Source organism: uncultured Clostridium sp. (assembly GCF_947072515.1).
In the GTDB taxonomy this organism is placed as follows: domain Bacteria; phylum Bacillota; class Clostridia; order Clostridiales; family Clostridiaceae; genus Clostridium.
Genome location: NZ_CAMTIG010000026.1, coordinates 1 through 45,866, shown reverse-complemented (window position 1 = coordinate 45,866; position 45,866 = coordinate 1). Strand labels below are relative to the sequence as shown.

Annotated in this window: 66 protein-coding genes; 18 read left to right on the top strand and 48 right to left on the bottom strand. The window is 30.9% G+C overall.

Going from position 1 to position 45,866, the window contains the following annotated elements; translation table 11 throughout:
- Nucleotides 1–52 precede the first annotated feature (52 nt).
- The 39 genes from Q0W06_RS11085 to Q0W06_RS10895 all read right to left on the bottom strand — a co-directional run bounded on the left by Q0W06_RS11085 (nucleotide 53) and on the right by Q0W06_RS10895 (nucleotide 31,747).
- The gene (locus tag Q0W06_RS11085; protein WP_240218653.1) at nucleotides 53–1,462 is read right to left on the bottom strand and encodes a carbon starvation CstA family protein; all 1,410 of its coding nucleotides are present in this window, start codon (nucleotides 1,460–1,462) and stop codon (nucleotides 53–55) included.
- A 16-nt stretch (nucleotides 1,463–1,478) separates the two neighbouring features.
- A complete protein-coding gene (locus Q0W06_RS11080) occupies nucleotides 1,479–2,399 on the bottom strand; it encodes a branched-chain amino acid transaminase (protein WP_240218654.1) in 921 nt (306 codons plus the stop codon).
- 647 nt (nucleotides 2,400–3,046) lie between these two features.
- Complete coding sequence (locus tag Q0W06_RS11075; protein WP_297635221.1) at nucleotides 3,047–3,478, bottom strand: phage holin family protein; 432 nt, start codon at nucleotides 3,476–3,478, stop codon at nucleotides 3,047–3,049.
- Between the two features lie 19 nt (nucleotides 3,479–3,497).
- On the bottom strand, nucleotides 3,498–3,719 hold the full coding sequence (locus Q0W06_RS11070; RefSeq protein WP_297635219.1) for a hypothetical protein: 222 nt from the start codon (nucleotides 3,717–3,719) through the stop codon (nucleotides 3,498–3,500).
- Between the two features lie 284 nt (nucleotides 3,720–4,003).
- Complete coding sequence (locus tag Q0W06_RS11065; protein ID WP_297635217.1) at nucleotides 4,004–4,519, bottom strand: glycosyl hydrolase 108 family protein; 516 nt, start codon at nucleotides 4,517–4,519, stop codon at nucleotides 4,004–4,006.
- Between the two features lie 12 nt (nucleotides 4,520–4,531).
- Complete coding sequence (locus Q0W06_RS11060; protein ID WP_297635214.1) at nucleotides 4,532–5,038, bottom strand: hypothetical protein; 507 nt, start codon at nucleotides 5,036–5,038, stop codon at nucleotides 4,532–4,534.
- Nucleotides 5,039–5,064: 26 nt separating this feature from the next.
- Nucleotides 5,065–5,346 carry a hypothetical protein gene (locus Q0W06_RS11055; RefSeq protein ID WP_297635211.1) on the bottom strand — a complete coding sequence of 94 codons (282 nt, stop codon included), beginning with the start codon at nucleotides 5,344–5,346 and terminating at the stop codon, nucleotides 5,065–5,067.
- A complete protein-coding gene (locus Q0W06_RS11050) occupies nucleotides 5,346–6,398 on the bottom strand; it encodes an RNA-directed DNA polymerase (RefSeq protein ID WP_297635208.1) in 1,053 nt (350 codons plus the stop codon). The genes Q0W06_RS11055 and Q0W06_RS11050 overlap by 1 nt, the downstream gene beginning before the upstream one ends.
- 352 nt (nucleotides 6,399–6,750) lie before the next feature.
- Nucleotides 6,751–7,914 carry a hypothetical protein gene (locus Q0W06_RS11045; RefSeq protein ID WP_297635205.1) on the bottom strand — a complete coding sequence of 388 codons (1,164 nt, stop codon included), beginning with the start codon at nucleotides 7,912–7,914 and terminating at the stop codon, nucleotides 6,751–6,753.
- 14 nt (nucleotides 7,915–7,928) lie between these two features.
- Entirely contained in the window at nucleotides 7,929–8,246 is a 318-nt protein-coding gene (locus tag Q0W06_RS11040; RefSeq protein ID WP_297635202.1) for a hypothetical protein, read from the bottom strand.
- A gap of 15 nt (nucleotides 8,247–8,261) precedes the next feature.
- Nucleotides 8,262–9,293, bottom strand: coding sequence for a hypothetical protein (locus Q0W06_RS11035; RefSeq protein WP_297635199.1), 1,032 nt, complete (start codon nucleotides 9,291–9,293; stop codon nucleotides 8,262–8,264).
- Nucleotides 9,294–9,325: 32 nt separating this feature from the next.
- The gene (locus tag Q0W06_RS11030) at nucleotides 9,326–9,454 is read right to left on the bottom strand and encodes a hypothetical protein (RefSeq protein WP_297635197.1); all 129 of its coding nucleotides are present in this window, start codon (nucleotides 9,452–9,454) and stop codon (nucleotides 9,326–9,328) included.
- Between the two features lie 15 nt (nucleotides 9,455–9,469).
- Nucleotides 9,470–9,907, bottom strand: coding sequence for a hypothetical protein (locus tag Q0W06_RS11025; protein ID WP_297635194.1), 438 nt, complete (start codon nucleotides 9,905–9,907; stop codon nucleotides 9,470–9,472).
- Nucleotides 9,891–10,109 carry a hypothetical protein gene (locus Q0W06_RS11020; protein WP_297635191.1) on the bottom strand — a complete coding sequence of 73 codons (219 nt, stop codon included), beginning with the start codon at nucleotides 10,107–10,109 and terminating at the stop codon, nucleotides 9,891–9,893. Before Q0W06_RS11020 ends, Q0W06_RS11025 begins: the two co-directional genes overlap by 17 nt.
- Nucleotides 10,110–10,121: 12 nt before the next feature.
- Nucleotides 10,122–13,505: a hypothetical protein gene (locus tag Q0W06_RS11015; protein ID WP_297635189.1), complete on the bottom strand. Its 3,384-nt coding sequence runs from the start codon at nucleotides 13,503–13,505 to the stop codon at nucleotides 10,122–10,124.
- 41 nt (nucleotides 13,506–13,546) lie between these two features.
- Nucleotides 13,547–17,617, bottom strand: coding sequence for a phage tail tape measure protein (locus Q0W06_RS11010; RefSeq protein ID WP_297635186.1), 4,071 nt, complete (start codon nucleotides 17,615–17,617; stop codon nucleotides 13,547–13,549).
- Nucleotides 17,618–17,665: 48 nt separating this feature from the next.
- Nucleotides 17,666–17,809, bottom strand: a complete 144-nt coding sequence (locus Q0W06_RS11005; protein WP_297635184.1) for a hypothetical protein — start codon at nucleotides 17,807–17,809, stop codon at nucleotides 17,666–17,668.
- A 119-nt stretch (nucleotides 17,810–17,928) separates the two neighbouring features.
- Nucleotides 17,929–18,357 carry a hypothetical protein gene (locus Q0W06_RS11000; RefSeq protein WP_297635181.1) on the bottom strand — a complete coding sequence of 143 codons (429 nt, stop codon included), beginning with the start codon at nucleotides 18,355–18,357 and terminating at the stop codon, nucleotides 17,929–17,931.
- 15 nt (nucleotides 18,358–18,372) lie between these two features.
- A complete protein-coding gene (locus Q0W06_RS10995) occupies nucleotides 18,373–19,263 on the bottom strand; it encodes a phage tail tube protein (protein ID WP_297635178.1) in 891 nt (296 codons plus the stop codon).
- A gap of 16 nt (nucleotides 19,264–19,279) precedes the next feature.
- Nucleotides 19,280–19,672: a hypothetical protein gene (locus tag Q0W06_RS10990; RefSeq protein ID WP_297635176.1), complete on the bottom strand. Its 393-nt coding sequence runs from the start codon at nucleotides 19,670–19,672 to the stop codon at nucleotides 19,280–19,282.
- Nucleotides 19,669–20,013: a hypothetical protein gene (locus Q0W06_RS10985; RefSeq protein ID WP_297635174.1), complete on the bottom strand. Its 345-nt coding sequence runs from the start codon at nucleotides 20,011–20,013 to the stop codon at nucleotides 19,669–19,671. The genes Q0W06_RS10990 and Q0W06_RS10985 overlap by 4 nt, the downstream gene beginning before the upstream one ends.
- A complete protein-coding gene (locus tag Q0W06_RS10980) occupies nucleotides 20,006–20,536 on the bottom strand; it encodes a phage virion morphogenesis protein (RefSeq protein ID WP_297635171.1) in 531 nt (176 codons plus the stop codon). Before Q0W06_RS10980 ends, Q0W06_RS10985 begins: the two co-directional genes overlap by 8 nt.
- Nucleotides 20,526–21,776, bottom strand: a complete 1,251-nt coding sequence (locus tag Q0W06_RS10975; RefSeq protein WP_297635168.1) for a Rho termination factor N-terminal domain-containing protein — start codon at nucleotides 21,774–21,776, stop codon at nucleotides 20,526–20,528. The genes Q0W06_RS10980 and Q0W06_RS10975 overlap by 11 nt, the downstream gene beginning before the upstream one ends.
- A 13-nt stretch (nucleotides 21,777–21,789) precedes the next feature.
- Nucleotides 21,790–22,149 (bottom strand): hypothetical protein, encoded by a 360-nt coding sequence (locus tag Q0W06_RS10970; RefSeq protein WP_297635165.1) that lies wholly within the window; start codon nucleotides 22,147–22,149, stop codon nucleotides 21,790–21,792.
- Nucleotides 22,150–22,161: 12 nt separating this feature from the next.
- Nucleotides 22,162–23,202, bottom strand: a complete 1,041-nt coding sequence (locus Q0W06_RS10965; RefSeq protein WP_297635162.1) for a hypothetical protein — start codon at nucleotides 23,200–23,202, stop codon at nucleotides 22,162–22,164.
- A gap of 11 nt (nucleotides 23,203–23,213) precedes the next feature.
- Nucleotides 23,214–25,358 carry a phage minor head protein gene (locus Q0W06_RS10960; protein WP_297635159.1) on the bottom strand — a complete coding sequence of 715 codons (2,145 nt, stop codon included), beginning with the start codon at nucleotides 25,356–25,358 and terminating at the stop codon, nucleotides 23,214–23,216.
- A 12-nt stretch (nucleotides 25,359–25,370) separates the two neighbouring features.
- The gene (locus Q0W06_RS10955) at nucleotides 25,371–27,044 is read right to left on the bottom strand and encodes a hypothetical protein (protein ID WP_297635156.1); all 1,674 of its coding nucleotides are present in this window, start codon (nucleotides 27,042–27,044) and stop codon (nucleotides 25,371–25,373) included.
- Nucleotides 27,034–27,681: a phage terminase small subunit-related protein gene (locus Q0W06_RS10950; protein WP_297635153.1), complete on the bottom strand. Its 648-nt coding sequence runs from the start codon at nucleotides 27,679–27,681 to the stop codon at nucleotides 27,034–27,036. The genes Q0W06_RS10955 and Q0W06_RS10950 overlap by 11 nt, the downstream gene beginning before the upstream one ends.
- Before the next feature lie 210 nt (nucleotides 27,682–27,891).
- Nucleotides 27,892–28,209, bottom strand: a complete 318-nt coding sequence (locus tag Q0W06_RS10945; RefSeq protein WP_297635150.1) for a hypothetical protein — start codon at nucleotides 28,207–28,209, stop codon at nucleotides 27,892–27,894.
- Between the two features lie 12 nt (nucleotides 28,210–28,221).
- Nucleotides 28,222–28,389, bottom strand: a complete 168-nt coding sequence (locus Q0W06_RS10940; RefSeq protein WP_297635148.1) for a hypothetical protein — start codon at nucleotides 28,387–28,389, stop codon at nucleotides 28,222–28,224.
- Complete coding sequence (locus tag Q0W06_RS10935; protein WP_297635146.1) at nucleotides 28,379–28,786, bottom strand: hypothetical protein; 408 nt, start codon at nucleotides 28,784–28,786, stop codon at nucleotides 28,379–28,381. Before Q0W06_RS10935 ends, Q0W06_RS10940 begins: the two co-directional genes overlap by 11 nt.
- A 14-nt stretch (nucleotides 28,787–28,800) precedes the next feature.
- Entirely contained in the window at nucleotides 28,801–29,322 is a 522-nt protein-coding gene (locus Q0W06_RS10930; RefSeq protein ID WP_297635144.1) for a hypothetical protein, read from the bottom strand.
- Nucleotides 29,323–29,335: 13 nt separating this feature from the next.
- Nucleotides 29,336–30,088, bottom strand: a complete 753-nt coding sequence (locus Q0W06_RS10925; RefSeq protein WP_297635142.1) for a phage regulatory protein/antirepressor Ant — start codon at nucleotides 30,086–30,088, stop codon at nucleotides 29,336–29,338.
- Between the two features lie 15 nt (nucleotides 30,089–30,103).
- Complete coding sequence (locus Q0W06_RS10920) at nucleotides 30,104–30,430, bottom strand: VRR-NUC domain-containing protein (RefSeq protein ID WP_297635141.1); 327 nt, start codon at nucleotides 30,428–30,430, stop codon at nucleotides 30,104–30,106.
- Between the two features lie 21 nt (nucleotides 30,431–30,451).
- Nucleotides 30,452–30,688 carry a hypothetical protein gene (locus Q0W06_RS10915; protein WP_297635139.1) on the bottom strand — a complete coding sequence of 79 codons (237 nt, stop codon included), beginning with the start codon at nucleotides 30,686–30,688 and terminating at the stop codon, nucleotides 30,452–30,454.
- A gap of 17 nt (nucleotides 30,689–30,705) precedes the next feature.
- A complete protein-coding gene (locus Q0W06_RS10910; protein ID WP_297635136.1) occupies nucleotides 30,706–30,993 on the bottom strand; it encodes a hypothetical protein in 288 nt (95 codons plus the stop codon).
- Entirely contained in the window at nucleotides 30,980–31,264 is a 285-nt protein-coding gene (locus Q0W06_RS10905; RefSeq protein WP_297635132.1) for a hypothetical protein, read from the bottom strand. Before Q0W06_RS10905 ends, Q0W06_RS10910 begins: the two co-directional genes overlap by 14 nt.
- Nucleotides 31,264–31,389, bottom strand: coding sequence for a hypothetical protein (locus tag Q0W06_RS10900; protein ID WP_297635129.1), 126 nt, complete (start codon nucleotides 31,387–31,389; stop codon nucleotides 31,264–31,266). The genes Q0W06_RS10905 and Q0W06_RS10900 overlap by 1 nt, the downstream gene beginning before the upstream one ends.
- Before the next feature lie 91 nt (nucleotides 31,390–31,480).
- Nucleotides 31,481–31,747: a hypothetical protein gene (locus Q0W06_RS10895; RefSeq protein ID WP_297635126.1), complete on the bottom strand. Its 267-nt coding sequence runs from the start codon at nucleotides 31,745–31,747 to the stop codon at nucleotides 31,481–31,483.
- A gap of 190 nt (nucleotides 31,748–31,937) precedes the next feature.
- Between Q0W06_RS10895 and Q0W06_RS10890 the strand changes: the two genes are divergently transcribed.
- Nucleotides 31,938–32,324 (top strand): hypothetical protein, encoded by a 387-nt coding sequence (locus Q0W06_RS10890; protein WP_297635123.1) that lies wholly within the window; start codon nucleotides 31,938–31,940, stop codon nucleotides 32,322–32,324.
- Nucleotides 32,325–32,356: 32 nt separating this feature from the next.
- Here the strand turns inward: Q0W06_RS10890 and Q0W06_RS10885 are convergent, their stop codons facing one another.
- The 4 genes from Q0W06_RS10885 to Q0W06_RS10870 all read right to left on the bottom strand — a co-directional run bounded on the left by Q0W06_RS10885 (nucleotide 32,357) and on the right by Q0W06_RS10870 (nucleotide 34,580).
- Complete coding sequence (locus Q0W06_RS10885; RefSeq protein ID WP_297635120.1) at nucleotides 32,357–32,566, bottom strand: hypothetical protein; 210 nt, start codon at nucleotides 32,564–32,566, stop codon at nucleotides 32,357–32,359.
- 49 nt (nucleotides 32,567–32,615) lie between these two features.
- Entirely contained in the window at nucleotides 32,616–32,912 is a 297-nt protein-coding gene (locus tag Q0W06_RS10880; RefSeq protein ID WP_297635117.1) for a hypothetical protein, read from the bottom strand.
- Nucleotides 32,913–33,080: 168 nt separating this feature from the next.
- Nucleotides 33,081–34,112, bottom strand: a complete 1,032-nt coding sequence (locus tag Q0W06_RS10875; RefSeq protein ID WP_297635113.1) for a replication initiator protein A — start codon at nucleotides 34,110–34,112, stop codon at nucleotides 33,081–33,083.
- Between the two features lie 276 nt (nucleotides 34,113–34,388).
- The gene (locus Q0W06_RS10870) at nucleotides 34,389–34,580 is read right to left on the bottom strand and encodes a hypothetical protein (RefSeq protein ID WP_297635110.1); all 192 of its coding nucleotides are present in this window, start codon (nucleotides 34,578–34,580) and stop codon (nucleotides 34,389–34,391) included.
- Between the two features lie 210 nt (nucleotides 34,581–34,790).
- Between Q0W06_RS10870 and Q0W06_RS10865 the strand changes: the two genes are divergently transcribed.
- A complete protein-coding gene (locus Q0W06_RS10865; protein ID WP_297635107.1) occupies nucleotides 34,791–35,138 on the top strand; it encodes a hypothetical protein in 348 nt (115 codons plus the stop codon).
- On the opposite strand, the gene Q0W06_RS10860 is transcribed toward Q0W06_RS10865, so the two are convergent.
- The gene (locus Q0W06_RS10860; RefSeq protein WP_297635104.1) at nucleotides 35,135–35,485 is read right to left on the bottom strand and encodes a hypothetical protein; all 351 of its coding nucleotides are present in this window, start codon (nucleotides 35,483–35,485) and stop codon (nucleotides 35,135–35,137) included. The two genes, Q0W06_RS10865 and Q0W06_RS10860, sit on opposite strands and share 4 nt — an antisense overlap.
- A 48-nt stretch (nucleotides 35,486–35,533) precedes the next feature.
- Nucleotides 35,534–35,746: a hypothetical protein gene (locus Q0W06_RS10855; protein ID WP_297635101.1), complete on the bottom strand. Its 213-nt coding sequence runs from the start codon at nucleotides 35,744–35,746 to the stop codon at nucleotides 35,534–35,536.
- 230 nt (nucleotides 35,747–35,976) lie between these two features.
- Here Q0W06_RS10855 and Q0W06_RS10850 point away from each other — a divergent pair, with 230 nt between their 5' ends.
- A complete protein-coding gene (locus Q0W06_RS10850) occupies nucleotides 35,977–36,309 on the top strand; it encodes a hypothetical protein (RefSeq protein WP_297635098.1) in 333 nt (110 codons plus the stop codon).
- Between the two features lie 130 nt (nucleotides 36,310–36,439).
- Nucleotides 36,440–36,556, top strand: coding sequence for a peptidoglycan-binding domain-containing protein (locus tag Q0W06_RS19660; protein ID WP_366516771.1), 117 nt, complete (start codon nucleotides 36,440–36,442; stop codon nucleotides 36,554–36,556).
- Between the two features lie 46 nt (nucleotides 36,557–36,602).
- Here the strand turns inward: Q0W06_RS19660 and Q0W06_RS10845 are convergent, their stop codons facing one another.
- The 3 genes from Q0W06_RS10845 to Q0W06_RS10835 all read right to left on the bottom strand — a co-directional run bounded on the left by Q0W06_RS10845 (nucleotide 36,603) and on the right by Q0W06_RS10835 (nucleotide 38,755).
- A complete protein-coding gene (locus Q0W06_RS10845; RefSeq protein ID WP_297635095.1) occupies nucleotides 36,603–37,382 on the bottom strand; it encodes a hypothetical protein in 780 nt (259 codons plus the stop codon).
- 1 nt (nucleotide 37,383) lies between these two features.
- On the bottom strand, nucleotides 37,384–37,920 hold the full coding sequence (locus tag Q0W06_RS10840; RefSeq protein WP_297635092.1) for a helix-turn-helix transcriptional regulator: 537 nt from the start codon (nucleotides 37,918–37,920) through the stop codon (nucleotides 37,384–37,386).
- A gap of 85 nt (nucleotides 37,921–38,005) precedes the next feature.
- A complete protein-coding gene (locus Q0W06_RS10835) occupies nucleotides 38,006–38,755 on the bottom strand; it encodes an XRE family transcriptional regulator (protein ID WP_297635089.1) in 750 nt (249 codons plus the stop codon).
- Between the two features lie 457 nt (nucleotides 38,756–39,212).
- On the opposite strand from Q0W06_RS10835, the gene Q0W06_RS10830 reads away from it, so the two are divergent.
- The 14 genes from Q0W06_RS10830 (at nucleotide 39,213) to Q0W06_RS10765 (ending at nucleotide 45,803) form a co-directional block, all read left to right on the top strand.
- A complete protein-coding gene (locus Q0W06_RS10830) occupies nucleotides 39,213–39,407 on the top strand; it encodes a hypothetical protein (protein ID WP_297635086.1) in 195 nt (64 codons plus the stop codon).
- Between the two features lie 33 nt (nucleotides 39,408–39,440).
- Nucleotides 39,441–39,716 carry a hypothetical protein gene (locus Q0W06_RS10825; protein WP_297635083.1) on the top strand — a complete coding sequence of 92 codons (276 nt, stop codon included), beginning with the start codon at nucleotides 39,441–39,443 and terminating at the stop codon, nucleotides 39,714–39,716.
- A 2-nt stretch (nucleotides 39,717–39,718) separates the two neighbouring features.
- Nucleotides 39,719–39,916 carry a hypothetical protein gene (locus tag Q0W06_RS10820; RefSeq protein ID WP_297635080.1) on the top strand — a complete coding sequence of 66 codons (198 nt, stop codon included), beginning with the start codon at nucleotides 39,719–39,721 and terminating at the stop codon, nucleotides 39,914–39,916.
- Between the two features lie 36 nt (nucleotides 39,917–39,952).
- A complete protein-coding gene (locus Q0W06_RS10815) occupies nucleotides 39,953–40,108 on the top strand; it encodes a hypothetical protein (RefSeq protein ID WP_297635077.1) in 156 nt (51 codons plus the stop codon).
- A gap of 70 nt (nucleotides 40,109–40,178) precedes the next feature.
- Nucleotides 40,179–40,508, top strand: coding sequence for a hypothetical protein (locus Q0W06_RS10810; RefSeq protein WP_297635075.1), 330 nt, complete (start codon nucleotides 40,179–40,181; stop codon nucleotides 40,506–40,508).
- Nucleotides 40,505–40,663 (top strand): hypothetical protein, encoded by a 159-nt coding sequence (locus Q0W06_RS10805; protein ID WP_297635072.1) that lies wholly within the window; start codon nucleotides 40,505–40,507, stop codon nucleotides 40,661–40,663. The genes Q0W06_RS10810 and Q0W06_RS10805 overlap by 4 nt, the downstream gene beginning before the upstream one ends.
- Before the next feature lie 15 nt (nucleotides 40,664–40,678).
- Nucleotides 40,679–41,443: an ERF family protein gene (locus tag Q0W06_RS10800; protein WP_297635070.1), complete on the top strand. Its 765-nt coding sequence runs from the start codon at nucleotides 40,679–40,681 to the stop codon at nucleotides 41,441–41,443.
- Nucleotides 41,440–42,195, top strand: a complete 756-nt coding sequence (locus Q0W06_RS10795) for a 3'-5' exonuclease (protein ID WP_297635068.1) — start codon at nucleotides 41,440–41,442, stop codon at nucleotides 42,193–42,195. The genes Q0W06_RS10800 and Q0W06_RS10795 overlap by 4 nt, the downstream gene beginning before the upstream one ends.
- Nucleotides 42,196–42,216: 21 nt before the next feature.
- Nucleotides 42,217–43,002, top strand: coding sequence for a putative HNHc nuclease (locus Q0W06_RS10790; protein WP_297635066.1), 786 nt, complete (start codon nucleotides 42,217–42,219; stop codon nucleotides 43,000–43,002).
- A complete protein-coding gene (locus Q0W06_RS10785) occupies nucleotides 42,960–43,163 on the top strand; it encodes a hypothetical protein (protein WP_297635064.1) in 204 nt (67 codons plus the stop codon). Before Q0W06_RS10790 ends, Q0W06_RS10785 begins: the two co-directional genes overlap by 43 nt.
- 10 nt (nucleotides 43,164–43,173) lie before the next feature.
- The gene (locus tag Q0W06_RS10780; RefSeq protein WP_297635062.1) at nucleotides 43,174–43,680 is read left to right on the top strand and encodes a hypothetical protein; all 507 of its coding nucleotides are present in this window, start codon (nucleotides 43,174–43,176) and stop codon (nucleotides 43,678–43,680) included.
- Nucleotides 43,677–44,498 (top strand): hypothetical protein, encoded by an 822-nt coding sequence (locus Q0W06_RS10775; RefSeq protein WP_297635060.1) that lies wholly within the window; start codon nucleotides 43,677–43,679, stop codon nucleotides 44,496–44,498. Before Q0W06_RS10780 ends, Q0W06_RS10775 begins: the two co-directional genes overlap by 4 nt.
- Entirely contained in the window at nucleotides 44,498–45,544 is a 1,047-nt protein-coding gene (locus tag Q0W06_RS10770) for a hypothetical protein (protein ID WP_297635058.1), read from the top strand. The genes Q0W06_RS10775 and Q0W06_RS10770 overlap by 1 nt, the downstream gene beginning before the upstream one ends.
- 10 nt (nucleotides 45,545–45,554) lie before the next feature.
- Entirely contained in the window at nucleotides 45,555–45,803 is a 249-nt protein-coding gene (locus Q0W06_RS10765) for a hypothetical protein (RefSeq protein ID WP_297635056.1), read from the top strand.
- Nucleotides 45,804–45,866: the final 63 nt, after the last annotated feature.

Below are 45,866 nucleotides of genomic sequence, written 5' to 3'. Positions count from 1 at the left end.
ATTTCTTAAAAATAAAACAGGAGATAGTTTTTAAATTATCTCCTGTTTTATTTTATATAATTATTTTATCTGGTTCTTTGTTTACTTTAGCGTTTTTTAAACTAATAACTATCAATGCCAAAATAAAATTTAAAATTCCTATACTATATACCAAGTACATATTATCTAATTTTAATCCTTCTGGTGCAACTAAAAAATAACAAGTAATCATTGCACTCATAAAAGCTGCTGGTATCCCTGCCACCCAATAATTTCTTTTTTTCTCTATAAAATAATATGTACATGTCCATAAACCTAATGTTGCTAGCAATTGATTTGTAGATGCAACATATCTCCAAAGAGTATTAAATCCAAATTGTGATAAAAAACCAGCTAATAAAAATAATGGAGTAGCTACTATTAATCTATTTTTCAATGAGCTTTGATTATAATTTAAAACTTCAGCAATTGTAACTCTTGCACTTCGAAAAGCTGTATCTCCTGTTGTAATAGGTAAAGCAATTAGCCCAAACAGTGTAAATACAAGTCCATATTTTCCTAAAAGTCCAGTGATCATTTTGCTAACAGCTACCATTCCCCCTCCACTTCCTGCTAACCCTTCTACTCCATTAAAAAATCCTAAAGATATAGCTGCCCATGTCAAAGCTACAAAGCCCTCTAAATACATAGCTGCCATAAATGATTTTCTTCCATCGTTCTCGTTTTTTAAACATCTTGCTACTAAGACTGATTGTGTCGAATGAAATCCAGAGATTGCTCCACATGAAATAACAACAAACATATAAGGAAATATTGGTAATTTTTTAGGATGCATATTTTCTAAAGTTACTTCTGGTATTTTTACTCCTTTTATTAGCATTGCTCCAATTAATAAAAACATCATTAAAACTAAAGCTCCTCCAAACAAAGGATATACTCTTCCTATAATTTTATCAATAGGTAGAAGTGTTGCTACTATATAATACCCTACAATCAAAGTTAACCAAATCTCTTTGTTAATTCCTGTAAATGATTGTAAAATCTCTGCTGGACCTGTAATAAAAGCTACTCCAACTATAATTAATAATATAATTAAAAAATATTTAGTAAAAAGCTTTGCTCTATTTCCCAAATATTTTCCAATTAACTCCTGCATATTTTCACCATTATTTCTCATAGAAATCATTCCCGTATAATAATCATGAACTGCTCCTGCAAAAATAGTTCCAAATACAATCCATAAAAAAGATGAGCTTCCCCACATAGCTCCTGCTACGGCTCCAGTAATTGGCCCTAAACCTGCTATATTTAAAAATTGAACTAGAAAACTTTTAATCCAATTCATTTGTACAAAATCTACTCCATCAGCCTTTAATAAAGCTGGTGTCTCTCTATTATCTACCCCAAAATTCTTTTCCAAATATTTTCCATATGTTAAATATGCAACAATTAAAATAACTACACCAATAAAATAACTTTTCATAATTTCATCCTCCTTTTTACTCAACTATAGTTAACCACTCTCGATACTTTTCATTTTCGCCCTCAACTATTTTAAAAAACTCCTCTTGAATTTTTTTAGTTATCTCACCTCTACTTCCACACCCAACCTTTATATTATCTACAGAACTAACTGGTGTTATCTCCGCTGCTGTTCCTGTCAGAAATATTTCATCAGCTAAATATAAAAATTCACGAGGTAAAGTTTCATATTTTACTACTAAGCCTAAATCTTTAGCTATTTTAACTACTACATCTCTTGTTATTCCTGCTAAAGATGAAGATGCCATTGGTGGTGTTAAAAGTTCTCCATTTTTTACAAGAAAAATATTTTCTCCACTTCCTTCACTTATATTTCCAAAATAATCTAATGCTAAGCCCTCTTCAAACCCCATGTCTAAAGCTTCCATCTTTATCAGTTGAGAACTTAAATAATTTCCAGAAGCTTTAGCCAAAGCTGGTAAAGTATTTGGTGCCGGTCTTCTCCATGAAGATACACATACCTTTATTCCATTTTTCAGTCCTTCCTCGCCTAAATAAGCACCCCACTTCCAAGCTGCTATTATAGCCTCTACTGGATTACATGTTGGATTTACTCCAAGTTGATTATAACCTCTAAAAATTAGTGGTCTAATATACCCAGCTTCTAATTTATTTATCTTTATTGTATCTAAAACACCTTTTATAAATTCATTTTTAGTGTAAGGAACTTCCATTTTATAAATTTTACAAGAATCATATAATCTATCCACATGTTCTTTTAATCTAAATACCGCTGACTTTCCATTCTTTAATTTATATAATCTTATTCCTTCAAAACATCCTGAACCATAGTGCAGCACATGTGATAATACATGCACTTTTGCATCATCATGCTCTTTTAATTCTCCATTAAACCAAATTTTTCCTGTCTCAATCATATTAACTCCTCCCAAATTTTATAAATAATAAAAAAGGCTTGAAATCTATATAGACTCAAGCCTTAAAATACTTTTTTTATCGCTCAAGCCTTAAATTTGTACTAAAATAAGGCTTGAATACTTAGAAGAAAAATTTCGTCTAACACCAAACCATAGAGCTTATTATTATTATCAGTATTAATAAAAAGTTTATTTTAAATTTAGTGTTCATTTTTTTCCTCCTTTTGTTTTTTTTATTAAGACAAATAATAAACTATTTTTTTATAATTGTCAACTTTTTTTGAAAAAATATTTTTATTTTTATTTTAACTATAATTTTTTTGTTATTTTTTTAACAATATCTTGCACAAAAAAGAATTTCTTGATATTATTTATTTAGCTCATATATACCTCAAATATTTATATTTTTTTATACAGTTTTATACAGTTGTTTTTATTAACTTTTCTTTATATAGTTTTATTTTTAACGCGATATTTTATCGTGTTTTATTTTTTTTAAGTGCATTTTAAGTGCAAATAAAAAGGAGAGGGGTAGTTCAAGTCCCTCTCCTTTTTATCAACAGGCAGTTGATAATTGTTACATCAATTACTCTGTTATTTTAACAAATTTTTTTAAAAAATTCTATTTATAATTTTCTTACTCTTTTTTACTCTTTGTCCAATTTCTCTTTTTTTATAGCTAAAATTTTCTCTATAACTCCAGGAAACTTAATTCCTAGTCTGGTTAGATTCTCGATAATAGATACAGACTCCATAATTATACATCCAGTAATCATGCAAATTCTGAGGGATATATTTATATCATTCATAAAGCTTGCGTTGTCTAATTGATACATGGTGGCTATCGCTAAATAAATAGCCGGCTTTCTAATTACAAATCCTATAAATAAGCTTTTAGATAGTACGTTCCCCTCTTTTATAGCTTTTAAAAATCCTGTAATACAATCTATAATAGTTAAATAGAATAAAACTTTTATATCTCCATCTATTCCACCTATAGCACTTACAAATCCAGCACCAAGCCAAAATGCAAGATTGAGTAAGTAGTTTATAATATCTTCTAAGAATTCTTTAAACATTATTGCCCCCCTACTTTGATTATTTTATTTTATCAGCTTTATACCATTTGATAGCTCTTAACCCAGGGAAGCAATCACTATTCATATTATCCCAAGTAAGTTCTTCAGTTCTTTTTTCTCTATTTTTTTTATTCATAATAACAAAATTAAAAAATGTATCTTCTTCACCATTTATTTTTTTTACTCCACTACAACTAGAACAGATTAAAGTAATTCCTATTAACAATAATAATTTTTTCATATTCCCCCTCCTATGAATTTTTTATATACTGTAAAAGTTCCATTAATAATTTTACGGGCCAACTGTCCGGGTTGAATGTATATGGAAAGAAAAAATAACCTAAAACACACACGATAAGCATAATTATAAATGCAATTGCTATAGTTCGTGAGTATTTTTCTACTTTAGTGCTATCATGCTCTTGTTTACCTTTAAACAGAGAGAAAACCTTGTCTAACACAAGTAATAACGACATTTTCATATTAACCCCCTAATCTGAAATTATTTATTTATAAAAATAATTTTTAATTGAAAACTCTCTTATCTAACCACCCAAAAATAAAACTCTCATTTTTCTCATTATTTCTAGTTATTTTTAAATAATATTCAGCTTGTAGTGCATTACAAAGTACAAAAAGTCTATTCTGAGATTTATAATTATTTATTTGTTTTAAAGTTTGATGTCCAATTATTCCATCAACAATAAGTGGGGATCCTGGATTGATTAAATTAAAACTTTCTTGTAAAAATTTTATTGCAGTTTTTGTACCACAATTTACAGCAGTATCAAAAACTTCCATTCTTAATTTATCATCTATTATTTCATTTATTCGTGGATTTTTATAGTAATCTGTATAATAGATATTTTTTGCATATGAAACCGGGAAGTCTTTCATGTGTCCATGATAACCATGTTTTCTTGCAACTGCTTCAGTTATTCCAAAATTTGTAGATTTTCCACTATCGTTTGGATGATTTATATATCCACCTTCTTTTTTTAATATTTCTTCAAATACTTTTTCAAAAGATTTATCAAACATTTTTACCCCCCTCTATGGCCTTTTTGGAAAACAATCTATAATTTTACTTGCTTGATCCTTTCTAAGCTCATCTATAGAACTTAAACCAAATTCTTTTAATTTATTTTCTATTATTTTATTTGTATCATTTCTAGATTTATCAATTAATAATTCTTTTTGCTTAGGAGTTATTGTTCCGACTACTTGAGTTGTATTTGTTTCTTGCAGTTTTGGTTGTATTCCTAGCCTTTCAAATAATATAACTTTTTTAGCAGCCATAATATTTTCAAAAATATTTTTATTAAAATTTTCAGCACTTGAAATATAAGGATATTTTATTTCTTCTTTTTCTTCCTCTATTTGAAGTATAAAGTTTAATGTAGACACAACTATATTATTATCTGTACTATTGATAGTTATATCCTTTGAAAATAATTTCATCTTTTGTTCACTAAATTTTTTTAAAATTTTTTCCATTTTTATTTTATCACTATCATCTTCAGATATAATATAGCTGATATTTTCTCTCATTTTTTCCATTTTGTTCCTGAACTCCTAATCTCTACCTAACCCTGCCAAATATACTCTTCCGGAATAAATTCCATTAACCAATTTGCCGCACCTTTTCTTCTTGCAAATGCCTTTAATTCAGTTACTCCTGTTTTTTCCCCAGTTTCGTTAGTGATTTCAACATCTTGCAACACCAATTCGCACTCATACTTATCATCTGTCCCCTCTAAAAATTTTCTATTTAAAGGATCTAATTCATTAAGTACTATTTCTCCAGCTTTAGCAACTCCAGGTATAACTATAACTTGTCTTTTTGCTTCATCAATTCTAAATTCCATTATTTTAACCCCCTTATTTTCTTTCTCTCTCCATGTTCATCTATATATACAGAGTCTTGGAGAGGGAATAAATATTTTGTTTTTAACCTATACCCATCACAAAATTTTAACCAACCACAATAACTATTTAAAGAGCAGCTATCAGAGTAGTTTAAAATTTTCTTTTTATTTATTTTTTTTATTCTTATTTTCATATTTTTTAAAGTTCTTTTTCTAAGTAAAGTATAATCTCTAAAAAATCTATATCCTAGAAAGTCTATACCTCTAACATTAGTAGGAAATACTTGCCAGTTACCCTTTATTTCTAAGTTTAGGTTATCTGTTACATATTTATCTATCTCTTTTCTTAGATTGTGTAAATAAGCTTTATCATGATGTAAGATTACAATATCATCACAATATCTGAAATAATTTTTTATCTTTTTTTCTTCTTTTAGCCAATGATCTAAAGATGATAAATAAAAATTTCCAGCAAATTGACTCCAAAGGCTTCCTATAGGTTGACCTTTTTCTCCTACACTAAAAATTATTATTTCTAATAATCTTATTAATTTAGGATCCTTAAATTTTTTCTTTAATTTTTCTATCAAAACATTATTGTCTATACTGGGATAAAACTTTCTTATATCTAATTTCAAACAATATTGTGTATTCTCTTCATCACTTAAAGCCATTCTTAACCTTTTAGCAGCTAGATGTATTCCTCTACCTCTAACACTTGCATAAGTATCAATTATTAAATTTTTAAGCATTATATCTTCTATTACATTCATAATAGCCCATTGAACTATTCGATGAGGATAATAAGAGAGTTTCATTATTTCTCTTTCTTTTCCCTTATCTATTATAATTTCTCTTCTATAGTCAGAGCTATTAACATAATAAATTTCATTTTTTAAAATAAATTCTAAATTTTTTAAATATTTTTCAGTATTTTTATTAACTTCTTTAACTTCTAAATAGTGAGATTTCCCTTTTCTAGCTTCCGTATGTGCTAGTAATAAATTGTCATAGTGACATATTTTTTCGTATAAATTTCCGTATCTTTTCATTTTTGCCTTTCTGTCTTGAAGTACTCGTGAGTTTTCAAACAAGCTACTAACACACTTTTTTCTACTAGATATTTTAGCTAGAGCTAAGGTTATATAAAATTTGGTGTCATATATATATAATAAAATCCATTTTGGATATTACTAACTTTCTTCAAGAAAAAGTGAGCGCCGATATTCGAATTCGTATTCGAAGTGACATTATTGCAATTCCAGTAAGTAGGACCGTAATTCGTACCATTATTCCAATTGCCACCGGCCAGTTATTATATAACCTATATTTTTATTTTAAATTCACACTCCTAAAATTTTTGGTAAATTTCAGGAGTGCTTTTTTTGAAAAAATTTGCTGCTGCTACGCTGCATCCTCCTCGGAACAAGACAGGCGAGCGCCGACATACGAAGTCGCATTCGAAGCGACATCAGCGCAATTCCAGCAAGCAGGACCGCAAGTCGTACCATTAGTCCAATCGCCACCGGCCAGCGCTATGTTTTGCTCTGTTGGGTCATGGGACCAGAAATAATCACACCAATAAGTACTTGCGCTTCCTCCGGTTGCTTTAGGAATCATCATCCATTCTTTGCCAGGAATCTTTTCCATATCTGTTATATAACCATTTGGAACTTTAGCACTTAAATCTTTAGCATAAGTTTCCATAGCTCCAATATTTAAGAATTTAGTAACATCATTAGTGTAATGATACCCGATATCAGAGATCATAAATCCGTTTACAAATTCCCATACATTACCCCAATAATCTTCTATCCCTCTCCATCTTATAGAAACTTTACCATTGGTTCTTCCATCTCCAGCAACTACGTATCCACTTCTATCTCCTAAAGAATTGCTTTGACCAGTTACTCTAAGAGCTGTTCCGGCTAACCCTTCATCATATGTAAACTCAGAAATTCCTTTTCCTATTGCAGTTTGCATATCTAAATCACCAAATTCAATATACATTAACAGATTACAAGCTAATCTTTCGTAGAATCTAGTGATATCATGCTTATTGATTCCAGTATTTCTTCCTTGTCTAGCTTTATCTGTAAAACTAGATATAGTTTGTGATACTGTTGGAACAACTCCGGAAATGCTTCTAAGTTGATTATTTAATACATGTCCTTTATAAGCTGCCACTAAAATGTACGGTTTAACTTTTCCGCTTTTTGTCAAAAATGCTGGATGTACAAAGAATCCTGGTCTACCATTTGTAGCATATCTATCTGGAATAGTATCATCTATTTCATATCTAGGTTGCCCGTAAGGTTCCATAGTAATTTTTAGATAATAAGCAGGAACTTTTACCATTACATCCCCATCTTCTCCTGTTAAAACTGCTGGAGTTCCATCTGTTTTTTTTGTCCAATCTGTCTTGTGTAATTTATATTTCAATTCTCCTGTTACATGATCACAAACCCACCCTCCTATTTGACCAACAATTGGGTGATTATCCCAAACTGAACTATAAACTTGGTTTAGATGCGGTAAATTTGCTTTTGTATTTTGTGCGTAATCCATTATTTTCCCCCTTATTACTTGACATACACTTCTTGGCTTTTAATTAACTTGGATACTGAATTTTGTGGTATTGATGCTGCTACAGTTGTTCTTATTCCTGGCGAATAACTACATGATAAAACATTCACTACTACAGTTTTCTCTTTGTCCCATGTTTTTAAATATAAACTTTCATGATCTTGAATATTAAACGGAAATCGTTCCCCTGGATAAATTGGAATAAATACACCCATCTCATCAAGTAACAGTATTTTATTAATTGAACTTGTGTTATAAATATATCCAGTTTTCTCTTCAATTTTTTGATTTTGACTAGTTACTGTATATTTCAATATTCTCACCCCCTCCTAATATTGATACTTTGAAACTGTTCCAACTAAATTTTTGTGTAATGGCATCTCTACATTTGTTTTTTCTAAAATAGGCGAACTTATATTTAGATTAATAAGTGTTTTACCTAATATAGTTGCTCCATTATTAGGAATTGAAAAACCAACTACACTAAAAATAGTAGGAAATTTTACTGAAGTAGAATTTAATTCACCCTCTTTAATAAGTGTTTTTCCTAGATTTAACCCCACAATTCCAAACTGTTTATGGTTAGACAATTGAAACTCTCGCTCTATTTCTCCATGAATTAAAAATCTTTCTACTTTTATAGAAGAACTTGTTTTTATTAACTTTGGAGATGATGAACTAGGAATAGAGAATCCAACATTTTCTGTTGCTGATTTATAGTAAATATCTCCATTTTGATAGTTTTTTTCGGGATCATAAGCACCTTTAAAATTTTTACCTATTAATTTTTCAAAATTATTTACATTTACAAGACTCTCTAATTCTGTTTTATACGCAAGAAAATCAGTTTCTAATATACTTTTTTTAGTATCTCCTAATAACCCTATATCAGTTAGCTGCTTAGAACCTTCAGATTGTATTTTTACAGTTTCAGAAGTTGCTAAATCTTTTATATTTTTTTTCTCAGTCTCTACACTTGTTTTGAAAACGTTACTCTCAGTTGTAACGTTTTTCTTATAATTTTCATAATCTGTTAATAAAAGTTGTTTTTTCTCATTAAAAACTTGTGTAATTGTTGCTACATGTTCATCCTTAACTCTATCCAAATCAACTATCAGAGTTAAATTTTTATAATTTTCCATTTCTTGCATTTTTTCTAATGTAAAATCATTCATAAAGTTTTCTAATGCTGTTTTTATCGCTGCTACTTCAGCATCCATTACAGCTTGTGCTATAGCATCATCTAAATTAACTTGATAATCTTTAGCATTTTGATAGTCTATAGTTCCTATTTTTACATCATCTCTAAACACCTCAGTTAAAAATGGAGATATTTTTTTTAATGAAATTATCCTTTTCATAATTCCCCCCTGGAGGAGAGAGATTCTCTCTCCTATATATTTTTATTAGAATTATTTGCAGTATTTTTTAAATCAATTTCTCTAACTTTTTCCACACTTGGATTAAGAGCAGTACACGCTACAAGAGTTAAAAGAGTTAATATTAAAATTATTTTTTTCATAAAATTCCTCCATTTTTATTTTATTTCTGACAAATTTATTTCTTGAATATTATTGCTTAAAAGATATTGTAATTCATCTTCCAGTAAAATATTTTGCTGAAAAATGTTATCAACCATATAGTTATTATCAGCTTTGATTAATTTTGAAAATCCAGCTTGCATTAGTCCTTGTGCTTTATTTCTAGTATCTACTGAATAACTTATCCCATCTGTTATAGTCACATTAAATCCATAAGCTTCTAGCTTTTCTATGAAAGCAACTAGTCCGAATGCTAATGATATTGTTTCAGTGCCAACTCTGTTCCCTTCCATATTATTTATTATGATACCTAATTCTTTTCTATCGTTATCCCATGAATAGATCATTGTTGTTTTATCTAAAACAGCACTCTCTTTTCCAACTAAATTTGTAAAATCTATCTTATCTCCAATTCTTTTAAGTTCTACTATCATTTTTCACCTCATTATAAGTTATAGAAAATACTGTCACTAAATTACAGTGTTCATCTAAAATTAAAATTTTATCTAAAAAATAATCATCAAAAAGCAAAGGTAATGTAAACTCATAATTATTTTTACAAATTTTATCTTCATCTTTTATTTCAAACTTTTCATTTAATTCACTTATATCCCTAACCTTTATATTTTTTAACACCTTTTCCCCTCCTTACTGTTCTATAGCTATATATTGAACTTCTCCAGTACCAGTTAAATTTTGTACATTCTCTGTTGTATAATTGATATAATTATAAATACTGTTGAATCCATTTCCAGCATAATATGTTTGTGTGCTTGGAGAATTACAAGTTCTAGTTGTTACTGAAATTGAATTACTTACATAACTTAAAGAAACTGTTATAGATTTAGTTGTAGCGTTGAATGTCGAAAACGTTTGATTAACACTAAATTGCAATTCATTTATGTATACATTAGTTCTTGAAGCATTTAATACTGTACTTTGACCACAATTCACTTTTCCATCTCCATAATGTGATTGAGTTACTCCTACATCAATAGTGCTATCGTATATAACTCTTGAACTTCCAGCTCCATCGTTATATGTTATGGTTACTCTAATTTTTATATTAGGAGATATAGTGATTCCGTTCGTATGCTTTTCAGATGTAAAAATATGATTACTAGAAGCCCATGTTCTTATGCTAGATAAACTTAAAGAGTAACAATATTTAGAAAAACTAAAGCTTGTTATAGTTTCATTGTGGCCACTTGTACTAGCTTCAGTACCTCCTATTACAAACTTCCATCTATTCCTTGAAATATCTATCATTTCAGCCCAACAATGCAAACTTCTAATGTTTTGAGATATATTAAAACTTTTAATACTTGTCATAACTGAAAGGTTTGTTTTCATGCCGCTAAACTCTACAACTCCACTACCGCTACCATTTGTAGCTATTACACCGCTTCTCATATTTCTTATAACTGTTACATTCTGTCCATTCCTAGTAAAAGTTATACTTCCATCTTTAATTATTGTGCTCTCGTTGCTTCCAGATGATATAACTGTAGCAGTTCCAACAAAAGTGGTATTTGCATTTATAGTTAAATGTCCATTATTTTGATTGTTTATAGCATTATTAGCGGTTGTATCATCCGTATATTTTGTAGATTTTTTCCAATCTACCTCTGCAAATGCACCACTTTCTTTAACAGAAATACAATCGTAAATTTCTTGATTTTTTATCCATAAATCTCCTAACTTGTACGGAGGAACTGGAGTAGACACAAATACTGTATTTTTACTTTTAGCTATTTCTTGTGCCACTTTATCCTTTACATCTTGTTCTTCCCAAACTGTACCAGCCCACCTTTTTGTGGTTTTAGTTGTGGGGTTATACCATAAATCTCCTACTGATTTTAACTTCTCATCTTCTGTCCAATTTGTACTTGGGTCAGTGCTTTGACTAAATGTATTTATTTTCCCATCAATCTGATTTTCAAACTCTTTGAAATATTGTTTTATTTCCTTGTTGTCAATTTGCTGTGTAAATTTACCATCTCTCAAAAATCTTAAATAAGTTCCTGTGCTCTCATCTCCTACCTGGAATAGAGTGTTTTTATGTCTCTCTAAATCATCAGCATTATAAACCCCCATTAACAGTTGCGAAATAATCTCTGTTGGATTTTCAGGATTTCTCATGTTAAATGCTAATTTATTATTTGCATTTCTTATGAGAACATTAGCTTCTTTATCAATAGATACCTGAGCTAGATTCTCTGAATCAGTTGCACCAAAAACAGGATTTTTTTTATCTTTATCATACTGGAAAAATATTCCAGCTTCAGTGTCATTTCCACCTATTCTAAATATTCCAGCTTGAGCTTTAAGAGCTGTCATTAAAGCTGGAGGAATATCTTCCTCTCTTGCCGGATTCCATTTACCATTTCTCCATACTTTAAATTCTTTTGCAGTAGGATTAAACCAAACGTCGGGTTCTTTTATTTCTCTCTCCAAGCTAGGGTCAGTTTCAGATACAAAACCTCTAGCACCTTCAATTAAAATAACTTCCTCTAATTTTTTATCAGTTTCATCAACCTGATCTTTGATATTATTCAATGTCCCTAAAAAACTATCTTTAGCAGTTAAGCTTTCTATTTTTGAGTAGTTAAATTCTTGCTCTATTTTTTCATACTCTAGTGCCACTATTTCAGAGTAGAATCCATTAACTCTAGAAAGAGTATGCTCAATAGTTGAAATCTGTATAAGGGTATCTATATCGTTTATTTTAATGCTACATATATCCCCGGGTTCTAGATGAGGTACAAAGTTTGATTTGAAACTATATTCTTTTTTATTCTTACAATTTCTTATATATTCCACTCTAGCTATATCAGAAGCTAGTTCTTCAGTTTGGATATATTTATTCTTGTTGTAAGATGAAAAATTTTCTTCATTTTCTAACATATCCTTAGTAGCTTTTATAGAAACTTCATTATCTGAAAACATAGCCAAAGGTATTCCTTTTATTTCAAATTTATCTATATAAAGTTTAGATGCATATGGATTTAGAAACTTAATTTTTGCTGAAGTTTCTGAAAATTCTATAATTTCATAATGAGTATTTAGTAGGAGAGGGATTCTTATTTGTTCCTCATTTTCATAATAGTAGCCCTCAGCTTTTGTAATATTGTGTTGCGTGGCCAAGTCTGTTATAAATTTAATTCCTAACTCTTTAGCTGTTGCAGTAGTTGTTCCAGGAGCAACTTCAACTTTATTTGCTAAATCAAAAATTACTTGGTTAGTTAAGTATTTATAACTGTCATAAGTTACTCTAACTCCATTTTTATCTGTGTATTTATAGTTTTCATCAACAGATTTGAGAATGTTCCTATTGTCAAATGCGTATGCTATAGCTTTTTCATATTCAAATAAACCATTTGTAAATATAATTTGTTTTAAATTGTCTATATACATCCTACCTTTTGTTACATCTAAAATAGTTTGTAGTTCATCAACGTATCTATTATCTTTCCTTAGAAGCATAAAAGGTATTTTCACTAATCTTGATTGTGAATCTCTAACATCCTCAAAATTCATCTGTTCATCTGCGAAACCTAACTTTTTAGCAACTATATATAAAATAGAATTCTCTTTGTATTGCTCAGAATATATATATTTATCAAATAAAAACACATCTTCTGAAACCACTTTTTCAAACAGTTTATTAAATTCATCTAAAATTTCAACATTGTACGTGTTTATGTTCAACATGTGCATATTTCTATTTGTTATCTTTGCTGTTCCAGATAAAACAGTCAATTGAGCAGTTTCTAAACCGTTCAAAATCTCAATAGTAATTTCATCGCCAGTTTGCACAACTCGCTCTTCTAAAGAAAAACTAGCTTTTACAGATGATATTTTGTCACTTGAATCTGGAATAGAAAGTTTTATTTGTGTTATAAATGGGGATATTTCTTGTTTTGTCCTTAGGTTAGTTATTCTAGTTTTATATCTATAGTTTTCGGCTTCATCGAATGTTCCTAATACGAATGTATCTGCTCCATCCCAAGCTCCAGCTATGGAGCTCAAAAAGAGCTCCCAGCTATTTTTAGAAGTAATTATATTTCCCACTACATTACACCCCCAACAACCTTAGATTGGTTTTTAGCTTCCTCTAAAGCTTCTTTAGTTCCTTGCTTAGCAATTTTATACATAGTTTCCTCTCCATATACCCCAGTAAAGCTTTGTGTGATAGTTATGTTTATCTGAGAAGGTCCATCGCTATAGTAAGAGTTGCCAAGCTTGTTATCTTCCTCTTTATTTCCAGATATAGAATCATCAAATCCCATTCCATTAGCTTCTAATTTGCCATTTAATTTATTCAAGTAATCTTGCATCATCTCAAAAGCTTTATTGGGATCTGTTACTCCAGATAACTCTTTTTCGAATTCTTCAAAGTTGAAATACTTATCTATATATTGCTTATAAGTTTCAGACTCTATAAAGGCTTTAATAAGGCTATCCTTAACACTGTTATATATAGATTGTCCTAAACTCTTTTCAAAGCTTCCAAAATCCTTATCAGTAAGAGCTTGTGACATAGCTGAAGATAATCCGTTGTTTATAATATCTTTTATTTCATTTATTTTCTTTTGAGCTTCAGAAATTGGTAAGAAAGAGTCGATTATATCTTCTCCTATTCCTATAGCTAATAAATACTTTCTCAAATCATCTATGACTAATTGGAAGTTGCTTTCTATTTCTTGAGCTTTTAAAATTTCTGAAAAATCAAAATCTTTCCAAAAACCAGTAAAATCAACATTACCGCTTTCTTTCATATCAACTAACTTGTCAGCCATTTTCTTAAACATCTCATTCATAGAGTTGTCAACTTCACTATAAAGAGTGTCATATACTGTCATAGCAGCATTTTTAATAATTTTTTGGAAATAACTACCTAGTGATCCTGCAAAATCTCCTTTTCCATTTATAAGAGAATCTATAAAAGAATTTCTAACATCTTCCATAGAAGTAACTAAAACTTGATTAGCTTCAACCATCTCTTTTATAGCTTCAGAGTATTTGTCTGCATCAATACCCATATCTGTAAACATTTGCTTGTACTGCTCTGTTAATTGTTTTTCATCTAAGACATTTATACCTTCGAAACCTTCTAAAGTTGCATTTCTAAAGAGTTCCTTTTGCTCTTTCTGTAGCATCTCTATTTGCTTTATGAATTCATCTACATTTTTCTTATATTGTTCAAGCCCACTCATATCAATGGACTCTATTTTTCTAGATGTTAGAGAGTCAGCCCATCCTCTTATAATAGACTCTGTTACTCCATCTAAATCTTTTGCAAACTGTTTCAATTGGTCAAGGTCAAACTCATCTATTCCTATTGATGTGTCATATCCCATAAGTCCTAGTAATTCACTCTCTGACATTTCTCTATTTTTAGAGTATGACTTTCTTTTCCCTCTCCAATTTTTTTTACTTTCTTTTACTAAAAATGATAGTTGGCCAAAGTCTTTATTTTCCATCATTACATCTTCCATTATTTGTAATGCGTTTTGTCCTCCAGCAATCCGATGTAGAGTTGGACTTGTAGCTATAGATGCTATTAGAGTATTAGCAAAGTCTTGTAATGTAGCAGTGTTGGCTTTTAGTTGTTCTCCCAACTCTTTAAGAGCATTAGTATTTTCTTCAAACTTCTTTTCATTTTCCGCATTTTTCTTTTTACGTTTTTCATCTGATTTCCCTAATAGAGATGAGCCTATCGTTACAGCAGCGGCAGCAGCGGCAATATATGGACCTGCGGCAGCCAATCCAGCGGATAGACTAGACCCGATACCTCCCATACCTCCGAGCATATCCATACCATTTTTCATAAGTCCACTCAATCCGTTTTCAACGCCCATCATTTTCAAAGCACTGGAGAATGATGCTAAGCCGTTCATTAAAGTCGATAAAGTCGATGCAAAATCATTATCGACAATAGCAGCAACATTGTATATGGAATCTCCTAGATTTTTTAGATTATCATCAAAATCCTTCGAGGCTTTCTTAGGCAGTTCATATTTTTCCTTATATTGCTCTTTTACTCTTTTTAACTCTTCTCCAAATTCTCTAGCATTTCCTATCATTCCCTCTGATATAGCCTTTGAAACTTGACTTTCTAAAGTCCTAATAGTTTGTAAAAGTCTTTCTTCTTCTTTAGTTCCAAATATCTCAAATTCAAGATTCATGTTAGCAAACTCTTTTTCAAAATTTTCTTTAATTTCTTTGAAATTAGCTTGGTCTTTTAGATTGTCCACATAGTCTTTTGTAGCTTTGTACTCTTCTTTAATAGAGGAGAGGGATTTGCTATCAAGTCCAAGTTCTAAACCCTTACCTAAAATACTTTCTAGTTCTCTAAGTTTTTCCTCAGCTTTTTCAAGTTCTGTCATATCAAAAGCTATAGCTTTGTTATTAATATTGGAATTTAGGTTTTGGAACTCTTTCAGCAATTCTTCGACATTTTTCAACCTCTTTATTTCATCATCGGTTAATATGTCCTTGCCACCTGTATCTTTACCGCCCGTATCTTTTCCGGCAACATCCTTGATTTCTTTAGTTTCTTCTTTTAATTTTTTAGCGTTTTCAACCATTTCTTCCAAGGATTTTGGTCCGCCGAAGTAATCCTCTTTATTGGTTTTTTCAATCCAACTTGTATCTCCATAATTTAGTAATGAGTTTGTACCATCCCATTTGGAAAAAGAGTCACTCAAAAGTTTGTTTTCAGCATTATGCATATTGCCTAGTTGAGTTCCTAAAGTCAATCCAGCTCCCGTTCCCAAAACAGCAGCTCCAGCTAAAGGATTGGCCATTATAGCTCCTCCACCCATTTTAACAAATGACATAAACGCTTTTAGAAGAGTAGCTCCTTTTAAAGTTGTTTCAACTGCCCCGATAGCTGTACTTATTCCCCAAACCGCAGTTGATACAGTAACTAAACCTTTTCCAAAATCTATTGCAGTATCTATATTTTCCTTAGATAATAATTCTTTAAAATCAACCTCTTCTAATGCCTTTTTTAAATCTTGTGCATAAGGAACCAACTGCTCACCTATAGTGTCACTAGCCTCTTTTAAAACACCTTTAATTTTCTCATATTCTTTGATTAACGAAGTCGACATAGTAGATGTTGCTTTATCCAAAGTTCCAGAACTTTTTGTCATGGCATCTTGGTTTCTTTTAAACTTTTCCATGTTTTCACCAGTTACATTTATAACAGCTCCAACTGCTTCTGTTGAACCGAAAACATCATATAAGCTCATTCCACTTTTTTTTGCTGAATTAGCTATAAGTTCAAAAGCTTCAGCCATGTTTCCTCCACTTGCTATAAACTCCTGAAACGATTCTCCAGCTATTTGTCTAAATACCTTATCTGCTTTACTACCTGATTGAGCTAGTTCTACTAAAGCTTGTCTAATCTGAGTTGTAGCCTGTGCAGTAGGAACTTTATTGTTGGTCATTGTAGCCATCGCTGCCGCTATATCTAAGAATGATATCTTTAACGATGCTGCTGTTGGCAGAACATTATATAGGGAAGCTTGCAATTGTTGAATGTCGGTGATTCCGTTATTTTGAATGCTCATAAGTGTATCAGCAACCATTCCAACATCTTTAATCTCCATCTTGTATGCGTTCATTACAGAAGTTAAGGCATTCATTCCACCTTCTAAACTGGTAAATCCAGCTAAGGACAATTTAGAGGCTGTTTCCATTACTTGCTGACTTTCTGCTATATCTCCCATAGATGAAACTAGCTGATAGTTGGCTTCTAGAATGTCTCCAACATTTCCACCATATTTTTTAGCAAGATCGTATGCTCCTGTTTTTATATCGTCAAAACTTTTGTTTGAAATAGTTTGTACTTTTTTAACTGAATATTCGGTATCAGCAAAACTTTTGATAGTAGCTACTCCAACTCCAGCTAATGCTACTGTTGTATATTTAGCCGCTTTGGAGAGGGAAGCTAAAACACCTTTCATATTAGTTGTGTTTTTTTGAACTCTCCCTCCTAAGTTATCTACATCCACCCCAGCATTTTTTAATTCTTTTTTAAAATTATTCAATTCCCCATTAACTTGCTCTAGATTTTTAGACATTTGGTCTTTAAGTTCCAAAGCTACCTGGAGTAAATATTCATTTTCCATTTTTTCACCCCCTTATAAAATTAAGGGTACAATATTCTGCACCCTTAATTATTTATTAACTCTATTGAAAGCACTTATTATCAGTTCAATATCTTCTACCCAATCAGAATCTTGCTCGTCAAGTCCCCCACTTCTTGGTAGAAATCCTATTTCATACATTCCCATCATGTTACATTTTAAGTACTTTCTCATATCATGCATTCTAGCTGCATATTTTTTTAGAAAAGCAAATTGTTGGAGATGGAATGCTATCTGTGTTTTTTTACTCCACGCAGTAGCTATTTGTACATAGCATTCAAAATCTCCCTGAATTAGTTTCCCTTTTCTTCTATTAGTTTCTCAATAAATTCTATATTCGAATAAAGATTGTCTCTCCTAACTTCTAATTCTTCTTTAGAAAGTTCAGTTAACTTTCCGTATTCTCCTAATTTATTCTCTCTTTTTAAGAATTCGATTGCTTGCTCAAAATTCTCTAAATTTTCTACAGAATCATCAATATCTTGTAAAGTTAAATTATTAGTCTTAGGTTTTCCGTTAGTTGTTATCGATACCAAACAACTTCTTAATAGAATAATATCTGCATCTTGGTCAACAGGAACATTCCTAAAGCCCATTCCAACTTCTGTCATAGCCATGGCTGATTTAGCTGAATTTGCAAATTTTCTTTTCCCTAATAAAGAAATTTTCTCTCTGATTTCTATACAATTACCTGTTTGTGGTTCTCCAAATATTTTTGTCATTTTTAATTCCCCCTCCTAAAATGTAAATTTTGCCGGTGTATTATCAGCGTTATTAATTGATGCTGTCATAGATAAAGAGTGGCTTCCAGCACCTTTGTAGTCACCTCTATTAGAATCACTTATATATAATTTAGGAACTTCTATTAATATAGTTTTAGCTCCATCAACAAGTGTTATAGTTAAATTTTCCGATGTGTTAGCTATAGCTTTAGCTTTTATACTTTCAAATCTAGCCTGATCATAAGAGTTAAACTCCAATTTGGCAGTTGTAGCTTGTGGAGCACTTCTTCTAATTTTCTTTGTATAAAGTGAATCGATACTTCCTTTGGCTTCTAAGTTGTTGTTTATCTCTAATGTTACTGATTCTACATCTGCAGTTACAGCAGTTCCACCAAGCTCTATTATCGAATCTATAGCAACCAAACTTTCTCCTCTATTTGTTGCAGCACTTTCTGTCACTATTCCAGATTGGAACTCTGCAGTTGTACCTATCCAACTAAGTGATCCATTAACCAGGGCTCCTTTAGCTGCATTTAGTGAAAATGTATTTACTTTACAATCCTTATACACTGTCTTTTTATTATTCAAGCTATCTGACACTAAAATTGTGAAAAATGCCGGTTCTGCTGCAGTAAGTTTATAGTGCGTTTCTTCTCCAACTTTCGCATATCCAAGCGCTGATAAAATACTTTCTAATACTTTCGCATTCCACTCTACAGGAGTATCAAAGCTAGTTTCTATACCAATTAAAAACTGGTCTCCCTCTGCTTGTAATGAATTGAAAGTTTCACTTTTAACCGAATTGTATTTCTCACCACCGCTAAAATCTGTTGCTCCTAAATCAGTTAAAACTGTTGCAGCGGTTCCTTCAGCGGTTTGCTTTCCATAGAAAATCTTCACTGACATATGTTATTCCCCCTTTTTATCTTAATTGAATATTAATGGATATTATTCCAAAGAATGCTCCCATTAAACTTTCTCCTACTTTTTCAGTTTTTGTATTTAAATTTGTATTTATATTTACAATTTTTTTTCTAACTTCTGGATTGTTGACTATAAAATCTCTTAATTTTTGAGCTTCTCTAACCACTTTCTCAGTTTTGCTACTTGTATATGAATCTATATAGTAAACTGTAAAAGATATTTTTTTCCCTGTTTTAGAAATAGAATTCATTCCAGAACTTTCACTTCCAGGTTCTAAGAATATAGCTGGATACTTACCACCTATATCATCAATAAGATACCTAATGTCAATTCTATGACCTTTATAGTTCTTTTCTATTTCTTTGTTTAAAGCTTCAATAAAATCCATCATAGTATCACAAGTCCTTTGAGCCCTGTTTTAGCTTCTTGTTTCTTCTCTCTATATTTAGAGTTCATATTTCTTAAAAGTCCGTCTAATGAATCTATCTTATCTTTTGCCACCTCGTGAGTATTCATCTTAGAGAAAAGAGTGTATTCTACATAAAAACCTATAGCAATTTCTTCTTGATTTTCAGTTAGTTTTATTTCGTCTACTAACCTCATAGCTATATAAGTTTTAGCTTCATTCTCTAAAGTCTTTAGATAACTATCATACTCTTCTTGAGATACTCCCATAGCATCCATTACAGTGTCATGTATAAATGCTGGAATACTTTCTTTAGGGTTATACATTTCCCCCTCCTATATGCTCTAATATTTTTCTTAAATATCTCTCTCTTTTTCTCTCTGTTATTCCTACAAATTTCCTACCAGTAACATTACCCCAAGGAACTTCAATTTCTCTATTTCTAGAATGGGATTTAACATTTTCAGTTTTACCTTTTCTTGTTCTAGTAAAGGCATTCACTTTTTGAGTTACACTCCTTTTTCCATAAGCTCCTTTGGTAACACCAAAATGCATACTACGAGCATACTTAACATTTGTTCCTGCAGCTGCTCTAGTTCCAGTATATTTATAAGTAATACTGTTTCTAAGTCTTCCTGTATCTTGTAGAGTTTTCCCATTTTCTTTTATAGCTCTATCTGATTTTTCCCATGGAACTCCATCAGGTGTAGTTTCATTTCTAAAATTCATCCTGATAGTAGAAGCCATGTCAGAAGCTATTTGCTTCATGACAGGCTCCAAATTTATTGTTTTATCTTTTATTTTTTCTAGTTTTAAAATGAGATCATCTACATTACTTTTAATTCCCATTTTTAATAGCAGCTATAATTTCTTCTTTTTTCATACCAGCTACTATTTCTATATTTAATTCTTTAGCATATGCTTTTAACTGTTCTGTAGTCATTGCATCTAAATTTACCTCTGGTGCTGTATTTTTAATAGCATTTTTTACAGCTTCCTCAACAATTGCATCTAACTCTTCTTGAGTTGTAGGCATTCCAGGAGCTCTAAAACTTCTTACTTCTGGTGTAGCATCAAAAGATGTTGGAGAGGGAGTAGGTAAATCTACTTCTATTCTCCAGATTGCATTAGCATCAGCTAGAACAGGAGAGAATGCACTTTTTCCAATAAAGTCAACAGTTTGGTTTTTAGTATCTACATCCTCATAAGCAACATACTCTGACGGTACTATTTTAGGTGTTGTTCCTTGAACTACTTCTATTCCTCCATAAGCTTCATGGATTCTGCTTGTCTCTAATAAAGTTATTCTATTTCCAACAGCTGAGTCTATTTCTAAATCTGGATCATATGCAGGCATCTCTTCTTCTAAAACAGTTCCTAAAACTCTAGCTATAACAACTTCTTTATCATCTTGAGTAAATCCAGCTAACCCAAGCTTATATATTTCATCCATGAAAATTTTATCCCTTAAAAGTTCATTTACAACATCTTCTCCAACTAATACATTAGAAGGTCTTTTACCATGCACTTTTATAAATGCTCTTAATTGCTTTTTATATTCAACTAAGAAATTACCATGCACTTTATAATCAAGAGTATCAATTGGTCTAATTGGGAAATTTACCTTTCTGCCCTCAAATGATGTATATCCTCCAGTATGTATCAATTGTGCTACCATTATATTTTTTCTAAGCTCTATAGCAGTTTTGATGTTATATGCTTTATCTCTAAAAATTTGCTCCTCAGCATCTAATTGACCCTGATTAACATATATGATATTTTCAGTTCTCATTAAATCTGCATCTGCTGCAGTTACAGTTTCAGTTTGAACTATCATTCCTGGAGTTAATGTATATTCATCAAATCCAACAGGTCTAAGAGTTTGCCCTTCTATTTTTCTAAATCCTAATAATGAAGCTGCCTGTTTCTTTGTTGCTACAGTTCTGTAATCTACTGTCCTAGTTGCAAAAGGACCTAATTTTCTACCTTTAACATATTTTAAGTATGGTGTATTAACTTCTGCTTGTAAGTTCACTAATAATCCTGCAAAGTATTTTAATCTAGGTGTTGCTTCCTTTGGTATAGCCATTTTACATTCCCCCTTAGTATTGTTTGTTAGCTTTTATAAATTCAAAGCCACAATCCATCATTTTTTCTCTAATTTCAACTGTTATTCCAGTTAGTTTACCTTCTTCAAGTGATCCTCCTCTCATAAATGGGACTTTATCATTTAAAGCACATCCATCATCTGAGAAATATCTAGGAACTTCTGTTCCATCTGTTGCTGAAGGATTATGAGGATAAATCTTTCCATCTGCATATTTAACACCACAAATACTTTTTGCTGGAATTACTGCACCAGCTACAAAAATCACCATTTTACCAGCCTTAACAATAGCACTAGTGTTTTCATAAGATTTTTGTGACAACCCCATTCCTTTTCCTGTTACATGACTATTCATAATTTCCCCCTCCTATAATCCTGCTGCCTTTTTACCGGCTTCATAAGGATCTGTTTCATCTTTTATTTCAACTTGACCTTTAGAGAACTCTTGCATTAAGTGTGCAAATGGTCCTCCGGTTGTTATTGACTCTTTTATAAATTCAGCCATAGATTTTTTATTCTCTGCTGAAAACTCTATAATATTTCCATAATTCTTTTCTTCAAAAGCTTGTATTACACAGAACTCTGCGAACTGCTTCATAGTAGGTGGGAATAGATTTATAAACTTTTCTCTACATCCTTCTAATTCTTGTGTTCTTGCAAATTCTGCTGCATATTGAGCTTTCCACTCATCTTGTGTCATTGTTACTGGTTTTGGTTTTTCAGTTAATATAAATCCAAGTGGGTCAGCTAATAAAGCTATTTTATCTTTATTGAATTCTGCTGTTTTTTCAACTGTATAACCTTCTGCAACCAATTTATTTATATACCATTTTTGGTCGTCTAGCTCCCATAGCTTAGTGAACACTGGTTGTAAATCTGAAACTTGTGTTACATCAATCCCGTTCAAAGCAGCTAAAACTAACGTTAATTTTTCTTGTGAACTTAGCCCTTCTAACGCTGCTAATAATTCTTCTAATGTCATATTCCCTCCTTGATTAAATTCAATATATTGCAATTCCCCATCTTCGAATTTACTGAACTCAGAAAAGGCTGAGTCTAGTGTCTCTATATGAGGTGGCATATATCCTAATAAAGCTAAGTGATTTGGATTTTTAAGTATATCTATACCTAATGAAAAATCACTGTATGCTCCTGAGTTTGTTAAACTCTTTCCAAATTCATTATAAACAACATCTGCTAGTAAATACCCTTCTTCATCTACTCCTACAACTTTTGCTTCTCCAGCTTTAGGAATAGCTGTCATTGGATAACCAGATGTTTTATAATCTTGTAAATGTCCTGCAAGTATAGGAACACTGAATTCTTTATCAGCCCAGCTTTGAAGGTCTGAAAGTGTGTATTTTCCCTTTTTCCCATAGTCTCCTGCTTGGAATACTTTTTTTATCATCTATCCCTCTCCTACAAAAGTTTTAATTGTTCTGATTGTTGATTAAATACTTTTTCTTTTTTCTTATAACCTTTTTCAAGTGTCTTGGCATATCCTAGTGCTGGGTTAGTATTGAATGTTCCTAAATCTAAATTCTTAACATCTGCTGTAACTCTATCTAGTTTTAAACCATAATACTCAAGTTCTTCTGCTGATAAAGATATTACAGATGATCTACAAAAATGATGATTAGGAGGATAAATACTACTCCATATAGGATTAGTTAATTTATAAACCTTTCCATCTAACAACTTGCAAATAGTCGATTGTCTATCATCGTCTATTCCGTCGTATAATCCATATGGAGAATTCTCTAAGTTGTCAGTATATTGCATCCAATTTCCTACGTTATAAGCTGTAGTCATATTGTTTCTGAATACTAAATTTGCATAATAACCATTATCTCCAAGCCCTAAAGTGATTAACTCATTATCTAGCTTGCTATACCACTCTTTGAATGTTTGGCCATTCTCTAGTGTAGTAGATAAACTTTTCATTATTCTATTTGTAACTTCAAGTTCAGTGCTCTTTTTAAGCCAGAAAAAATTAGTTTTATTCATTTCAGTTATGTACTCTATATGGTCATAGAGAACAGGAACTTTATTTAGAAAATAATTTATAGCTTCCTCAAAAGGTAATTCAAAAGGATCTATCTCACTTTCTACATTAAACTCGTAAATAGGTTTTAAAGTTGCATTGTAATATCCATTTAAAATCGATAGGAGAGAGAATTTCTCCATTTCCTCCATATCTATCGACACAATAGTTGGGTTAGTTATATCAAAGCTCTTAAAAGCCTTTTTACAGCTTTCATTTATGATTGTAGCTAATGCCCCCCACTTGTTTTCAAAAACATTTTGAAATTTATTGTCTAAATCTCTTTTAAACTGCTTTCTAGCTTCTAGATAATCTTTTTTTTTATCTTTGCTAAACTCTACTATTGGAATATCACACTCTTCTATATCTTCAAGTTTTAGTCCTGCTGCTTCAGCTATTCTTTCAGCTTTAACTTTATACCCTAAAGAGATCAATTCTCTAAAAACTCCTAATTTCTCTTTTTTAGTTCTTTCCCTAGCTTGCATAACTTCTTCCGTTGCAAGTTCCCCTTGGTCCAGCTCAAATACAAATGAGAAACATTCTGGTTGATACCCAAAGAATAATGCATCAGATATTAAAAGTTTTTTTAATTCGGAACTCATAAACTTAGCTATGTGGTCCTCTATTTTTTCTTTTTCATCTTGTTGCACTCTATCTTTTGCTTGTGATCCCGCTGTACTCTCTGAATAAATTGAACCTTTGATAAATTTTTCTATCTTATTTTCATACCTAATCATGAGAGCTTTGTGCATATCTATCTTTAAATCTGCTAAAGATATAAAGTGTATTTGATTAGCTAGTGGTACAGTTGGATTTATTGGAGCAGCCATTGCATCTGTAGTCCCAAGCATGTTGTTGTACTTTTCAGCTTTTTCTTTTAAATACTCAAATATTTGTTCTGGTGTTTTCCCTTCCAATTCCTCAGCATGATAACCAAATACTTTAACAATATTTCCGTATTTTTTTTGTAATCCACGAACTTTTTTTTCAACATCTGCTAAATCGTCATATACTTCTTTAAGCCCATAATCAAATAAGCTTTTACCTAAAGGTCTATCTAAAGTTTTATCAAATACAGAAACCAAGAATTTATCCTCAGTTATAGGTATCTCCCCATTTTTAGCTTTTAGTAACAATCCTTTTTCTTTGTCATACTTCAAACATTTAAACGGAACAAACTCTAATCTTTTTATAGTAAAATCTTCGTTGTAAACTTTTTCATGCACTACATAGCCGAAAAATGGAGCTAATGCTAATTTATTAAGAAAATCATTAAAATTTTCAGTTTTAGCACCTCTCATCTGTATCTCATTGGCTATTTCTTCATCTTCTGGATGCATAGGAACTAGCCTAAGTATTCTAGATGTAACTCCTCTCGTAAGTGACATTAACGGAGTAGATACACTTAAATTGCCTATAAGCGATTCTATAGCTTCAACATCCAAACCCTCTTGTTGTCTAGAAATACTAGGAATATCTATACTATCAATAACAATTGATTTTGTGTCTATCTTTATCACCCCCTCCAAGCATTACCACATAGCAGCAACCGGTCTTGATTTTCTAACAGCCCAAGCTATTGCAACTGCAACAACTAAGTCTTTTCCATTAACACTAATTTTTCCATTTTCTTTTATAACTGATCTAAGCTGTTTTAAAGTTCTTGTTGATTTAATTTTTATATACTCTCTCCTAATGGCTGTATCTAACTCATCTAACATAAAATATTTCGAAGGCTCTGTTGTTTGCCAACCATATTTATCTTTTTGAGTTTTCCTTACTGAAGTTGCATCAGCTTGTGTGATGTATAACCTCAAAGAAGCTTTGCATTCATTTTCAAGAGTGTTTAACACTGAGTGTCCATGGTTATTTCTTTCAACCGCTATCAAAGCATTGTTGTACATCTTAGAGTATTTATCTAAAATTCTTCCATGGTTATCTGGTGTCATTATATATTCCCCATTTGCCACCTCTTCCCCTGTTCTAACATTTAATATAAAGAAAGTTGAGCTATCAGCTTCCTCTAATCCCTCAGCAACGTCAGAACCTATTACATATCTCTCTCCAGGAGAGGGATATTCATATATCTCTATTTCCCCATTGTTTAAAACTTCCAAAGGTTTGTATTTTTTCATAAGCAGTAAATCTAGTAATTCTATATCAAAATAAGGATTACCAGAGTATAGAAACGCTTGCTCCTCTGTACAAGGATACTCCTGAAACACTAAGTCTTTAAGCTCCAATCTTTTATCAAAGTACCAATGAACTTGATATTTATCTAATCCAGCAGTATTTAGTAATTGATTTAAAAGTTTCATAAACTTAGAGTCTACCCCCATGAATCTCTCTCCATTCTCTACCGCTTCAAGAAATTCATACTCAGTGTAATTTGTACCTTTAAAACTTTTTCTATATTCACTTGTTCTATACCATGCATAAAATACGCCTAGCCACTTTGAATTCCCCTCTCTTATTTCATCCCAATCCTCTTTAAACTCATTAAATCCATTTGCAGTAGTTTCATCAATTTCTATAGAGTATTTAGTAAGTGCTTGTGATATTGCTGCTGCATTTTTTCTCATACTTTCCCAGAAGGCTTTTTCTGAGTTATGCAACATTTTTAACTTTTTACCCCTTCCGGCTCTTTTACTTCCGGCTGTAGCAACTCTCCAAGCTGATTTATTACTTTCTAAAACTAACTCTCTAGCATTTGACCTTTTAGGCTCTTCTCTAATTTCATCTATCAAGGAATCGTAGAAACCTTTTGAAATATCTGTAAATATAGAGCCCGTTGACTCTGAATCATGAGCCATAGTAAACCCTCTGAATCCATGTAGTGTTAAAGCTAAACATAATTGGAATGCTGTTATATAAGTTGTAAATCCCTGTTGTCTACCTTTTAAGATTTTAATTTTTATCTGCTCCACCTCTTTGTAGAGTTGTTTGATATAAAGTGGCCCTAATGTATTATCTTGAAAATCTCTCTGGACTTCATTCAAGAAAAAAGGCACTTCATTAAAATCCTTATCTATAACTACAAATTGTAATTCTATTAACAACCAAGGCTTTTCCAGTAACTCTTCAAATATTTTTCTATCAGAGATTATCTCTCTCCAAGAAGCTACCCTCCACTCTAGATCCGCATCTATGTCCTTGGTTATCCCCCATAACTTTTTTCTTTCTTCTATCAAATCTTTACAACCCATATTTTTTCCTCACTGCAGTTATTGTCTTTTCCTCAGTTTTTTCATCATCTGGGTTAAGTTCTTTTGCAAGTTTCTGATTCTGAAGTTGCTTAGTTTCTTTATCTAATTCAAATCGTTCAAGTTTATCTATTCTATCTATATCTAGTATCAGCCTTTCGACTTGCTCATTTAACATGAGTTTTTCTAGAGATGATTTAGATATACTCTCAGTCATTTCCCACCCTCTTATTTCAGAAACAATAGCTTTCAATGCAACCTCATTTATCTCCAATCTTTTAAGCTTATTTTTCTCAACTTTTTCTTTGTACTTTTCTCTAAACTGTTTCAAATATTCAAGTTGAGATTGCTGAAGATTTTCTTCTGCACTCCATCTTCCTATAGTCCCTCTAGGTGTTTCGATTTGTTTCGCTACTTCACTTATGCTATACCCCTCTTCAATAAGTACTTTGGCAACTTCTCTGATTTTTTTGGGTGCAACCTTTTTTGTTTTGGGTGCACCTTTTTTTGATGTTGGTTGCACCCATTTATCTCTAGATTTCCAGCTTTTTACAGTGTTCTCAGAAATGTTCAGTTCTTCCGCTATTTTCTTCAAACTTCCGAATCCACTTTCGTATAATTCTTTCGCTTTTCCCCTCATTTAACCACCCTCTTTCAAGGCTGGTCCTCTGACCATTTTCATTTTTTACCCTCCCGCCATTTTCCCCAGAGTATCTTTTTTACATGTGTTTTAAACACCACTCCTCACTCTTACTCTAGCGTTACCACACATGGTAACGTTTTTAATAATATTTTTATTTTTTTTACAAATAAAAAAAGAGAAGGCTTTTTAAACCTTCTCAATAATATTTTAACCCAATCTTTCTTTTAGCTTTTTAGCTATTTTTTCAATTTTTCTAGTGGCTCTAAATTTTAGTTGTCTGCACCTTACTAGACTTATCCCCATCTCTTCTGCAATAATTTTATTTTTTATCCCTCTCCTATATAGTGACCAGTATTTTTTTTCTGATTTTGAAAGAGATTCTATCTCATCATCTATAATTGTATCCATTACAGCATTTTTAACTCCTACTCGTTCTTCATGCAATATACTTACATCCCTATGTGCAAATATACTATCATTTTCTGTACAGTTATTAACACTATCAGAATTATAATACATCTTCATGTTATCCCCTCACTAATCAAAACTAGCTACAAATCCCTCCATCTCTTTCAGTGTCAATTCAACAACACTTTTAAGCGTGGCCAATGTGTTTAAATTTCCGGTTTCTTTATATGCTTTACAGTTGGATGCTATCTTTTCAGATAACACCTCAACTCTATCTAGTGCTTTCTCATTGTCCATTTGCAACACCTTTTTTTCTTCCCCTTTTATTTGGAACAGGAGTTGGAATTACTTCATTTTTTATGCCTACCATAGCTGTTGCAACTTCTAATTTTCCTTTCAATTCCTTTACTTTATTTTCCAAAACTTTCATTTCACTATTTCTTTTTTGAATCTCATTCACATGGAACACTTTATCGTTTTCAAGAGCTTTATTTCTCTTTTTTAACTCGCAACACTCTTCATCTAATTTCAAATATTTATACTTCCAATTTTCTATTTGTTCTGCTAACTGTGCGTTGCATACTCCTATTTTTTCAATAACCTCTTCTTTAACTTTTATTTGATTCTTGCTGCTTTCTAAATCGTTATCCATCTTCTCCAGTAAATACAACCCCATTTTATCTGATATATTCATTGTTCCCCCTCCAATTATCTATACAGTTCTATATTTTTCATTCCATTTTTTACAAAATCTCTTCTAACATTTCTAGATCCATTTAATATTAAGTCCATATTTCTACTTACTGCCTCTGACTCTGCTTTTACTTTTTTTATTTCAGCATTAACTTTATTGTGATAATCTTCAGCTTTTTTTAATTTTTTCTCTAGATCTTCTTTATCTATTTTTAAACTGTTTATTTCTGTTCTAGCTTCTTGAACAGTATTTTTAACAGTTGTTATTTCCTTAGTTATTCTTTTCTTTTCTCCCTCCAGGATAACCACTTTTTCCTCTGCTTTTTTCAGAGATACTTTTACAGCTCCAAGCGCTGTCTCTGTTCTGTTTAACTTTGTTTGTTTTTCTTTCATCTGATATAATGCTGCTTCAACATCATCTGTTCTACGATTTAATACTTTTTCTGTTGTTACTAACTTTTTATGTAATTTCCATGCTTCTCTTGCAAATCCTACTGTTGTTACTGCTAATACTCCAGTTCCTATCATAAAATACATTTTAATTCCCCCTTTAAGCTATTTTTTCTCTATCCATATTTGCTACTATTCCAAGTTCTGTTAAAATTTCATGTATCTTTACTCTTCCTTTTTGGGTCCATTTAGTATTTATAACTAATTTGTTTTTCCCCTCTTTTAAACGTATCTCTGTTGTTTCTGACCTAGTATATCCTCTATTCATATGATCTGTATAAAGCAACCACTGGCCACCAACTTTTCTTTGCATTTTCTCATCATGTAATATTTGATTCAATCTCTTGGCTGATATTCCGTAATCTGCTGCTATCTGAGTTACTGTCATTGTGTCCTGTGAATTTAGTATAGTGTCCAGATACTCTATTCTTGGTTTGTACTCCTGGATTACTTGTTCTTTTACTTGCACCTCTATTTGTAATGCTTTTTTCTCTTCCTGTTCAGCTATCCATTTTTTAGCTCTTTCTACTGGATCCTCTATCATGTATGAATCTTTTTTTAGAGTTAGTTCTCTCTCCATTCTGTTAAACTCATTTATATAAGCTCTTTTAAAATCGTTGTATCCTTGGTAATTCATACAAAGCAGTATGAATCCATCCTTAGTTAACATAAACTCTGGCTGTTCTCTATTGCAAGAATCTATATAAGAGGTCTGCACGAATTCAGCACCGACCTCTAGCTTGTCTCTACAATCCTGCATTATTCTTTTATGTTCTTTTCCTAATTGCTCCGCTACCACCCTGCTGCTTACAACCAAATTTCCATTTTTATTTTCTATTTGCACTAAATTCATAAGTTAACCCCTCCATTACTTAGATAATATACAAATTACTTCCTCAACTGTTCTAACCACAAAATACTCTTGTCCATGTTGCTTAAATTTACTCTCAATATCCTTTTGGTCTTTACTCTGTTTTCCTGTTGCTGTCTTTACTTCAAATCCTATAGTTCTTCCATTCATTAAAACCAATATATCTGGAAACCCTTTTTTAGTTCCTTTAGGCATACTTCTAAACTTCTTTCCTATAGGGTCATACACCGGAGTGTTATTGACCCTTTGAAAGAATATCTTTCCCCTGTTCTCTAAAATTTGTAGATAATCTATTATGCCTGATTGAATTTCTGATTCTTTCATAATATTCCCCCTTGATTTGTACTATTCCCCTTTTAACTCCCAATCTTCTATTTCTAATAAAATTAACGGACCTTCTATCTCTCCATCAAATTCATTTGTTTCTAAAGTACACTCCATACCTTCCTCAACATAATGAAACTTCACTTCTTCTCTAGATCTTAACTCTGCTACTAAATCTTTAGTTTCTATCTTTGATAAATCAACTTCCGGTACTCCATTTGCAATTGCCATAAATTGCACTATTTCTCTTTTAGTCACTCGGTAACCCCCATTTTTTATTTTTTATACTTACCTGTCTCCAAATATCCATTTAATTTAACCTGATGTTTAAACAGTTCACTGGGTATATCTATCATTTCTTCAGCTTCTAATTTTTTTAAGAAATTGAAACTCACCAATATTAAATCTAATACTTCCTGAGCTAACTCACTAGTTGTTTCAGCTCCTCCATACTCTTGGGCTTGTTTTACCTCTAAATATTCCTCATCTATCTTTTCCATTTTTCCTACGATACTTTGTTGTGGTTCAAAATAATATTCATCCATATACTTAAACTGTTTCATTTTCCACCCCTCTAAAAAATTCTTGTACTTTTAACTTGAAATTTGAAAATTCTTTACTTTTTGCAGCCCTTTTCCACTCTGGCATCATATCAAACAGTTCTTCTTTTACCTCAAACAATGTATACTCATCTTCCACTTTGACTATTTGAAACTCTCTTTCTAAATAAATACCTAAAGTTAATCCTTCATCAAGACACAATTTGTGATGATCCTTTAACTCTGAGTCTGTCATTATTGCAAACTCAAATCCACCTTTTTTTCTGATAAACATCACTTCTCATCCTCCTGCACCCATATTTTGTTATCTGAGCAAGGTACATGTATGCAAATAATCTTGTTCTCATGATAAAAACATCCTTCACATTCACCTTTTACAGCTGCTTCAACTTGTTTCATAGCTACCCCTCCTATTTTATCCATTTACCGCCGGCTATCCACTTAAACCACAGATAGTAGCAAAATATCATAATACAAAACATGGTACATTTCATTTTTCAATTCCTCTGATTTCACCATTTAATAATTTTATGGTTAATTCAGCTTTTAATTTTTCATCGTCTATAGACAATCCATCCCAAATTTCAACAAAGTCTGTTGCAACTTCCAGTGCACTTCTCTTGTTCTCGTCTTGTTTTTTAGACAGTTCTTTTTTCAATTCCTTATTTTCTTCTTTTAGGCGTCTTTGCTCAATAATCATAACCATGGTTACCATTAGCGAAGCTAAAGCTGTGAACAAACTATATAAAACTTCCATTCTATTTGCCCCCTCTCCTATATTTATAACTTCCAGGCACACCTTTTGATGTTACTTCAGTTTTTCTAATCCATGATCTTGTAAATAGTCTAAATAACATAAACTCACCCCATGATTTAAATTTATTTGATTTTCTCCCTCCAAGAAGGTATATATTAATTGTCGCCTATTTATCCGGAGGGGGTTTTTAGTGAAAAGTCGATTTATATTACCGAATTCTGTAGTCACAAAATTGAGTGACTTTGAGTTTGATTTTTTTAAAAATATTTTTTTATCGTCACCGCTTATAAGTGGTGATAATGATTATGCTTCAACATTTCATAAGTCCGTTGAAGTGTTCTCTGTAGACGATTCTTTTTCAATTTTTTCTTTGACTTATGATATGGATATTTTAGCTAAGGGTATATACAAAGTTTTTTTATACCCTGGTCTGAAAATACCAAATACCAAAATTCCGAGTCATGTTTTAAATACCAATTATCGTTCTTATACAATATCCGAAGAAGACATAGAAGTTATATTGAACAGCGACCAAACTTTTAATATCAACATCAAGCTTCTAAATAAAGCGATATAGTAAAATAATCTAAATAGGCGACAACTGTTTAATTATTTTTCATCTTTTCTTGCTCCAGGTGGAACGTATCTCCCTTCTTGCTCTTTTTTTAGTTCATCATAATCTTTTGCAAGCTTAAATAACATAATCGCTATTGCGTCTTTGTCTCTAGACATAAGTTCGTCTATTAACTCCTCGCTAGTAAACGCCCCTAAAATTACTTTTTTCTCGTAAGAAACATATAGTTTTTCGAATGTAATCATTTTTTATACCTCCAAAATTTTTTATAATAAATTTTACTGCCTGGATTTGTTATCTAACTAAAATCTGACCGGACATACTTACTTCCCTATCATCCTCTATCAAAGAAAAAGTCTTAGGTGTACTTGCTATAATCTCCATATTCCCATTTTTTGTTTTCGCTTCGAAAGTGATTTCGTTTTTATTAAGCTTAATATCAACATCGATAATTGTTGCTCCAAACTCTGATTTTTCATCTTTCAAATTTTGATAATTTTTTACAAATTCAACTAAAATTTGTTCCCCTGTTGCTCCAAGCCCTTCAACCTCTGTTTTAACCCTTTGAAAATTTTTAATAAATCTTTCCATAACACTCACTCCCTTTTTTTATTTAAAAGCTCTAAAATTAATTTTAAAGCCTTTTTAACTTTTTGACGTTAAAATACTCATGAAATATACTTAAAATCATTTTTAGGATATAATTGACCTAGTTTAATTTGATTTTAAACTTGGTATACGCTACGGTGTTTTGAAAATTTATGAAACTTTTATATTATTTTTATCTATAAATTGTTTTAGTTGTTCCAAGTTTCTAATTTTATAAAACTCTTTTACTAGATCAGGTTGTTTTTTGATAATATTATGTGTTTTAAACTCCAGTTCCTCATATTCTCTCTCCTCTGGTAGTAAAGAATCTTTTAACTCTTCCTCACCTAGTGTTTGTTTTTTCTTAGTTGGCACTGGAGAGGGAACGGTTGCTTTCTTTTCTGATATATCCCAATTATTTTCTAAAGCTGAATAGATATATCCATTCCCTTTTTTATTTTTCTTAGAATATTCCACAACTGTTTGGATTCTCTCTAAAGTTAATCCTCTGTTTTCTACTAGGAACATTATGTTTTTACATGTTGGTATATCCTGGATATGTTCCATTAGATATTTTTTTAATTCTTTTAAATTTTCTGAAAGAAAACTACTACTAGAATCTTTGGTCTCGATTTCAATTTCTGGCTCTTTATAATCTATATTATTTATATTAGTAGTAGTTCTTATTATATTGTTATTATTATTAGTTCTTATTAGGGTGTCGAATTCGACACTGGTTGCAGTAGCGATTTCGACACTGGTACCAGTGTGGTTTTCGACACCGGTATTACCAGTAGCGATTTCCACACCGGTTTCTTTTTTTTGTCTTTTCCTAGTTTCACTTTTTGCTCTGTTAATAACTAAATTTGAAGTTTCTTTTCTACTCATCTCAACTAAAAAATATTTAGTTGCCTTACCATTAGCTTTCTCAGCTTCAAATACACCATGCTCAACCAAAGTCTTTAAAGAAGCTATTATAGCTTTTCTAGTCTCTCCAGTGGCAGCTTCTAAAGATGAAAGAGATAATAAAAAATAGATTTCCCCTTTTTCATTTATCCAATTATTTTGCTCAGATAATCTCCAGTTGTTATAACCAAGCATATATATTTCTCTATCTATAGACTTAAGCCCTTTTAGCTCGTATAGCCACTTTGGCATTTGTAGAAACTCTCTTCTTTCTAAATCTTCGGCTTTTAATCTCATTCTTGTTCCCCCTCTATTCTTTTAAATTGTTGCATACTTATAATGTCCTCCTTAATTTTTAGCCCCTTGACATTATGCTCAAACCCTTATATAATTTAAGTATTCGTAGTAGGGTTGTTAATGTCAATGTCAAGGTGTACTTGGTTCTTAACACTCTCAAAAAGTCAGAGCTCCCACTCTGGCTTTTTTTTATTTGATTTTCTCCCTCCAGGAAGGTATATATTAATTGTCGAGAAAAATATATTTTTAATGGAGGTATTATCTAACATAGCTGCTTCAATCGCCGCTGCACTCATTTCCAAGAATCTCTAAATCTTTAAATTCAATTTCAATAATAGCTGTTTTAATTGGAAATCTATCTTGTGGTGTATGCTTTGTTTTAATTTCAACACTGTGTACACCTTCGATTTCTTCTCCGTTTAAAAAAACTTTACCCTTGCTTTCATCAATAAAAAGTTTGTTTTTCATAAATTACCACCCCTTAAAATTTATTAAATTGACATTTAATAATAAACAAAATATAATAATACTAACTTGGTTGGAGTTACTTATGTAACTGACTGCGAGAGAGCTGCTATTCATTTAGCGGCTCTTTTTGTTATTGACTTGTATATGAACCTTCAAAAAGTTATAATTGAATCACCACAAAACAAAAATAAATTTATGGAGGTTATTACTATGAGTAACATTTTTTCTGTTTTAGAAAAAGATTTTGAGATACTTGAATCTCAGGATGCTATCATCAAGAAACGCAATGGTGTAGTTAAGCTTGATTTTCCTAACTATGGAGTATCTGCAGTTTTTGAAACAAAAGATGATTTTGATTGTTCTACAATATTAACTCTCGCTAAAGAAACAACTATCGAATACACTGTTTATGGTATCGAAGGTTATTTAGAAACATTATTCACTTGTAATATTGACTGCTTCACTAATAAAAATTTATGGTTTACTTTTGATATTGAAGAAACACCCGACAGTGAAACAGTACTTATAAAAGGTTGGTTAGGTAAAAAAATTATTTAATAATATTGCAATACTAATGGACCTCCGTTACCTTTGTTTTTATCGAGAGGTCCTCCAAACGCCAACCCATTCAAATTATTATGGCCTGTACAATTTACTAAGATATTTACAAACAACTCTTCTCCGCTCAGTTTGCTCCATTTTTTAAAGTTTAAATAATTTTTACTTGAATTCACCTTTCTACCAGCTCTCATAACTCTTTTTTTACTTTGAACATTCTTGAACCATACAACTAAGTTGTCACTTGCACCGTTAGTAACAAATTGAGGACTATTCTCCTCCACTAAAGACACATTCTCGTTTTTGCTAAACATCTCTTTTAATTCTGATTTTGATAATCTATTCATAATTACCTCCTGTGTATTGATTTTTTTCACTTTTTAAACGTGTAGATTTTACAAAAAATTTTCATTAAAAAATCTAATTATACCAATTAAAAATCTGCCGTTTGGCAATTTACCACTTTTTAATAGTTGCCTATTGTTGCTTACAGTCTGCTTATTCACATGTAAAAAAGTGCATATATCTGCAGCTTTTATCCTCTTTGTTTTAATTAAATTTTCGAGTTTCGAAGAAATTTTTAAGGCTTCTTTTTTTTCATCGAACATACTAGGACCTCCTTAATAAAATTTAAATAAATTATACATGTTTTAGACGAGAAAGTAAATATTTTTTATTTTTTTATTAAACAAATTTGACTTTTTATTATTGCTAGGGTATTATTTTTATGTTGTTATATACTAAGATTTACCAGGGGGATTGTTTTATGAAAAAGAAAATTTTTATTTTTTTATTATGCTTAGGAACTTTAGTATCTCTACAAGGGTGTTCAGCTGTCATGGCAGCGTCTGGAACTAAAGAGGCTAATTTAAGTGCAATAAACAAAGGAGATACCAGATCTATGGTTTTTGCAAAAGTTGGTCAGCAACCTGCAAGGGTTATCAATAATTCGAATGGTGTTATAGAAATATACGAATTAGAAAGAGGGAACGAACCTAGTACAGGAAGAGCTGTTGCGAATGGAGCGTTATCATTGTTCACTTTAGGGCTTTGGGAAGTCGTTGGAACTCCTTTAGAGGGGATGAAAGGCGAGAAGTATTTCTTGACTGTTTATTACAACCAAAATGAAATTTTAGAAAAATACGAAGTGTCTGCAACAAGACCAAATTAAATTACAGATTAGTTTAAGAATATAAAAACCACTATTAAATTAGTGGTTTTTATATTTCTATTTTTTTATTGCGCTTTAATAAAAACTCTTCTCTAGAGTTCATAAAAGGTTATTTTTCCATCCACCCATATTGGGTTCTCTTTATCATCACATCTATTTTCAAAGAGATCATGGACTTACTCCTGATGGAATAGCAGGACCTAAAACTATTCAAATTTTAAGACAAAAAACAGATGGATTAATTTAAATAAGCACCCTTATTGGGTGCTTTTCGCTTGAATATTTTTATAAAATCAAAATTCATTTAGTTCTATTAATCTCATTTGATTTGTAACCTTCTGTCGCGCACCATCAACTAATTGATAAACTAAATCGTTTAAACTTTCTTCGGTACACAAATTAAATAAATCATTCTCAAATTTTATTTCTTCATATAATTCAATATCAAATTTCATTTGTTTTTGTATTTTTTCATCTATTAATTTTTTGAAAATTTCAGTTGCCTCTTCATAAGTATATTTTCCTCTATTTGTATCTTTGAATATTTGTTTTGATTTATTGGCTAAATCTTCTTTAGCTAGTAAAACTTGTTCTAAATATCTACCATTTTTTATATATCCATAACGATCTAACATGTATTGTCCAATAGAAATAGTTCCTATAATGAATATAAAAACTTGTCCAGGAACACTATCTACTGTATTAAAAAATTTTTCTTTTCTATTTGTGTTTTTATCGTAATTAGCCATATCACTTATAACTTGTTCCAAAATATCTTCTAAAGCAATTTTTATATTAAGTTCAATATCTGTAAAAAATTTACCATACTTTCCTATGTAATTTTCCATTCTATAATTTTCTCTTTTGTCATTCTTTCCATTATAAATCAAAGAAGCTTGTCTTGCGCTGAGTTGATTTTTTTTATCTATAAATTTATCTAATTCACGCAATACTCTAGGAACCATCACTCCTACTTTAAATGTTAGTATTTTAGTAACATCTTCCTCTTGAAACTCCGTAATATCTCTTTTAGGAATAGGAATATTATATTTTTCAAAAACATTTGAACTCATTTTATTTTACCTCCAAAGTATCATTATTTATTATCTTTATTAAATTTTCTTCGATATTTTTTAAATGAAATACTAACTGCTTCAGTGCTGGTATAGTTAATTTTTGACTCTCGCAATCTGCTAAATTGTACGTGGCGATTATTTCAGTCATATTTTCTGCTATTTTTTTCTGAGTTTCTATACAAAGCCAAGTAATTTTACTTCTAACACCAGTAGTTCTTTCTAGTTTTTCATACTGACTTTTCTTTATTTTTATCTGTTGCTCTATATCACTTAAAACTTTATTTTTTTTATTAATTTCTCTCAAAATTTCAGTTTTAAATACAATATATTCTGCAGCATCTTTTTTTATTTCATCACTTTTAGGCAATTCAAAAAAATTGTTTATTTTTTTTATTAAACTTTCAGAAGGAACTCTTCTACCTGTTTCTATATCTGAAAGATATTTGTGAGAAATTTGTAATTTCTCTGCTAATTTTTTTTGAGTTAATTTTTTTTCTATCCTATACTTTTTTATATTTTCTCCAATTAATTTCATTTTATCACCTTCCAAATAAAATTATAACATATTTTGTCGGAATACTAAAACTAATTGTTATATTTTGTCGGATATTTTATTTTTACTATTTTTTATCCTCATCTGGTATCAAAGTTTTCAATAATTTTTCTGCTAGTGCTAATTTATCAGCTGGAATATCATCTAATAATTCCTGTAATGGATTTACTCTTTTTTTCAAATCTTTTTTAACAACATTTATAACTTTTCCACAGCAACAAATTTCATCTGATTTTACCTCTATATCTCTGAAAATGTGATTATCACTTTCTAAAATAAAAATTCCATTTTTCTTTTTTAATCTTTTTACGAGTGATTCACCAGATGTTTTATTCATAAATACACCTATTTCTCCCAGTCCGACTTCTATATCTTTCTTTAGAACTACGATATCGCCACTAAAAAATGTTGGTTCCATACTATCGCCTTGAACTTTAATTCCTATGCATTCTCCACTAGTTTCTGGAATAGTTATAAAGTCCACAGGCTCTGCATCTGGTATATATCCCATTCCTGCTGCTACACTTGAGTAGACAGGAATAACCATCATTTTCATAGGGTCTTTTATTTGAGCCACTATATTATCTTCTTTTGGGATTTTTCTACCTAAAAAAGCTTCATCTAATTTTAGTTTTTCTTGAGGATTTAATTCTAGAGCTTTCGCTATTTTGTTAATAGTCTTTACAGTGCTTTTGTTTTTACCTGTTTCTATATCTCCTAGAGTTCCGCTCCCTATACCGGCTTTTTTAGCTAGTTGAATTTGTGTGTAGCCCTTCTCTTCCCTTAGTTTCTTAACTGCAATTCCCAACGTGTCCATAAAACTTCCTCCACCTTTCGTTTATTACGTGAATTATATCAATAAAAGTAAATATTTTTTAATATTTTAAAAAAAAATGTTTACTTTCTCGAATTTAACGTGTATAATGTTATTATAATTTGGAAGTTAAAAAATTTTGAATCTAAAAAACGTTTAAAACGTGAAAGATTAATTCCGATTTATTTAACATTAACAAATTACACATCATAATATACCACACTTTGCACAATAAACAATAAAATAACCCTCATGTAGAGGGAGTTTAGGAGAGTGAAGAGAAATGAGAGTTGTTAAGAATAACGGCTATTACGAATTAAAATTAAAGAAAGACAACGAATGGAAAACAATCTTCATCGGGAGTGAAGAACAATGCTTTAAGGAAATCCAAAATGTTAAGCTTGGTTGATTGGATCAAGTGGAAATTGAACTTCAAAATAAAGTACAAGGGGAGATTTTAATGGAGCTAGTTAAAACTATGTTGGTTGAACACAGAGTGAAATACAACCAAGAGGTTAGGAAGTTTAAAAAGAAATTCGAGGAACTGAAAAAAGCTAATCCGGAGTTGAAAAATGAAGAGGTTTATAAAAACTCATTATGGTTTTGTAGAGTTAGGGAACAGGGTAGAGCAGTAGAAATATTAGAAAATATATAAACGGAGGTTTTAAAGATGACGATTGAAGAAAAAATGGCGGCTAGAGATTTTTTAAAAGTTTTATCAAAAGTCGAGATAGATATGATGAGAGCTACATTAATGCTAGATTTACAAAAGCAAATCATCAATGAACAAGATCCGATAAATTTAAAAAATCAAATGGCCACGATTGGTATAGCTATGGAAATTTCAGGAATACAAGCGACTCATCCAGAAGAGTTTAAACCTTTAGAAAAAGTAGCTGATAAGAATTGGGAGATGTGGTACGAGATGAATCAGCAATTTACAAGTTTAAAAGGAGTGATGTAAAAATGGATAGATTAGAAAAAATAAAAGAAATAAAAGCTCAAATTATAGAGGTAAGAGATCAGGTAAGGATAGCTTTAGAAAACAATAACTTTAACCATGCTACTGAGTGTATAGCCGATTTAGAAGAAATGTCTCTAGAACTAAAGTGCTTAGAAAATTTCGATGAAGAAGCGGCTCAAATGGTTGGCGGAGATTTTTAGTTGTTGAACGGTCCCATCCTCGTTAGGTGGGACTAGTTGAAAAAACTAAAAAGGGGTGAGTTAATGGTTTTAAGAGAAATAGTGGATGGGAAAATCAAAATTTACGAGGAAATGATGGAGAGGGAAAAAGATCCTGAGAAAAAATCTATTTGGATGTTTGTTATTTCTGATTTAAAAGGGGATTTAGATTAGTTTTTAGGAAACTAACCTCTTTGAAAAAAGGGGTAGTTTTTCAAAAGTTAATCTCGGAGGTGTTAAAAAAATGGAAATAAAAAGATTCGGTTATGCTCAATCTGTGTATGCAGTTATGGAGTGGGATAGTAAGAAAGAGAGCAAAATATACTTTGGTGCAGATGGGGTACTGCTAAATGGCCTTGATAAAGCTGTTAAAAACAAAATAAGAGAAATGATATTAGAAAAATGGGAGATGTTGAGAGATTTCCTTAATCAAAATGATGATTTAATGGAATCTCAGAGGGAATATGCTAGAAAATGTTTTAGAGAGCTAGAAACCGGAGTTAAGGACTCCAGGAAGAAGCGGAGAAAAGTGGAGCGAACATATTCAAGTAAAAAGTTTGGTGTTTATCTATGATGTTACTAGATAAATATAAAGCAATGTTAGATAACGATAATTTGAACACTGCGGCAAGAGCAGTTGTAATAGAAATAGTGAAAGATTTAGAAATGGTCCTAGCTGAAAACGAAGCTGAGGACCAATATTTTGAGGATGTTTCAAACAGTTTGTAGTTAAAAGGAGGAGATATGGAAGGAAGAAAAATACATTTAAAATTAGCCGAAGCAAGGGTGAAGTTATTAGAAATAGAATTAAAAAAAACTGGATATAATAAATTTTCAAATTACGAATATTATGAATTAGGAGATTTTTTACCTCATATAAATAAAATAAATTTTGAATTAAAAATGGTTTCTATATTTATTCCAGGCGCAGAAAAATCAACTCTAACTTTTTATGATTGCGAAAGCGAAGAGTCAATAGAGTTTTCTATAGATAGATGCCAAGTGAATATAAAGGGAGCAGCCAATATACAAAATCTTGGCGGAGAACAAACTTATTTAAGAAGATACTTATATCTAAACGCTTATGAAATTTCTGAAACAGACACAGTTGATTTACAACCTAAAACACAACAAAAGGAAGAAAAACCTAATAGGAATACTAAGGTTGACTCCGAGTTTGAGCAATCAAAACCAGAACAAAAGCCTTTTGACAGACAAAAATGTATAGAATTTATACTTAAACTTGTTGGCGAAGATGTAGATAGACTTAATGCTCAGTTAGAGCCTTATGGAATAAAGGGATTAGGTGAAGCAAGTGATATAGCTTTAGGTATTATTTATGATAATTTAAGCATTGAAGAATATAGGAATCGTATTCTAAAGGCAACTGGAGAAGATGAAGAAAAACTTAAAAAGCAACTTGCCTATCATAAGATTGAAAAGTTAGAGGATGCAAATATAAAGCAGTTGAAACTTATACATAAATATATAACAGGAGGGAAACAATGAAATTAAAAAAATTGTTCTTAGACACAGAAACAACTGGAACAACTCCAAACTCAGCTATCGTGCAGATAGCTGGGATTATGGAAGTAGGTGGAGTAGAAAAGGAATTTGATATAAATATGAGACCTCACGATGGAGCAGATATATCTCCACAAGCTCTGGAAATAATTGGAAAAACTTTAGAAGAAATAAACTCTTACCAATCTCCAGAGGAAGCTGCAAAACAATTTGAAGAAATTTTATCTGAGTTTGTAGATCCTTTTAAAAAAGGAGATAAATTTACTCTTTATGGCCACAATATCCAGTTCGATTTTACTAAATTGATGGAGTGGTACAACAGGATTGGAAATAAATATCTAGGTTCATTTGTAGATTTCAAATACAACTTTGACACTTTGTCAATGATGAAAAATTTGCAACTGTTAGAAGTTATAGATTATTTAGAGAATAATAAACTTGAAACTTGTTGTGAAGCTTTTGGAATTAAACTTGATGGTGCTCACGATGCATTGAACGACATTAGAGCTACTAAAAAGTTATATGAGCATTTGGAATATATAATAAAGTCAAAATTTGATGAAACTTATAACAGAACCTTATATCCAAGAATGTTTGAGAGATGGACTACAGAAGAAGAAGAGTTTTTAAAAGTTACACAAGATACAGCTCAAAATGCAGCGGATAGACTTGGTAGAACATTGCAATCTGTTCTTAGAAAAGCTCATAGAATGGATATAAAATTAAAAACTAAATAAAAATATAGGGGGAGTATTTTTATGCATGAATTAATCACAAATGTAGAGAAAAATACATGCACTCTAAAAATTTCAGATAATTTAAAACCAGATCAGGTAATTAGATTAAAAAAATTTTTACAAAATTGTAAATGGGAGATTCAAACGATTACTACTTTAAGTTTAGAGCAAATGAAACTAGCTCACATTTTACTAAAAGAGCTTGGAGAACTAATTGGATATACAGGTCAAGAAATGAGAGTGTTACTTCAAAATGAGTTCTGTAAGCTAAGGGAGATTGAATATTTTTCTCTCTCTCCTAGTAAAACTAATGCAGCTAGCAAAGAGATTGCTACAGACTTCATAACATACATTATAGAATGGGCTATCCAAAATGGTTATAACTTAATTTTATACGAAGGTTATGGAGAGAAGAGGACTATAAAAACAGCTAGAGAGGTAGTTCCAGACTTACGAAGATATGGGTTAGTTTGTCTAAGCAGCAAAACGTGCGCATGTTGTGGAACAACATATAACGTGGATTTACACCATGAGCCACCTCTGGGAACTGAATATGAGCTAGACGATGGATTACAAACTGGATTTATACCATTGTGTAGAGAACATCATACTGAAAGACATGGTACATCATGGGAAGCTTTTGAAAAGAAATGGCATATTCAAACTGTTTGGTTAAATCCAAATTTAGTAGAAGCACTAAAAAAAGTATACCCAAATCATTTTCAAGCATTTGATAAAGAAAAATATAAACTGGAGGGGGAACAATGGGGAGAAATGCTAAGAGAAGAAAAGAAGTTAAGAAAATGAAGAGAGCTAATAGAGAAACGGATATAGAGCTTAATGTTAAAGAGATTAGAGAAAAAGCTATTAAAAGTAGAGGTACAAATTCAAAAATTAAATACAGAATAGGATCACAAATTGGAAATGTAGTAGCAGATAACTTAATTGTTAGAGGACCAAGATTTTAAGGAGGGTATTATGGAACTATTAGATAAACTTAATAATGTCACAGATTTGAGTTACTGGGATTATGGTCATAAAGGTATTTTCTTATTTAATGATGGTGTGTGTGCTCATATTAAGATGTCTAGAGAGAAATTCAATGAAATAGAAGATAAATATTATGGGGAAAAATTAAAAAATATAATTTCTGATTCTGGAATTAGAAATAAGCAAAATAGAAAAAAGAGAGTTAATTGGGAAGGGTTTGAAGAGTTGTACTACAATGGATATGACTATAAGGAAATTGCAAAAATAATCGGTTGCGGTACTGCTACTGTTGTCAGAAAAGTTCAAGAGAGCATTGAATTAGGCAAATTAAATCCTAGAAAAAAAGGTATACTTGCAAATTCTAAAAATAAAGAAATTTTAAAAGAATTTAAAAGGAATGAAGTTCCAAAATCAGAGGTAGCTCTATATTTCAAATGCAGCGAAAGCACAATACAAAAAGCTTTTAAAGATTTAAAGGACATGGGAGAGCTATGAATAAAGAACTGAAATATCTTGAAAATATATATGGAGAGAGAAACTTGCAATTAATAGAAAAATTGTTATGCAGCAATGATCCTTACTATAATCAACAAGCTAAAATTTTTGTTACTACAATGTGTGAGGTAGAGAGAACAAAAGCTAGAAATATGAAATTTAAAAAAAGAATGGAATTAAAAGGTAGACTTACTAAATTTTTAAAAGATTTTAGTTTAGATATAGTTCCAAGTGACAACTTAATAACTTTCTTTATGGGTATAGAACTTGAAATGATACTTTGTAAACTGTTTGAAATTGAAAGTTATTTTGCTAAAAAGTGTAGAACATTCCATGCTAAAACCGCTGATGATTATGAAAAATTAATCGTTATGATGGGAGAGGATGATTTAAATTTAAATCTAGATTACGAGCCTGTTTTTACTGGTAAATTTAAAGAAGAGATAAATATATGCATGAGCTGGTTAGGTAGCATGCTATTTAAAACTTATAAATACAATGAATATATGTACAATCATGAAACTTTAAAAAACGAGTTAGATTCATTATCTAAAAAATATTGTGATGAAACAGATAACAGCACATTATGGGAAAATGAAACTCTTCCAGAGTGCTTCAAAGGCGAAGCACTTCTATGGAATGAGATTTACTCAAAGCTTAGAATTTTTAAAGATTACGGATTAAAAGCAATTGAAAAATTTGAAACAACTTTACCTGGTATAGAAGCTGGAAAAGATAAAAAATTCTTTAAATCTACTGTTACTAGATTAGAAAATGTGTTGAATAAATATAAAAAATTGATAGAGGTGGGGGAATAATGGGAAAATTTAATTTAAAGAAAATTTTAATATCTGATTATGAAATAGATTTGGTTCAAGCTACTAACTTTGAGCAATGGGTTGGTAAGAATATGGATTATGAAGCAATAATGGAGAAGGATTTTAAAAATGTAAGTTTTAAGAGTTCTGAAACTAACAAAAAGGATTTTTTAAAAAACTTAAAAACAAGAGCATTAAAATTAGATCCTACAAAAAGCATAAAAGATATATTAGGTTTATTTGAAGAAAATGAATCAAAAATAAAAAACACAGAACTATATGATGAAATAAGAAAATTAAAGTTAGAACTGACTGAAAAAAAAGAAACTATTGATAATCAGACTAAGCAAATAAAAGAACTTACTAATAAAAAGGAAACTGTTTATATCGTGAATGAGGTTCAAGAGAAAATAATAAATGAATACAACGCTTTACTTAGAGGGTTTGATTTAGGATTTGATTTAAAAGAATATGAAAAGGCAGTTGGGAAATTAACTTTTAATAGACATGTCACTCTTAAAGAACTATTAACAAACAAGGGCGTGGATAAAGAGATTCTTGATAATCTTTTAGTAGAGTGGAAAGATAAACAAATTGGAAATTTTGAAAAAGAATGTTCTATAAATGTCAACTTCAAGAATTATGAAGAGAAAAGAGAAGAACTTAGAGAACAGTTTAAGTTTATAAGAGAAAATCGAGAATTTATAAATACGATTGCAAAACTCAAAGGTATAGAAATTGTCTTCGATAAAAAACAAGAAGAATCAGGTTGGGTTTTATCTACACAAAATCACTTGGCAAATGCAAAAAAAGCTTTCATTGCCGGAATTCTAGGTAATGGAAAATTTTGTAAAACTTCTTGGTGTAACGCTACTTTAAAAGTATATGGAACTACCAACAGGGCAACTATTTTAAATTTAGCAGGAATTAAATATAGAGTTTTAGATAAACAAGGTGATGGCCAAACAATATTGGTGTTTGAACCATTAGAAGATATAATAAAAAAAATTAACAAAAAAACTATCGAGATTTTAAAAAATAAATAGGAGGAATACTGTGCCTTGGATTTGTGGTAATTGTGGTGAGCGAACTTTTGAAGAAATACATAACCTAGAAAAAGATACTAGAATTAAAACTGATAATAATTTCAAATGCATAAATTGTGGGTTTGGTAATAATCAAAGCGCTTCATTAGAAGAAATAGGTTGGTGGAAACGTGAAATAGAAAGAGTTTTGAAAGAGTGGAAGGTAATTAGAACACATAAAAGCAGTGTGAAAATTTATTTAATAGAGGTGATTAAATAATGTCATATGTTATAAAAATCCAAAAAGGGTGCTGGATTGCACCCTGGGATGGAGACCCAGGAA

Bases quoted from the DNA above. Each gene is read 5' to 3' on its own strand.
- Q0W06_RS11085 (WP_240218653.1), bottom strand. From the start codon at position 1,462: ATGAAAAGTTATTTTATTGGTGTAGTTATTTTAATTGTTGCATATTTA.
- Q0W06_RS11080 (WP_240218654.1), bottom strand. From the start codon at position 2,399: ATGATTGAGACAGGAAAAATTTGGTTTAATGGAGAATTAAAAGAGCAT.
- Q0W06_RS11075 (WP_297635221.1), bottom strand. From the start codon at position 3,478: ATGTTTAAAGAATTCTTAGAAGATATTATAAACTACTTACTCAATCTT.
- Q0W06_RS11070 (WP_297635219.1), bottom strand. From the start codon at position 3,719: ATGAAAAAATTATTATTGTTAATAGGAATTACTTTAATCTGTTCTAGT.
- Q0W06_RS11065 (WP_297635217.1), bottom strand. From the start codon at position 4,519: ATGTTTGATAAATCTTTTGAAAAAGTATTTGAAGAAATATTAAAAAAA.
- Q0W06_RS11060 (WP_297635214.1), bottom strand. From the start codon at position 5,038: ATGGAAAAAATGAGAGAAAATATCAGCTATATTATATCTGAAGATGAT.
- Q0W06_RS11055 (WP_297635211.1), bottom strand. From the start codon at position 5,346: ATGGAATTTAGAATTGATGAAGCAAAAAGACAAGTTATAGTTATACCT.
- Q0W06_RS11050 (WP_297635208.1), bottom strand. From the start codon at position 6,398: ATGAAAAGATACGGAAATTTATACGAAAAAATATGTCACTATGACAAT.
- Q0W06_RS11045 (WP_297635205.1), bottom strand. From the start codon at position 7,914: ATGGATTACGCACAAAATACAAAAGCAAATTTACCGCATCTAAACCAA.
- Q0W06_RS11035 (WP_297635199.1), bottom strand. From the start codon at position 9,293: ATGAAAAGGATAATTTCATTAAAAAAAATATCTCCATTTTTAACTGAG.
- Q0W06_RS11030 (WP_297635197.1), bottom strand. From the start codon at position 9,454: ATGAAAAAAATAATTTTAATATTAACTCTTTTAACTCTTGTAGCGTGT.
- Q0W06_RS11025 (WP_297635194.1), bottom strand. From the start codon at position 9,907: ATGATAGTAGAACTTAAAAGAATTGGAGATAAGATAGATTTTACAAAT.
- Q0W06_RS11010 (WP_297635186.1), bottom strand. From the start codon at position 17,617: ATGGAAAATGAATATTTACTCCAGGTAGCTTTGGAACTTAAAGACCAA.
- Q0W06_RS11005 (WP_297635184.1), bottom strand. From the start codon at position 17,809: ATGAGAAAGTACTTAAAATGTAACATGATGGGAATGTATGAAATAGGA.
- Q0W06_RS11000 (WP_297635181.1), bottom strand. From the start codon at position 18,357: ATGACAAAAATATTTGGAGAACCACAAACAGGTAATTGTATAGAAATC.
- Q0W06_RS10995 (WP_297635178.1), bottom strand. From the start codon at position 19,263: ATGTCAGTGAAGATTTTCTATGGAAAGCAAACCGCTGAAGGAACCGCT.
- Q0W06_RS10990 (WP_297635176.1), bottom strand. From the start codon at position 19,672: ATGATGGATTTTATTGAAGCTTTAAACAAAGAAATAGAAAAGAACTAT.
- Q0W06_RS10985 (WP_297635174.1), bottom strand. From the start codon at position 20,013: ATGTATAACCCTAAAGAAAGTATTCCAGCATTTATACATGACACTGTA.
- Q0W06_RS10980 (WP_297635171.1), bottom strand. From the start codon at position 20,536: ATGGGAATTAAAAGTAATGTAGATGATCTCATTTTAAAACTAGAAAAA.
- Q0W06_RS10975 (WP_297635168.1), bottom strand. From the start codon at position 21,776: ATGGCTATACCAAAGGAAGCAACACCTAGATTAAAATACTTTGCAGGA.
- Q0W06_RS10970 (WP_297635165.1), bottom strand. From the start codon at position 22,149: ATGAATAGTCATGTAACAGGAAAAGGAATGGGGTTGTCACAAAAATCT.
- Q0W06_RS10965 (WP_297635162.1), bottom strand. From the start codon at position 23,202: ATGATAAAAAAAGTATTCCAAGCAGGAGACTATGGGAAAAAGGGAAAA.
- Q0W06_RS10955 (WP_297635156.1), bottom strand. From the start codon at position 27,044: ATGGGTTGTAAAGATTTGATAGAAGAAAGAAAAAAGTTATGGGGGATA.
- Q0W06_RS10950 (WP_297635153.1), bottom strand. From the start codon at position 27,681: ATGAGGGGAAAAGCGAAAGAATTATACGAAAGTGGATTCGGAAGTTTG.
- Q0W06_RS10945 (WP_297635150.1), bottom strand. From the start codon at position 28,209: ATGAAGATGTATTATAATTCTGATAGTGTTAATAACTGTACAGAAAAT.
- Q0W06_RS10940 (WP_297635148.1), bottom strand. From the start codon at position 28,389: ATGGACAATGAGAAAGCACTAGATAGAGTTGAGGTGTTATCTGAAAAG.
- Q0W06_RS10935 (WP_297635146.1), bottom strand. From the start codon at position 28,786: ATGAATATATCAGATAAAATGGGGTTGTATTTACTGGAGAAGATGGAT.
- Q0W06_RS10930 (WP_297635144.1), bottom strand. From the start codon at position 29,322: ATGTATTTTATGATAGGAACTGGAGTATTAGCAGTAACAACAGTAGGA.
- Q0W06_RS10925 (WP_297635142.1), bottom strand. From the start codon at position 30,088: ATGAATTTAGTGCAAATAGAAAATAAAAATGGAAATTTGGTTGTAAGC.
- Q0W06_RS10920 (WP_297635141.1), bottom strand. From the start codon at position 30,430: ATGAAAGAATCAGAAATTCAATCAGGCATAATAGATTATCTACAAATT.
- Q0W06_RS10910 (WP_297635136.1), bottom strand. From the start codon at position 30,993: ATGAAACAGTTTAAGTATATGGATGAATATTATTTTGAACCACAACAA.
- Q0W06_RS10905 (WP_297635132.1), bottom strand. From the start codon at position 31,264: ATGTTTATCAGAAAAAAAGGTGGATTTGAGTTTGCAATAATGACAGAC.
- Q0W06_RS10900 (WP_297635129.1), bottom strand. From the start codon at position 31,389: ATGAAACAAGTTGAAGCAGCTGTAAAAGGTGAATGTGAAGGATGTTTT.
- Q0W06_RS10895 (WP_297635126.1), bottom strand. From the start codon at position 31,747: ATGGAAGTTTTATATAGTTTGTTCACAGCTTTAGCTTCGCTAATGGTA.
- Q0W06_RS10885 (WP_297635120.1), bottom strand. From the start codon at position 32,566: ATGATTACATTCGAAAAACTATATGTTTCTTACGAGAAAAAAGTAATT.
- Q0W06_RS10880 (WP_297635117.1), bottom strand. From the start codon at position 32,912: ATGGAAAGATTTATTAAAAATTTTCAAAGGGTTAAAACAGAGGTTGAA.
- Q0W06_RS10875 (WP_297635113.1), bottom strand. From the start codon at position 34,112: ATGAGATTAAAAGCCGAAGATTTAGAAAGAAGAGAGTTTCTACAAATG.
- Q0W06_RS10870 (WP_297635110.1), bottom strand. From the start codon at position 34,580: ATGAAAAACAAACTTTTTATTGATGAAAGCAAGGGTAAAGTTTTTTTA.
- Q0W06_RS10865 (WP_297635107.1), top strand. From the start codon at position 34,791: ATGAGTAACATTTTTTCTGTTTTAGAAAAAGATTTTGAGATACTTGAA.
- Q0W06_RS10860 (WP_297635104.1), bottom strand. From the start codon at position 35,485: ATGAATAGATTATCAAAATCAGAATTAAAAGAGATGTTTAGCAAAAAC.
- Q0W06_RS10855 (WP_297635101.1), bottom strand. From the start codon at position 35,746: ATGTTCGATGAAAAAAAAGAAGCCTTAAAAATTTCTTCGAAACTCGAA.
- Q0W06_RS10850 (WP_297635098.1), top strand. From the start codon at position 35,977: ATGGCAGCGTCTGGAACTAAAGAGGCTAATTTAAGTGCAATAAACAAA.
- Q0W06_RS10845 (WP_297635095.1), bottom strand. From the start codon at position 37,382: ATGAGTTCAAATGTTTTTGAAAAATATAATATTCCTATTCCTAAAAGA.
- Q0W06_RS10840 (WP_297635092.1), bottom strand. From the start codon at position 37,920: ATGAAATTAATTGGAGAAAATATAAAAAAGTATAGGATAGAAAAAAAA.
- Q0W06_RS10835 (WP_297635089.1), bottom strand. From the start codon at position 38,755: ATGGACACGTTGGGAATTGCAGTTAAGAAACTAAGGGAAGAGAAGGGC.
- Q0W06_RS10830 (WP_297635086.1), top strand. From the start codon at position 39,213: ATGGAGCTAGTTAAAACTATGTTGGTTGAACACAGAGTGAAATACAAC.
- Q0W06_RS10825 (WP_297635083.1), top strand. From the start codon at position 39,441: ATGGCGGCTAGAGATTTTTTAAAAGTTTTATCAAAAGTCGAGATAGAT.
- Q0W06_RS10820 (WP_297635080.1), top strand. From the start codon at position 39,719: ATGGATAGATTAGAAAAAATAAAAGAAATAAAAGCTCAAATTATAGAG.
- Q0W06_RS10810 (WP_297635075.1), top strand. From the start codon at position 40,179: ATGGAAATAAAAAGATTCGGTTATGCTCAATCTGTGTATGCAGTTATG.
- Q0W06_RS10805 (WP_297635072.1), top strand. From the start codon at position 40,505: ATGATGTTACTAGATAAATATAAAGCAATGTTAGATAACGATAATTTG.
- Q0W06_RS10800 (WP_297635070.1), top strand. From the start codon at position 40,679: ATGGAAGGAAGAAAAATACATTTAAAATTAGCCGAAGCAAGGGTGAAG.
- Q0W06_RS10795 (WP_297635068.1), top strand. From the start codon at position 41,440: ATGAAATTAAAAAAATTGTTCTTAGACACAGAAACAACTGGAACAACT.
- Q0W06_RS10790 (WP_297635066.1), top strand. From the start codon at position 42,217: ATGCATGAATTAATCACAAATGTAGAGAAAAATACATGCACTCTAAAA.
- Q0W06_RS10785 (WP_297635064.1), top strand. From the start codon at position 42,960: ATGGGGAGAAATGCTAAGAGAAGAAAAGAAGTTAAGAAAATGAAGAGA.
- Q0W06_RS10780 (WP_297635062.1), top strand. From the start codon at position 43,174: ATGGAACTATTAGATAAACTTAATAATGTCACAGATTTGAGTTACTGG.
- Q0W06_RS10775 (WP_297635060.1), top strand. From the start codon at position 43,677: ATGAATAAAGAACTGAAATATCTTGAAAATATATATGGAGAGAGAAAC.
- Q0W06_RS10770 (WP_297635058.1), top strand. From the start codon at position 44,498: ATGGGAAAATTTAATTTAAAGAAAATTTTAATATCTGATTATGAAATA.